Source organism: Flavobacterium sp. MMLR14_040 (assembly GCF_033657265.1).
In the GTDB taxonomy this organism is placed as follows: Bacteria; Bacteroidota; Bacteroidia; order Flavobacteriales; family Flavobacteriaceae; genus Flavobacterium.
In genome coordinates this window covers 346,029-402,730 of the sequence record NZ_JAWVWO010000002.1, presented here as the reverse complement: position 1 = coordinate 402,730, position 56,702 = coordinate 346,029, and the positions used below count along the sequence as shown (strand labels likewise).

Annotated in this window: 64 protein-coding genes (2 of these 64 cut by a window edge); 52 read left to right on the top strand and 12 right to left on the bottom strand. The window is 34.1% G+C overall.

Features of this window, described 5'->3' with window-relative positions; translation table 11 throughout:
* Positions 1-519: the beginning of a 5-(carboxyamino)imidazole ribonucleotide synthase gene (locus SD960_RS04605; RefSeq protein ID WP_318801174.1), read on the bottom strand. Its footprint begins 636 nt before the window's first position; 519 of the gene's 1,155 nt are visible here — the first part of the coding sequence; its start codon is at positions 517-519; its stop codon lies beyond the left edge, outside the window.
* A gap of 210 nt (positions 520-729) precedes the next feature.
* Here SD960_RS04605 and SD960_RS04600 point away from each other — a divergent pair, with 210 nt between their 5' ends.
* The 4 genes from SD960_RS04600 (at position 730) to SD960_RS04585 (ending at position 7,677) form a co-directional block, all read left to right on the top strand.
* Positions 730-1,788 (top strand): AraC family transcriptional regulator, encoded by a 1,059-nt coding sequence (locus SD960_RS04600; protein WP_318801173.1) that lies wholly within the window; start codon positions 730-732, stop codon positions 1,786-1,788.
* Positions 1,789-1,804: 16 nt separating this feature from the next.
* Positions 1,805-2,866: an AraC family transcriptional regulator gene (locus SD960_RS04595; protein ID WP_318801172.1), complete on the top strand. Its 1,062-nt coding sequence runs from the start codon at positions 1,805-1,807 to the stop codon at positions 2,864-2,866.
* Between the two features lie 252 nt (positions 2,867-3,118).
* The gene (locus SD960_RS04590; protein WP_318801171.1) at positions 3,119-6,736 is read left to right on the top strand and encodes a gliding motility-associated C-terminal domain-containing protein; all 3,618 of its coding nucleotides are present in this window, start codon (positions 3,119-3,121) and stop codon (positions 6,734-6,736) included.
* A 23-nt stretch (positions 6,737-6,759) separates the two neighbouring features.
* Positions 6,760-7,677 carry a type IX secretion system membrane protein PorP/SprF gene (locus tag SD960_RS04585; protein ID WP_318801170.1) on the top strand — a complete coding sequence of 306 codons (918 nt, stop codon included), beginning with the start codon at positions 6,760-6,762 and terminating at the stop codon, positions 7,675-7,677.
* A gap of 61 nt (positions 7,678-7,738) precedes the next feature.
* On the opposite strand, the gene SD960_RS04580 is transcribed toward SD960_RS04585, so the two are convergent.
* The 3 genes from SD960_RS04580 to SD960_RS04570 all read right to left on the bottom strand — a co-directional run bounded on the left by SD960_RS04580 (position 7,739) and on the right by SD960_RS04570 (position 11,888).
* On the bottom strand, positions 7,739-8,290 hold the full coding sequence (locus SD960_RS04580; RefSeq protein ID WP_318801169.1) for a hypothetical protein: 552 nt from the start codon (positions 8,288-8,290) through the stop codon (positions 7,739-7,741).
* A gap of 24 nt (positions 8,291-8,314) precedes the next feature.
* Positions 8,315-10,402 (bottom strand): TonB-dependent receptor, encoded by a 2,088-nt coding sequence (locus SD960_RS04575; protein WP_318801168.1) that lies wholly within the window; start codon positions 10,400-10,402, stop codon positions 8,315-8,317.
* Positions 10,403-10,613: 211 nt separating this feature from the next.
* Complete coding sequence (locus tag SD960_RS04570) at positions 10,614-11,888, bottom strand: sorbosone dehydrogenase family protein (protein ID WP_318801167.1); 1,275 nt, start codon at positions 11,886-11,888, stop codon at positions 10,614-10,616.
* Between the two features lie 185 nt (positions 11,889-12,073).
* Here SD960_RS04570 and hpt point away from each other — a divergent pair, with 185 nt between their 5' ends.
* The 4 genes from hpt to obgE all read left to right on the top strand — a co-directional run bounded on the left by hpt (position 12,074) and on the right by obgE (position 15,852).
* Positions 12,074-12,604 (top strand): hypoxanthine phosphoribosyltransferase, encoded by a 531-nt coding sequence (gene hpt, locus SD960_RS04565; RefSeq protein WP_042565854.1) that lies wholly within the window; start codon positions 12,074-12,076, stop codon positions 12,602-12,604.
* A 76-nt stretch (positions 12,605-12,680) separates the two neighbouring features.
* On the top strand, positions 12,681-13,253 hold the full coding sequence (locus SD960_RS04555; protein ID WP_318801166.1) for an adenylate kinase: 573 nt from the start codon (positions 12,681-12,683) through the stop codon (positions 13,251-13,253).
* A 226-nt stretch (positions 13,254-13,479) separates the two neighbouring features.
* The gene (locus tag SD960_RS04550) at positions 13,480-14,754 is read left to right on the top strand and encodes a hemolysin family protein (protein ID WP_318801165.1); all 1,275 of its coding nucleotides are present in this window, start codon (positions 13,480-13,482) and stop codon (positions 14,752-14,754) included.
* A 96-nt stretch (positions 14,755-14,850) separates the two neighbouring features.
* Positions 14,851-15,852 carry a GTPase ObgE gene (gene obgE, locus SD960_RS04545; protein WP_318801164.1) on the top strand — a complete coding sequence of 334 codons (1,002 nt, stop codon included), beginning with the start codon at positions 14,851-14,853 and terminating at the stop codon, positions 15,850-15,852.
* A 104-nt stretch (positions 15,853-15,956) separates the two neighbouring features.
* Here obgE and SD960_RS04540 read toward each other — a convergent pair whose 3' ends face one another.
* Positions 15,957-16,487 carry an outer membrane beta-barrel protein gene (locus SD960_RS04540; RefSeq protein ID WP_318801163.1) on the bottom strand — a complete coding sequence of 177 codons (531 nt, stop codon included), beginning with the start codon at positions 16,485-16,487 and terminating at the stop codon, positions 15,957-15,959.
* Positions 16,488-16,799: 312 nt separating this feature from the next.
* Between SD960_RS04540 and SD960_RS04535 the strand changes: the two genes are divergently transcribed.
* The 7 genes from SD960_RS04535 (at position 16,800) to SD960_RS04505 (ending at position 23,885) form a co-directional block, all read left to right on the top strand.
* Positions 16,800-18,944, top strand: coding sequence for a S46 family peptidase (locus SD960_RS04535; protein ID WP_318801162.1), 2,145 nt, complete (start codon positions 16,800-16,802; stop codon positions 18,942-18,944).
* 114 nt (positions 18,945-19,058) lie between these two features.
* Entirely contained in the window at positions 19,059-19,745 is a 687-nt protein-coding gene (locus tag SD960_RS04530) for a hypothetical protein (RefSeq protein ID WP_318801161.1), read from the top strand.
* 64 nt (positions 19,746-19,809) lie between these two features.
* Positions 19,810-21,165 carry a UDP-N-acetylmuramate--L-alanine ligase gene (locus SD960_RS04525; RefSeq protein ID WP_318801160.1) on the top strand — a complete coding sequence of 452 codons (1,356 nt, stop codon included), beginning with the start codon at positions 19,810-19,812 and terminating at the stop codon, positions 21,163-21,165.
* Between the two features lie 128 nt (positions 21,166-21,293).
* Complete coding sequence (locus tag SD960_RS04520; RefSeq protein ID WP_318801159.1) at positions 21,294-21,755, top strand: GNAT family N-acetyltransferase; 462 nt, start codon at positions 21,294-21,296, stop codon at positions 21,753-21,755.
* Between the two features lie 4 nt (positions 21,756-21,759).
* The gene (radC, locus tag SD960_RS04515; RefSeq protein ID WP_318801158.1) at positions 21,760-22,452 is read left to right on the top strand and encodes a RadC family protein; all 693 of its coding nucleotides are present in this window, start codon (positions 21,760-21,762) and stop codon (positions 22,450-22,452) included.
* Between the two features lie 3 nt (positions 22,453-22,455).
* A complete protein-coding gene (locus SD960_RS04510) occupies positions 22,456-23,142 on the top strand; it encodes a YjjG family noncanonical pyrimidine nucleotidase (protein ID WP_318801157.1) in 687 nt (228 codons plus the stop codon).
* 2 nt (positions 23,143-23,144) lie between these two features.
* Positions 23,145-23,885 carry a hypothetical protein gene (locus tag SD960_RS04505; RefSeq protein ID WP_318801156.1) on the top strand — a complete coding sequence of 247 codons (741 nt, stop codon included), beginning with the start codon at positions 23,145-23,147 and terminating at the stop codon, positions 23,883-23,885.
* Between the two features lie 14 nt (positions 23,886-23,899).
* Here the strand turns inward: SD960_RS04505 and SD960_RS04500 are convergent, their stop codons facing one another.
* A complete protein-coding gene (locus SD960_RS04500) occupies positions 23,900-25,177 on the bottom strand; it encodes a replication-associated recombination protein A (RefSeq protein ID WP_318801155.1) in 1,278 nt (425 codons plus the stop codon).
* A 140-nt stretch (positions 25,178-25,317) separates the two neighbouring features.
* Here SD960_RS04500 and SD960_RS04495 point away from each other — a divergent pair, with 140 nt between their 5' ends.
* Positions 25,318-26,082, top strand: a complete 765-nt coding sequence (locus SD960_RS04495) for a rhomboid family intramembrane serine protease (RefSeq protein WP_318801154.1) — start codon at positions 25,318-25,320, stop codon at positions 26,080-26,082.
* Between the two features lie 69 nt (positions 26,083-26,151).
* Complete coding sequence (locus SD960_RS04490; protein ID WP_318801153.1) at positions 26,152-26,661, top strand: hypothetical protein; 510 nt, start codon at positions 26,152-26,154, stop codon at positions 26,659-26,661.
* Between the two features lie 2 nt (positions 26,662-26,663).
* On the opposite strand, the gene SD960_RS04485 is transcribed toward SD960_RS04490, so the two are convergent.
* The 6 genes from SD960_RS04485 to SD960_RS04460 all read right to left on the bottom strand — a co-directional run bounded on the left by SD960_RS04485 (position 26,664) and on the right by SD960_RS04460 (position 36,179).
* The gene (locus SD960_RS04485; protein WP_318801152.1) at positions 26,664-27,467 is read right to left on the bottom strand and encodes a DUF2490 domain-containing protein; all 804 of its coding nucleotides are present in this window, start codon (positions 27,465-27,467) and stop codon (positions 26,664-26,666) included.
* 50 nt (positions 27,468-27,517) lie between these two features.
* Entirely contained in the window at positions 27,518-28,252 is a 735-nt protein-coding gene (gene rlmB / locus SD960_RS04480; protein ID WP_042565870.1) for a 23S rRNA (guanosine(2251)-2'-O)-methyltransferase RlmB, read from the bottom strand.
* Between the two features lie 86 nt (positions 28,253-28,338).
* On the bottom strand, positions 28,339-29,658 hold the full coding sequence (locus SD960_RS04475) for a hypothetical protein (RefSeq protein WP_318801151.1): 1,320 nt from the start codon (positions 29,656-29,658) through the stop codon (positions 28,339-28,341).
* 17 nt (positions 29,659-29,675) lie between these two features.
* Positions 29,676-31,118, bottom strand: a complete 1,443-nt coding sequence (locus SD960_RS04470; protein ID WP_318801150.1) for a SusD/RagB family nutrient-binding outer membrane lipoprotein — start codon at positions 31,116-31,118, stop codon at positions 29,676-29,678.
* Positions 31,119-31,121: 3 nt separating this feature from the next.
* Positions 31,122-34,376: a SusC/RagA family TonB-linked outer membrane protein gene (locus SD960_RS04465; protein WP_318801149.1), complete on the bottom strand. Its 3,255-nt coding sequence runs from the start codon at positions 34,374-34,376 to the stop codon at positions 31,122-31,124.
* Between the two features lie 84 nt (positions 34,377-34,460).
* A complete protein-coding gene (locus SD960_RS04460) occupies positions 34,461-36,179 on the bottom strand; it encodes a ShlB/FhaC/HecB family hemolysin secretion/activation protein (RefSeq protein ID WP_318801148.1) in 1,719 nt (572 codons plus the stop codon).
* A 168-nt stretch (positions 36,180-36,347) separates the two neighbouring features.
* On the opposite strand from SD960_RS04460, the gene rpsL reads away from it, so the two are divergent.
* The 35 genes from rpsL to SD960_RS04285 form a co-directional block, all read left to right on the top strand.
* Positions 36,348-36,731, top strand: coding sequence for a 30S ribosomal protein S12 (rpsL, locus tag SD960_RS04455; protein WP_007136570.1), 384 nt, complete (start codon positions 36,348-36,350; stop codon positions 36,729-36,731).
* Positions 36,732-36,754: 23 nt separating this feature from the next.
* Positions 36,755-37,231, top strand: coding sequence for a 30S ribosomal protein S7 (gene rpsG / locus SD960_RS04450; protein ID WP_007803600.1), 477 nt, complete (start codon positions 36,755-36,757; stop codon positions 37,229-37,231).
* A 10-nt stretch (positions 37,232-37,241) separates the two neighbouring features.
* On the top strand, positions 37,242-39,398 hold the full coding sequence (gene fusA / locus SD960_RS04445) for an elongation factor G (RefSeq protein ID WP_302093559.1): 2,157 nt from the start codon (positions 37,242-37,244) through the stop codon (positions 39,396-39,398).
* An 11-nt stretch (positions 39,399-39,409) separates the two neighbouring features.
* Positions 39,410-39,715 carry a 30S ribosomal protein S10 gene (rpsJ, locus tag SD960_RS04440; RefSeq protein ID WP_007803605.1) on the top strand — a complete coding sequence of 102 codons (306 nt, stop codon included), beginning with the start codon at positions 39,410-39,412 and terminating at the stop codon, positions 39,713-39,715.
* A 403-nt stretch (positions 39,716-40,118) separates the two neighbouring features.
* Positions 40,119-40,736 carry a 50S ribosomal protein L3 gene (gene rplC / locus SD960_RS04435; RefSeq protein ID WP_007803612.1) on the top strand — a complete coding sequence of 206 codons (618 nt, stop codon included), beginning with the start codon at positions 40,119-40,121 and terminating at the stop codon, positions 40,734-40,736.
* Positions 40,736-41,365 (top strand): 50S ribosomal protein L4, encoded by a 630-nt coding sequence (gene rplD, locus SD960_RS04430; RefSeq protein WP_041516263.1) that lies wholly within the window; start codon positions 40,736-40,738, stop codon positions 41,363-41,365. Before rplC ends, rplD begins: the two co-directional genes overlap by 1 nt.
* A 7-nt stretch (positions 41,366-41,372) precedes the next feature.
* Entirely contained in the window at positions 41,373-41,663 is a 291-nt protein-coding gene (gene rplW, locus SD960_RS04425; RefSeq protein WP_007803621.1) for a 50S ribosomal protein L23, read from the top strand.
* Positions 41,664-41,672: 9 nt separating this feature from the next.
* Positions 41,673-42,497, top strand: a complete 825-nt coding sequence (gene rplB, locus SD960_RS04420) for a 50S ribosomal protein L2 (RefSeq protein ID WP_007803623.1) — start codon at positions 41,673-41,675, stop codon at positions 42,495-42,497.
* Between the two features lie 6 nt (positions 42,498-42,503).
* A complete protein-coding gene (gene rpsS / locus SD960_RS04415) occupies positions 42,504-42,782 on the top strand; it encodes a 30S ribosomal protein S19 (protein ID WP_012022488.1) in 279 nt (92 codons plus the stop codon).
* Between the two features lie 6 nt (positions 42,783-42,788).
* Entirely contained in the window at positions 42,789-43,202 is a 414-nt protein-coding gene (rplV, locus tag SD960_RS04410) for a 50S ribosomal protein L22 (protein ID WP_007803631.1), read from the top strand.
* A 5-nt stretch (positions 43,203-43,207) separates the two neighbouring features.
* Positions 43,208-43,969 carry a 30S ribosomal protein S3 gene (rpsC, locus tag SD960_RS04405; RefSeq protein WP_007803635.1) on the top strand — a complete coding sequence of 254 codons (762 nt, stop codon included), beginning with the start codon at positions 43,208-43,210 and terminating at the stop codon, positions 43,967-43,969.
* A 19-nt stretch (positions 43,970-43,988) separates the two neighbouring features.
* Entirely contained in the window at positions 43,989-44,414 is a 426-nt protein-coding gene (rplP, locus tag SD960_RS04400; RefSeq protein WP_007803637.1) for a 50S ribosomal protein L16, read from the top strand.
* Between the two features lie 13 nt (positions 44,415-44,427).
* Entirely contained in the window at positions 44,428-44,619 is a 192-nt protein-coding gene (gene rpmC, locus SD960_RS04395; RefSeq protein ID WP_007803639.1) for a 50S ribosomal protein L29, read from the top strand.
* A gap of 17 nt (positions 44,620-44,636) precedes the next feature.
* Positions 44,637-44,897, top strand: a complete 261-nt coding sequence (gene rpsQ / locus SD960_RS04390) for a 30S ribosomal protein S17 (RefSeq protein WP_007803646.1) — start codon at positions 44,637-44,639, stop codon at positions 44,895-44,897.
* 2 nt (positions 44,898-44,899) lie between these two features.
* Positions 44,900-45,268: a 50S ribosomal protein L14 gene (gene rplN / locus SD960_RS04385; RefSeq protein ID WP_007803649.1), complete on the top strand. Its 369-nt coding sequence runs from the start codon at positions 44,900-44,902 to the stop codon at positions 45,266-45,268.
* Between the two features lie 11 nt (positions 45,269-45,279).
* Entirely contained in the window at positions 45,280-45,594 is a 315-nt protein-coding gene (rplX, locus tag SD960_RS04380; RefSeq protein ID WP_007803650.1) for a 50S ribosomal protein L24, read from the top strand.
* A 2-nt stretch (positions 45,595-45,596) separates the two neighbouring features.
* Positions 45,597-46,148 (top strand): 50S ribosomal protein L5, encoded by a 552-nt coding sequence (gene rplE, locus SD960_RS04375; protein ID WP_007803652.1) that lies wholly within the window; start codon positions 45,597-45,599, stop codon positions 46,146-46,148.
* Positions 46,149-46,151: 3 nt separating this feature from the next.
* A complete protein-coding gene (gene rpsN, locus SD960_RS04370; RefSeq protein WP_007803655.1) occupies positions 46,152-46,421 on the top strand; it encodes a 30S ribosomal protein S14 in 270 nt (89 codons plus the stop codon).
* A 104-nt stretch (positions 46,422-46,525) separates the two neighbouring features.
* Positions 46,526-46,924 carry a 30S ribosomal protein S8 gene (rpsH, locus tag SD960_RS04365; RefSeq protein WP_017495014.1) on the top strand — a complete coding sequence of 133 codons (399 nt, stop codon included), beginning with the start codon at positions 46,526-46,528 and terminating at the stop codon, positions 46,922-46,924.
* An 18-nt stretch (positions 46,925-46,942) separates the two neighbouring features.
* On the top strand, positions 46,943-47,485 hold the full coding sequence (rplF, locus tag SD960_RS04360; RefSeq protein ID WP_042565877.1) for a 50S ribosomal protein L6: 543 nt from the start codon (positions 46,943-46,945) through the stop codon (positions 47,483-47,485).
* Positions 47,486-47,496: 11 nt separating this feature from the next.
* A complete protein-coding gene (rplR, locus tag SD960_RS04355; RefSeq protein ID WP_042565878.1) occupies positions 47,497-47,847 on the top strand; it encodes a 50S ribosomal protein L18 in 351 nt (116 codons plus the stop codon).
* Between the two features lie 3 nt (positions 47,848-47,850).
* Positions 47,851-48,375: a 30S ribosomal protein S5 gene (rpsE, locus tag SD960_RS04350; RefSeq protein ID WP_085950926.1), complete on the top strand. Its 525-nt coding sequence runs from the start codon at positions 47,851-47,853 to the stop codon at positions 48,373-48,375.
* Positions 48,376-48,387: 12 nt separating this feature from the next.
* On the top strand, positions 48,388-48,570 hold the full coding sequence (rpmD, locus tag SD960_RS04345; RefSeq protein WP_017495010.1) for a 50S ribosomal protein L30: 183 nt from the start codon (positions 48,388-48,390) through the stop codon (positions 48,568-48,570).
* An 11-nt stretch (positions 48,571-48,581) separates the two neighbouring features.
* On the top strand, positions 48,582-49,034 hold the full coding sequence (gene rplO, locus SD960_RS04340; protein WP_017495009.1) for a 50S ribosomal protein L15: 453 nt from the start codon (positions 48,582-48,584) through the stop codon (positions 49,032-49,034).
* A gap of 13 nt (positions 49,035-49,047) precedes the next feature.
* The gene (gene secY, locus SD960_RS04335) at positions 49,048-50,394 is read left to right on the top strand and encodes a preprotein translocase subunit SecY (protein ID WP_042565879.1); all 1,347 of its coding nucleotides are present in this window, start codon (positions 49,048-49,050) and stop codon (positions 50,392-50,394) included.
* Between the two features lie 7 nt (positions 50,395-50,401).
* Positions 50,402-50,617 carry a translation initiation factor IF-1 gene (gene infA, locus SD960_RS04330; protein ID WP_007136545.1) on the top strand — a complete coding sequence of 72 codons (216 nt, stop codon included), beginning with the start codon at positions 50,402-50,404 and terminating at the stop codon, positions 50,615-50,617.
* Between the two features lie 12 nt (positions 50,618-50,629).
* The gene (gene ykgO / locus SD960_RS04325; RefSeq protein WP_072945378.1) at positions 50,630-50,746 is read left to right on the top strand and encodes a type B 50S ribosomal protein L36; all 117 of its coding nucleotides are present in this window, start codon (positions 50,630-50,632) and stop codon (positions 50,744-50,746) included.
* 2 nt (positions 50,747-50,748) lie between these two features.
* Positions 50,749-51,123: a 30S ribosomal protein S13 gene (rpsM, locus tag SD960_RS04320; protein WP_007803675.1), complete on the top strand. Its 375-nt coding sequence runs from the start codon at positions 50,749-50,751 to the stop codon at positions 51,121-51,123.
* Positions 51,124-51,131: 8 nt separating this feature from the next.
* Positions 51,132-51,515 carry a 30S ribosomal protein S11 gene (gene rpsK, locus SD960_RS04315; RefSeq protein ID WP_007803677.1) on the top strand — a complete coding sequence of 128 codons (384 nt, stop codon included), beginning with the start codon at positions 51,132-51,134 and terminating at the stop codon, positions 51,513-51,515.
* Positions 51,516-51,610: 95 nt separating this feature from the next.
* Positions 51,611-52,216, top strand: a complete 606-nt coding sequence (gene rpsD / locus SD960_RS04310) for a 30S ribosomal protein S4 (RefSeq protein ID WP_026982953.1) — start codon at positions 51,611-51,613, stop codon at positions 52,214-52,216.
* A gap of 21 nt (positions 52,217-52,237) precedes the next feature.
* On the top strand, positions 52,238-53,230 hold the full coding sequence (locus tag SD960_RS04305) for a DNA-directed RNA polymerase subunit alpha (protein WP_026109818.1): 993 nt from the start codon (positions 52,238-52,240) through the stop codon (positions 53,228-53,230).
* Between the two features lie 36 nt (positions 53,231-53,266).
* Complete coding sequence (gene rplQ, locus SD960_RS04300) at positions 53,267-53,758, top strand: 50S ribosomal protein L17 (protein ID WP_042565880.1); 492 nt, start codon at positions 53,267-53,269, stop codon at positions 53,756-53,758.
* 248 nt (positions 53,759-54,006) lie between these two features.
* Entirely contained in the window at positions 54,007-55,125 is a 1,119-nt protein-coding gene (carA, locus tag SD960_RS04295) for a glutamine-hydrolyzing carbamoyl-phosphate synthase small subunit (protein ID WP_318801120.1), read from the top strand.
* Between the two features lie 103 nt (positions 55,126-55,228).
* Positions 55,229-56,521: a phosphopyruvate hydratase gene (gene eno, locus SD960_RS04290; RefSeq protein WP_055093067.1), complete on the top strand. Its 1,293-nt coding sequence runs from the start codon at positions 55,229-55,231 to the stop codon at positions 56,519-56,521.
* A 155-nt stretch (positions 56,522-56,676) separates the two neighbouring features.
* Positions 56,677-56,702 carry the 5' portion of a citrate synthase gene (locus tag SD960_RS04285; protein ID WP_318801119.1) on the top strand. The gene runs 1,252 nt beyond the window's last position, so only the first 26 of its 1,278 coding nucleotides appear in the window; its start codon is at positions 56,677-56,679; its stop codon lies beyond the right edge, outside the window.

Here is a 56,702-nt window from a genome sequence, read left to right as displayed (position 1 = left end):
TGGTAAATCGTCTAAATCAGAAATTTGGCGAATTACTTTTACGCCATTTCCATCGTAACCAAATTCGGTGCATTTCCATACAAACGGAATTGTGATTTCGTTATTTCCGATCGATTTTTGAAGATGTTCCGGAGAATCAAATCGTAAAAAAGCTGCGGTTGGTATATTACTTTCGGTATAAAAAGCTTTTTGAATTCCTTTATTCTGAATTCCTTTTAAGGTTTTTGGAGATGGATATACTTTTACGCCTTCGTTTTCTAATTGCGTTAAAGCTTCAAGATTAACCAATTCAATTTCAAAAGTAAGAACATCAACTTGTTTTCCAAAATTGTAAACCGTTTCATAATCCATCAAATCGCCTTTAAAGAATTTGTTGCAGGCAATTTTACTCGGCGCTTCGTCGCTCGGATCTAAAACATAAGTTTGTATGTCAAATTTTCTGGTGTCAGACAATAGCATTTTACCCAATTGTCCGCCGCCTAATATTCCTAATTTAAAATCAGAAGAAAAATAATTCATTTTGTAGTGTGTTTGTGCAAAGATAATTGATAAAATAGAAATGCCAATTTATTGCGTATGGAATTGCTGTTTTTTAAATTTTCAAAAGCAAAAAATAATTTGATAAAATTGATTTACTTTTTTTAAAGAAGTGATTTAAATATTTTGTTTTATATACCTGAATTCCTTAGGTTTGACGTGATTTTCAACCAATATCCATTTCGTAATATAATGACCACAAATAATTGGGCGAACCATATTCAGAAATATCTTTTTTTATTAAAAGATGATTTTTTTGAATTGCCTTATCTGTCTAATTCGCCTCAGGTAATGTTAGACAGCCTTATCAAATTACCTATTGTTAAGCATACACCTGCCAAACAGCTAATTGTTACAGAAAATGCTTTTTGGAAAGGTACCATGCGTTATCGCACCATCGAAGACGGTTTTTGGATTCTGGAAACGAATCTTACGATGAACGAAAATATTCTTGCCAAAGCAACTTATACGCAGGATCATATTAAAGATTATTATATTTTGTCTTTTTCGGTTTTTGAATATCGATTTCCGGTTCCCGGGTCAGAGGATATAGTGCTGCTAAGTACTTGCTGGACTTTTTACAAACCCGATACCGAAGTGGCTACTTATTTTTATAAAGGTACAAAAGGCAAGTTTTTTAATATTGCAATGAATAAGGAATGGGTTGACAAGCATATTAAATCAGGTAAATTTTGTGAAAAAGGAATTCTTGAAAATTTCTTTAACGGACAAAAAGGATTTTATACCTGGCTGGATATTGCTCCAAAAGCACATTCTTTATCAAAAAAAATATCAAAAATTTTAGAAGACGAAGATAATATTCATCTTAATACTCCCGAATTACGTAAATACTGTATGAAGTTAATTACGGAGTTTTTTAGCAATTCTTTTGAAGACAGTCGTATTGCAGATAATATTTCGTTAAGCAATCTGGATTATTTTAATGTGGCCAAAGCCGAAAAAATGATTCTGCATAATTTACAGTCGGCTTTTTTAGGAATTGAGAATATTGCTTTTGAAGTCAATACATCGCCAACAAAATTAAAAGCCAATTTTAAAACCGTTTTCGGATTTTCGATGCTGCAATATCACAAAGAAAAAAACATGCTTTTGGCAAAGCAATTGCTTCAAAAATCGGAAATTGAAGTTCAGGTAATTGCGATAATTACAGGTTTTGAAAGCGCAAGTAAGTTTACAGCGGCATTTAAAAAACGTTTTAAGGAATTGCCTTCAGTTTTTAGGGAAAATTAAAATTTGAGTTACAAATATGAACGTAGGAAGATGGGTTAAATTTATAAAAGACAACATTAACTTTTATAGAGATGGTTTTTTTGAGTTGCCTTATTTGTCTAATTCGCCTCAGGTAATTATAAAAAGTATTGTCAATTCTCCATCGGTAAAACATGTTGAGGAAGAGCAGGCCGTATACAGAAATAATCCTTTTTCTAAAGGCGTCATGCGATACCGTGAAATCGAAGAAGGTTTATGGGTTATTGTAACAAGTATTACTTTTAAGAAAAACGTAATGCTGAAAGCAATTTACGATGAAGATTTTCCTATTGATTATTATACACTAACTTTTTCGGTTTTTGAGAGTGAAGTAAAACTGCAAAACACATTTGCAGATAAAACGCCTTTTTCGAGCAAATATTGGGGATTCAAAAAACCGGGAACGCCAGTTGGAGCCTATTTTTACAAAGGTTCTGAATGCGAGTTTTATTTGTTTGCTTTTAATAAAGACTGGGCTGAACGTAATTTTTCTTTTGAAACACTTTCTGAGGAAAATCATATTAAACAATTTCTGAATTCAGATAACGGATTTATTACTTATCAAAACATTGTTCCGAATGCAGAACAATTAACCAAAGAAATTTTAGTTATTTTAGAAAACAATAAACAGGATATTTTAAGCAAAGCACTTTTAAAAACCCAGGCTTTTCAGCTGATTTCTACTTTTTTTAAGAATGCCTCTTTAGATCAGAGAATTGGAAGTTATACGCTTCAGGAAACTCCTGATTACAGAAAAATAGCAAAAGCTGAAAAAATGCTTTTGGAGACCGTAGCAAATCCGTTTTTGGGCGTAGAATATATAGCAGAAAAAGTTGGTATGTCGCCCACAAAACTCAAGTTGACTTTTAAATTCGTTCATGGAGTTTCGATGATGCAATTTCATAAAGAGAAGAAATTACTTCTTGCTATGCAGATGATTCAAAATACCGATATGCAGATAAAAAATATTGCTTTGGCGACGGGTTATAAAAGTTCCAGCAAGTTTACGGCAAATTTCAAAAAGCGTTTTGGAAAAATGCCTTCAGAAATAAGGCTTTAAGCGCTGTAAAATTCTTTCTTTTTCGTGTTTTTTCTTTGGTAAAGAATATTTTTCTATAATTTATTTTATTTCTACTTAAATTGTATTTAGTTGATTTTCAATGTTTTGATTTTTACAAAGAAATCCAATACTTACAGCTATTTTTTGTAAAATTGAGTTGGTCGTTTCGGGCTATTGATGTGTCCGAATGGGCTATTTGAGCGGTTTTATTTCAATATATTTTTGTTGGTTGATAACTTTAAACAAACCAATATGAAATTAAAATTACTCTTTTTAGCGAGTATCCTATTTCTTTTTAGCAATATGATACACGCTCAAAATCCACCTGTTGCAATAGCAAAAAACATTACCGTAAAGCTGGATGCTAGCGGAAATGTGACAGTGAACGCTGCAGATCTGGATAATGGTTCTACAGATAACACAGGAATTGCCAGTTACATGATAACAACAGCTACTTATGGAACTTTTTGTGCTACACAATCAGAACCAAATGTTATGGCTATAGCAGCACCGGGGGGTTCTGTATTCACAACTATAAATTTTGCTAGTTATGGTACCCCAAATGGTACATGTGGCAGTTTTACTTTAGGCTCTTGTCATTCGGCAAACAGCAACTCAGTAGTTTCCTCTTATTTACTAAATAAAAATTCAGCCAATATTCCAGCCGATAATACTGTTTTTGGTGGAGATCCTTGTGGCAGTATTCCTAAGAGACTTTCTGTAAGCGCTTCTTACGAGCCTTTGGGAGCTAATGTTAAAGCATCTTTAGATTTAAGCTGCTCCAATATTGGAGATAATACAGTGACTTTGATTGTTACAGATACAGATGGAAATAAAAGTTACACTACAGCAATAATTAAAGTAGTAGATGATATTGTTCCAGTAATAACATGTCCTGGTAATATTACAGTTAATAATGATCCAGGTTTATGCGGAGCTGTTGTTACCTTTGCACCAATAGTTACTGATAACTGTACCAGCTCTATTCCAGTTGTTGCAACTTTTACAAATGCAGGCGCAACAGGAAGATTTGGTCCGACCCAAGCAGAATGTGATACTGCATATGGAGCTGGAGTTGTTACAATAAATACTCAGGGAATTCAGGAATGGAAAGTCCCTACAACTGGGAAGTATACTATTCAGGCTCTGGGCGCTTCTGGAGGAAATGCAACTTCACCTGGTTTTATGGGTGGAAATGGCGCCAGTATGATTGGAGAAGTTGATCTTGTAAAAGATGAAATTATTAAAATAGTTGTAGGACAGCAAGGTGAAGCTACAAGTGATAATTATGGTGCCGGTGGAGGTGGTGGATCATTTATTACCACTTTTAGCAATACTCCTATTATGGTTGCGGGCGGCGGCGGCGGTGCTGGCTTAGAAGATAGTTCTTCTAAGGAAGCTTCTATAGCAACGACAGCAAATAATGGATTGAATGGAGGAAATGGAGGGACGGCTCTAAATGGAGGAAATGTTGGGTCAGGAATTAATATTGCTGGAGCTGGCGGCGGTGGTTTTAATACTAACGGTTCAGATGGAACTGCTAGACCATCACAAGGTGGTTTTTCATTTCTGAATGGATCTGTCGGAGGTATTAATGAATCAATTTCTGCCGGTGGTTTCGGCGGCGGCGGCGGCGGCGCTATTAACTGTGGTTATGGCGGCGGCGGCGGCGGTTATGCAGGTGGTGGCCCAAGTGGATATAATGGTGGCTGTGGGGGTAATGGTGGAGGAGCAGGATCTTTTAACTCTGGTGCTAACCAAATTAATATTGGAGGTGCAAATTCCGGAATGGGTAAAGTAATTATTACTTTATTATCAGCTTCTATTGTTCCTTCACAAACTGATGTAACTGGTTTAACTTCAGGATCTGTCTTTCCTGTTGGAACAACAACTTTAAAATATACAGCTACTGATTCAAGTGGCAACGTTAGTACAGAATGTTCATTTGATATTACTGTAGTTGATGCAGAAAAACCAACCATTATGTGTGCTGTTCCTTCAGCTTCTTATAATAATGATTTAGGTGTTTGTAGTTTTACAGTAGTAGACAATAGTTTAGATCCTGTTGCTGCAGATAATTGTAGTACAGTATCTGTTTTAAATAATTTTAATAATTCAGCTACACTAAACGGAGCAATATTTCCGGTTGGTACAACAAATGTAATCTGGACAGCAACAGATGCTGCCGGAAATACAGAGACTTGTAATCATGATATTATTGTAGTAGATGCTGAAGCACCAGTTGTCTCAACAAAAAACATCACTGTTCAGCTTGATGCAACAGGAAATGTTACAATTGTTGCTGGAGATGTTGACAATGGTTCTGCAGATCTTTGCGGAGCAGTAACTTTGAGTATTACTCCAGATACATTTACTTGTGCTAATATTGGTGATAATACAGTTACTTTAACAGCGACAGATGCAAGCGGAAATCCTTCTACAGCAAATGCAATAGTAAAGGTTGAAGATAAAGTGGCACCAATTGTTGCAGTAAAAAATATTACTGTTCAACTTGATGCTACAGGAAATGCAACAATTGTTGCTTCTGATATTAACGATTCTTCATCTGATAACTGCGGAATTGATACTCTAGAATTGGATATAACTTCATTTACTTGTGCCAATATTGGAACAAATACAGTTCAGTTAAAAGTAACAGATATTCATGGAAATTCTGATACTAAAGATGCTATTGTAACTGTTGAGGATAAAATTGCACCAATTGTTTCAACAAAAAACATTACAGTTCAACTCGATGCAACAGGAAATGCTACAATAACAGGAAATGATGTTGATAGTGGATCTGCAGATTTTTGTTTAGGAACATTAACGTATTCAGTTTCACCAAATACTTTTAATTGTACAAATGTGGGAGCCAATACAGTGACTTTAACTGTTACAGACGCCAGTGGAAATTTTGATACAGCAACTGCAACAGTAACAATCGAAGATAAAACAGTCCCAATTGTTTTAACAAAAAACATCTCAATTCAATTTGATGTTTTAGGAAATGCTTCAATCGTAGCGGCAGATGTTGATAATGGTTCAATAACAGTTTGTGGCGGATCGCTAACTTTAGCAGTTTCTCCATCCTCATTTACTTGTGCCAATGCAGGAGCAAATACAGTAACACTTACTGCAACGGGTTCAAACGGAGAAATTTCTTCAGAAACCGCAATAGTAACCGTACTTGAAAACATTGCACCAGTAGCTCAGGCTCAGGATATAACGGTTGAACTTGACGAGGCAGGAAATGTTTCGGTTACGGCCAATCAGGTAAACAATGGAAGTTCAGATAATTGCGGAATAGATACCGTAACACTTAGCAAAACTTCTTTTGATTGCACCAATGTTGGAGCCAATACAGTTGTTTTAACGGTAGTAGATAAAAGCGGAAACACAGCAACTGCCACTGCAAAAGTGACTGTTGTAAACAAATCTGGGGATAATGACAATGACGGGATTTTAGACAATTGCGATCCTGATGATGACAATGACGGAGTTTTAGATACAAAAGACAATTGCCCAATTACATCAAATCCATATCAGGAAGATCGTAACAATAATGGTATTGGAGATGCCTGCGATAAGGATCAAATGAACATTTCTGAAGCCTTTACTCCAAACGGAGATGGTATAAACGATACCTGGGTTGTTTCTAATATAGAAAATTATCCTGCTTCTGTAGTTCGTGTTTTCAATCGTTGGGGAGCAGAAGTATTTACTGCAAGAAATTACCAAAATAATTGGGACGGACATGCGAAAGGCCAGTCAAGTACTTTACCTGCAGCAAGTTCTTATTACTATCAAATCGATTTGGATGGTAATGGAACAATTGACAGACAAGGTTGGATATACATTAACAGGTAATTGTAAAAATTAAAATTTTAGAAATGAAAATAATTAAAAATATATCGGCGGGAGCATTACTACTTTTTAGTAGTATGCTTTTTGCCCAACAAGAAACCATACTTACAACATACCGCTACCACATGAATTTGGTAAACCCGGCTTATGTAGGTGTAGACAACGAAACCGCTTTGGCAACTACATTTCGTAAACAATGGACAGGAATTGAAAATGCTCCCGAGACACAAGCCGTATCTTTTGGTACACCTGTAGGAGGTAACATCGGATTAGGAGTTTCTATGGTTTACGATAAGACATTCGTTGAAAAACAAACCCAATTAGGAATTGACCTTTCATACAAAATGCAGGTTGGTGAACTTACTGATTTGTATTTCGGAATAAAAGCCGGTGGAAATTTTTACAATGTAAATGCTGCTGGTCTTGAAACCTACTCAAATCAGTCAGATCCTGCTTTAGCAAACATCAATCAGTTTAATCCAAATGTTGGTGTTGGAGCCTTATTAAAAAGTGACAAATATTTCGTATCCCTTTCTGTCCCAAGAATTTTGAATACTGAACGAGCAAAAAACAAAGATGGTTACACGGCTGTTGCTACAGACAGGCCACATGTTTATTTAAGCAGTGGTTATAATTTCGATCTTGAAACAACAACACTTTTAATTTTAAAACCATCTTTCATGATGCGTTATGTTAATGGTGCGCCACTTTCTGTAGATCTTAACTTAATGCTCCAAATTGAAGAATTTTTAGAAATTGGAGGAAGTTACAGAGTAAACAATGCTTACGCAGCAATGGCCGGTATAACAATTAGTAAGCATTTGACATTCGGTTATGCTTATGAAACAAATACAGGTAAAGTTATGGCAAGTGCCAAAAACTCAAACGAATTTTTCTTGAGATTTAAATTTAATAACTCAAAAAAATCAAATCCAGAATATTAAAATAAGGGGCAGCTATCAAAGCTGCCCTTTTTTATTTTACAATATCCAGATTACTTCAATGCTATTCTATTTTCTTCAAAACTTCTTTGGCAACGGCTTTGTATGCTGCAGAATGATTTGAAAAATCTTTGTTCAGAATAATTTTTAGTTCAGGATGAATCCACTCGTAATAATTTCCCAAAACATATAAAGTTCTTATAGAATAAGCTTTTGTAGCTACTTTTACATCATTTATCAGCCAGTCGAAAGAAGCTTCAATGCAATTTTGAAGATCATCTTCAGAAAGGAGAATGCAGTTTTCGGCTTTTTTATAATGAGATTTTATTAAAAGCTGGATCACTTTTGCAATTGGTCTAATGGCGCTTTCTTCTTTCAAATGTTTCAGATTCGAACAGAAAAAATCTACATGAGGCTGCATCCAAAGTAATTCTTCGTAACAAACAAATTCCAAAATCCAGCATGCTCTGTGATGATTTTTATCCGAAGTTAAAAAACAGGCAGCAACCAGTTCATCAAATAAAGAATGATTTTCTAAAATTTCACCTGCAAGCAGCGATCGGCTTGCCCTGCAAGGACTGACATAATCGAGTTTTTTTTGTAATTCAGAAGACATCTTTTTTCGATTTGAAATAAACATCTAAAATAAGTAATTTAATGAAATAGTACCGTAATAATTTACAGGTAAACCTGGATAGTAATATCTGGGCGCTGTATTGCCATTTGCAACCGCATTTGGTAAAATTAACGAAGCATATTTTTCATTAGTTACATTATTTATTCCCGCAGCTATATGAGAAGTTAGATTTTGCAGAATTTCAAATCGATATCCTGTTTTAAGATTGATAATAGTATATGAATCTGAAAAAGCTGAATTAGCATCGTTCATAGGAACTTTGTCTACAAACTGATAATCGGCATTAAAATAAATTCCCAAACTAGTATTAAAACTCAAACCTGCATTTACTTTATTGGCAGGAACTCCGGTTAGTTTATTTCCCGAAAAATCATTTCCGTTATCAATAAATTCTTTAAACTCATAATTTCCAATAGATGCTCCCAAATAAGAATTCAATGCAAAAAATCGGTTAATTTGCCAATTATGATTTAGCGTAACTTCAATTCCTTCATGAAAAGTTTTTCCGGCATTTGCGCCCACATATTGATCGTCGCCCACTCTTTTTGCAACCAGTAAATCTTTAATTTCCATTCGATAAAGGGCAATTTCAGTATAAAGTTTTTTATTGAAAAAATAGAACTTTCCGCCAATTTCAAAATTATAACCATTCTCAGGTTTTATATCCGGATTAATTGTGCCTTCGCTGGTAAGGGTTTCTTCGGTAGCTGGAAGAGAAAATCCCCGACTTGCAGAAAAGTAAATTGTTTGCTCACTATTTGGTTTAAAAAGAAAAGACAATTGCGGAGAGAAAATACCATTATAACTGTATTTCTGATAGGAGTTTTCGGTATAATTAGTAAGTTCAAATTGTGTTTTGTTATAATTGATTCCCGCCTGAATTTCAAAATATTTTGAAAGTGAAGCTTTAAGCTGCGAGAATATATTGTAGAAATGTCTTTTTTGATCGGTTTCCGTCAGCTGATTTCCCTGCAGACTTCCCTGGCCGTTATTTTGCTGGTATAAATTTTCGAAAGTATTTCCGCTGTAAGTATCCGTAAAATATTCAGCTCCGGCGATGAAATGAATTGCGGTTTCCTTAATTTTAAAATTACCGGAAAATTGCGTTCTCGCTCCGGTCGCAAAAGTATATTGGCGCAAAATATCAAAAGGTCTCGGTTCATTACTGTCTTTATAATTAATAAAAACAGAAGTTGAATTGTTTAGGTTGTCACCGATTTTGAAATCATACGCTAATCCTCCCAAAGTCGATTTGTATTCCTTAAATCCTTTTGAAGCCACCCACGTTGGAGCGCCAGATTCGGGATTATTTTCAAAAGTATCTTTGTTAATCGAACTCGGAATAAAAGCTTTTAAATACGTATAATTAGTAAAATAAGTCAGTTTGCTGTTTTGTTTTCGAAATAATTCGCCTGCAAGCGTAATTCCTTCCCGATTATACGCGCTGTTTTCGCGCCAGCCATCTGTTTTTAAATTATGATAACTAATGTTTAAACTGCCTTCATTTTCGTTTAAACTATAATTCAAGCTATTTTTTAATAAACCATAAGAACCAAAAACTGAACTCACGCCGGCGCTTTGTCCTTTTGATTTAGAAAGTTGAGGTGAAATTAAAATTGCACCGCCTAAGCCTGCGCCGTAAATACTCGAAAGCGGCCCTTTTATAATTTCAATTCGGTTGAGGTTTTCAAGATCAATATCATCAATAACCGTTTCGCTGTTTCCCGAAGTTAAGGGAATACTTCCGTAAAAAGCCCTGATTTTGTTGGTTCCGTAAGTAGTTCGGGCGCCAATTCCGCGAATCGAAATTCGAGTTGTGGTAAAATTCGACGATTGCATAAAAACACCGGGAATTGTATTGATTACCGTTGTAATATCGCTGGTGTTATTTTGCAAAAGCTGACTTTTGGATAAAATCCCAATCGAAGCCGGAGCATCCAAAATATTGGTATTTATATGAAGCGGACTAATAACCACTTCCTCCAGTTTTTCTGTTTTAAGAGAATCAATAGATTTGCCTTTTTCTTGTGCGAAAGTGTTTAGAGAAACAAAAATCGCAACAAGAAAAAGACAATATTTTTTTAAGATCATAAATGAGTAGATTAAATGTGCGGATTTTAAACAGATAGCAACATAGATTCTGTACGATTTAAAAAAGACGTTTCACTTGTTTAAATGAACATAGCTATGTGAATTGATGCAGAGTGAAATGCCTTTGCTTATATTAAAATCTTTGTTTCTATGTGTTTAAATAATATGTAAGATTTGGAATTTGGAATTTCTAGTTTTGAATTTTAAAATTTTATTTATTCGCCGAAACCTTCCAAACCGTATTTCCGCTATCGTCATTTACCAAAAGCGATCCGTCATTCATAACCGTAACTGCAACCGGACGCCCGTAAACTTCCGCTTTTTCATCATTTGAAATAAAACCGGTTAAAAAATCTTCAGCTTTTCCAGAAGGTTTTCCGTTCACAAAAGGGACAAAAACAACTTTGTAGCCAGAAATTTTTTCACGATTCCAGGAACCATGCTGACCAACAAAAGCTCCGTTTTGATATTTTGCAGGAAAAACTTTTTTATCATAAAAAGCCAATCCTAAAGATGCTGTATGAGAACCAACCGGAACATCAGGAACAATTGCTTTTGCCCCAAGATCTTTACCTTGTCCTTTCATTCTCGGATCTAAAATATTACCAAAATAAGAATATGGCCATCCGTAAAAACCATCTTTTTTTACACTTGTAATATAATCCGGAACTAAATCTTCGCCCAATTCATCACGTTCATTAACTGCCGTCCAAAGTTCGTTGTTTGCCGGATTCCAATCCATTCCAACCGGATTTCGAAGTCCCGATGCGTAGATTTTTTCACCAGTTCCGTCAGGATTAATTTCCAGAATACAAGCACGGCGAATTTCTTTATCTATTCCATTTTCTGCTACGTTACTTCCAGATCCAACAGAAACATAAATTTTTGTTCCGTCAGCGTTGGCAAGTAAATTTCTGGTCCAGTGGTTGTTATAACCTCCGGCAGGAAGTTCAAGAATTTTTACACCTTTTGTCTCTAATTTTAAAGGATTATTTTTATAAGGATATTGGTATAATCCATCCGTATTTGCAATGTAGAAAAAGTCTTTTAAAACCAACATTCCAAAAGGCTTGTTTAAGCCATCTATAAAAACTTCGCGGGTTTCAAATTTGCCGTCTTTATCTTTATCCCGTAAAACTGTAATTTGATTTTTACTACTTCTCGTTCCACTTTCTACAACAAAAATATCATTGTTTGGAGCAATATAAGTCCAACGAGGGTTTTCAAAACCATCAGCAAATTTTGTAACTGTAAAACCTTTTGGTGCAGTAGGTGTTTTGCCTTCCGGCCAGCCTAACACTTTACTGTATTTTGATTTAGATTCTGTAGCATAAGGCGGTGGCAAAGTAATTTCTCCCACTGCTGTTTTTACAATATTTCCGGGTTGTTTTGCCAGAGCTTCTTTTTCTTCTTTTTTTACCTGACCGTTGCAAGCTGTCATTATAATTAATAATGATATAGATAATAATTGTGTCGCTGTTTTCATTACGCTCTTTAGTTAAAGATTTATACTATAACAATTTAATAAATTAAAAAATAATGTTAAAATGAATTTTGTAAACATTAACTGATATTTAACATTAGCAAAAAAATAAATCAACCGCTTATTTTGATACTTAGATTTTGTTTCTAATTCTGTATCTTTGTCCATTGTTTTAAAACAGTAAAATAATGATACAACTTCACGATAAACAATTTGTTCCGTTTATTTCGGCTAAAGAAATTGATTTTGCCTTAACCAAAATAGTAGCTCAGGTTGAAGATGATTTTGGCGACGATACGCCAATTTTTATCGGTGTTTTAAACGGTGCTTTTATGGTTGTTGCCGATTTCCTGAAAAAATACAAAAGTCCCTGCGAAGTTTCGTTTATAAAAATGGCATCTTATGAAGGAACAGAAAGTACCAATGAAGTAAAAGAATTAATAGGTATCAATCAGGATTTATCTGGCAGATCGGTTGTTATTATTGAAGATATTATCGATACAGGAAATACTATCGAAGAATTAAAACATCTTTTTAAAGCGCAAAATGTAAAACATTTTAAAGTTGCTACTTTATTTTTTAAACCTGAAGCGTATAAAAAAGACATTAAGATTGATTACGTTGGAATCAGGATTCCAAATAAATTTATTGTAGGTTACGGTTTAGACTACGATGGTTTAGGGCGTAATTTATCTGAAGTTTACAAATTAGCAGAATAAATTTAAACAAAACACAACTATATATTCATTTTAAACTTCTCGAATTACAGTCAGGAAGTCAAGAAACACTAACATTATGATTAACATCGTTTTATTTGGAAAGCCGGGAGCAGGAAAAGGAACTCAGGCAGAATTTTTAAAAGAAAAATATAAATTAACACATCTTTCAACTGGAGATATATTTCGTTTTAATTTAAAAAATGATACCGAATTAGGAAAAAAAGCCAGAGTTTTTATGGATAATGGCGAATTGGTTCCTTGCGAAGTTACCACGGCAATGTTAATCGATGAAGTAAAAAAACACCCTGATACTGAAGGGTTTTTATTTGATGGTTATCCAAGAACATTAGATCAGGCAGAAGCTTTAGATAAATTCCTGCCAACAATTGGTTCAAGTGTTACGGCAACAATCGCATTAGAAGCCGATGACGAAATTTTAGTAGCACGTTTACTGGAAAGAGGAAAAACAAGTGGCAGAGCAGATGATCAGGACGAAGAGAAAATTCGTGTAAGATATCAGGAATACAACGAAAAAACAGCGCCATTAATTGGTTATTATAAAGAACAAGGTAAGTTTTATGCCGTAAATGGTATCGGAACAATCGAAGAAATTACAGAGCGATTAACGTCAGTTATAGATAATTTGTAGAAGCTTTTTCCAGCTGTACGTGAAATCCCGATAGCTATCGGGACGCTAAAAAAAACTATTTTTCTAACCATAAAGGAGGCTTCTTCCGATGCTTCGGAAGTCAGCTGTTTTCTGGCAAGAAAAATTAGTTTTTTTAGCTCCGGGCTTTTCTTTTTCATCTGGGCTATAATGCATCGAGGTTACAAATTACATTTAACGGACTATTATTTAACGAATAAACCACAAATTGGAAATACTAATAATATTTTTTCTAATACTATTAAACGGAGTTTTCTCCATGTCGGAGATTGCACTGATTTCGGCTAGAAAGAACAGATTGGAAACAGCTGCAAAAAAAGGAAATAAAAGTGCCAGAACAGCTCTGGATTTAGCCAACTCTCCAAACAAGTTTTTATCAACCGTTCAAATTGGAATTACCTTAATTGGTATTTTAACAGGTATTTATAGTGGTGATAAAATCACAGTAGATGTTGAAACTTTTGTAACCGGATTCGAAGCTTTAAAACCTTATGCACATTCAGTTGCAGTAGGGATCGTAGTTGTAGTTTTAACTTTTTTCTCTTTGGTTTTAGGCGAATTACTTCCAAAACGCATCGGATTAAATTATCCGGAATCGATTGCAAAAATGGTAGCAATGCCAATGAAAGTAATTTCGATTATTACAGCCCCGTTTATTTGGTTATTAACATCTTCAACAGATTTTTTATTGAATGTTTTTCAGATAAAACCAACTGCTGACGGAAAAGTTACCGAAGAAGAAATTAAAGCCATCATTAAAGAAGGAACTGAAGTTGGGGAAGTTCAGGAAATTGAACAAGATATCGTAGAACGTGTTTTTCATATTGGCGACAGAAAAGTAAACTCGTTAATGACACACCGTAAATCGGTTGATATGTTGCCGTTAAATGCAGATAAAGCCAGAATTAAAGAATTGGTTTTAATGGATTTACATACTGTTTATCCGGTTTATAGCGATAACTATGATGATATTGTAGGTATTGTGACACTAAAAAATATATTTGCCAATATCGAAAGCGATCATTTTGATTTGCCGGCCATCATGACAGATCCTCCGTATTTAATGGAGCAGACAACCGCTTATAAAGCATTGGAAAATTTTAAAAGAACAGGTGTTCATTACGCTTTGGTTTCAGATGAATATGGAGTTTTTCAGGGAATAATTACGCTGAATGATATTCTTGAAGCATTAGTAGGAGATGCATCTGAGTTTTATAAAGATGAGTTTCAGTTAATCGAAAGAGAAGATGGTTCGTGGTTGGTTGACGGGCATTATTCGCTGCATGATTTCTTAACGTATTTTGAGTTAGACGAATTAACAAACGATTACGAAGTAAATACGGTAAGCGGAATGATTATGACCGAGCTTTCGCATATTCCAAAAGAAGGCGAAAAATTAATCTGGCAAAAGTTTGTACTTGAAGTACTAGATATGGACGGTGTAAAGATTGATAAAGTGCTGGTAAAAGCGCTTAAAGAGTAAAAGAAAATTTGTTTCAAGTTTCAGGTTTCAAGTTTGTTGACGTTCTGTTGATTAACCTGAATCCTGAAACTTAAAACTATATATAAACAAGGAAAAATGACAGAAGGAAATTTTGTAGATTACGTTAAGATATATGTTTCTTCCGGTAAGGGAGGAAAAGGATCTACACATTTACATAGAGAGAAATTTATTGAAAAAGGTGGGCCTGACGGAGGTGATGGTGGTCGCGGTGGACACGTATATTTGGTTGGAAATAAAGGTTTATGGACATTATTTCACTTAAAATTTGCTCGTCATATTAAAGCCGGTCACGGCGGAGATGGAGGAGGAGACCGTAGTACGGGTGCTGATGGAGAAGATAAATTTATCGAGGTACCTTTAGGAACTGTTGTAAAAGACAAGGAAACCGGAGAAACTTTATTCGAAATTACAGAAGACGGAGAAAAAAGAATTCTTTCAAAAGGAGGAAAAGGAGGGTTAGGAAACTGGCATTTTAGAAGTTCAACAAATCAGACTCCAAGATATGCGCAGCCAGGTTTGCCTGGTGTAGAAATGGATGTGATTCTGGAACTTAAAGTTCTGGCAGATGTTGGTTTAGTAGGTTTTCCAAATGCTGGAAAATCAACTTTATTGTCTGTATTGACTTCAGCAAAACCAAAAATTGCCGATTATCCTTTTACAACCTTAAAACCAAATTTAGGAATTGTCGCTTATAGAGATTTTCAATCGTTTGTAATTGCTGATATTCCGGGTATTATTGAAGGTGCTGCCGAAGGAAAAGGTCTAGGACATTATTTCCTGCGTCACATTGAACGTAATTCAACATTGTTGTTTTTAGTTCCTGTTGATACACCGGATATTAAAGGAGAATATGATATTTTGGTGAATGAGTTAACCAAATATAATCCTGAAATGCTGGATAAGGAACGCTTGTTAGTAATCTCAAAATGTGATATGCTGGACGATGAATTAAAGGCTGAATTAAAACAAGAATTAGATGTTGCCTTTAAAGATGTTCCTTATATGTTTATTTCATCTGTTGCTCAGCAAGGTTTGACAGATTTAAAGGATAAACTTTGGAAAATGTTAAATGAGTAAAATCTTTATAAAATAAAATAAAAAACCCGACAGTTAATAGCTTGTCGGGTTTTTGCTTTTAGCGAATAACAAAAGCATCTCGGGTTTATCTTTTAATTCAAAGATTATAGTCCGAAATTTTTAGATACACCAATGTTAAATGTTTTTCCAAAATCAAAACCTAAACGTTCTTGTCTTAGATCATTTTTACCATCAATGTTGTCGTAGTTAACACCTCCGATAGAGAAGTTTAAACCAAATCCTCTTTTCATATTAATAAACAAAGCAGGAGTAAGATTTACATACATTCCTTTTGCATTATTTACAGATGCATTTTGGTAACCTGCACCTAAATCTGCATAAACCGAGAATAATTCAGAAAGTGGTGTAGCATAACGTACAAAACCTCCAATTTTATATTTCTCTGCACTGTCTGATCCTGTGTTTTTAAAAGTTGCTATAGAACCTTCAACTCCTGCAGTCCATTTGTCTGCAAATTGGTATCCAATTTTTGGAGAAAATTCAAAATTTTCTGATTTGTCGTTTCCTAGTTTTTCTGAAGAAAACCCAACATTCCCACCTAATAACATTGATCCTTTTTGTGCATTAGAAATAGTAACTACCAATAAGGCTAATGCAAGTAAAAATTTTTTCATTTTGTATTTGTTTTAAATTTAAAAGCAAATTTAGACAAACATAATTGTAAGAATTGATTTATGTTAATTATTTTTAATTGAAAGTTAATTTTTACAAATTTTATAATTTCATCGTGATTTCTTTTTACTTTCTTTTAGATTTTAATAAGTTAATTGATTTTTGGTTCTCAAAATTGATTTAAAGTTTGTCTTTTGTGAATTATGAATTTCGCAATACTGAGATAAAATACATTTGATATGTTTTGTATTTAGAGATTTATTTTATGTATTGTTGCGAAAATGCGCTATATTCGCATACTTAAACAAAATAACATGAAAAAAATAGTTTTATTCTTGACCATGTGCTTAATGGCTTTTCCTGTAAGAGCTGATGAAGGAATGTGGTTTTTGATGTTTATCGAAAGATTAAACCATAGAGATATGGAAAAAATGGGCTTACAATTAACGTCCGAAGAAATTTACAGTATCAATCATCATAGTTTAAAAGATGCTGTTGTTCAGTTTAACGGAGGTTGTACTGCCGAAATTGTATCTAAAGACGGATTGGTTTTAACAAATCACCACTGTGGGTATAATGCAATTGCTGAATTATCAACTGCAGAACAAAATTATTTGAAAGATGGTTTTTGGGCAAAAGAGAGAAGTGCCGAGATGAAACCAAAATCATTATACGTTCGTTTCTTTGTTCGTATGGACGATGTTTCTAAAAGAATTTTATCGAAAGTAAACGATACAATGACTGAAACAGAAAGAAATAAAATTATTCAACAAGAAATTGCTTTAATTGAAAAAGAGAATAATGAAGGTGGAAAATATACAGTTTCTGTTCGTCCTTTCTTTCAGGGAAATGAATATTATTATTTCGTTTACCAGGATTATACAGACGTTCGTTTAGTAGGAACACCTCCTGAAAGTGTTGGTAAATTTGGTGGAGATACTGATAACTGGGAATGGCCGCGCCAAACAGGAGATTTCTCTATGTTTAGAGTGTATGCTGATAAAGACGGAAATCCTGCAACATATTCTAAAGAAAATGTGCCTTTAAAACCAAAACATTTTTTACCTGTAAGTATTAAAGGTGTAAAAGAAAATGATTTTGCTATGATTCTTGGGTATCCGGGAAGAACAAACCGTTGGATGCCGGCTGGTGGAATTGAGCAAAATATTAAATATGCTTATCCTGCGTGGGTTGAAGGTGCAAAAACCGGAATGGACCAAATGAAAAAGTATATGGATAAAGATGCTACAGTGCGTTTGCAATATGCCTCTAAATATGCTTCGACAGCTAATTACTGGAAAAACCGTCAAGGGATGATCGATGCTTTAACAAAAGCTGGAACAGTAGATGCTAAAACGGCGCAGGAAGATAAATTCTATGAATGGGCAACTAAACCGATAAATAGTGAAAAATACGAAAATGTAATTCCAACAATCAATGATTATTACAGAGAGACTAACTTAAAAGCACGTCATGATAATTATTTGATGCAGCTTTTACGTACTTCTGCTTACGCGGCAGGTCCTGCAAATTTAGGAAATGCATTGATCGCTTACTATGCTGAAAATGATGCTAAAAAAGCGGAAATGTTACCGAAGATTAATGCGATGATCGATAACCTGTATGGTGATTTTTATGCACCGCTTGAAAAAGATCTGTTAACAGCACAATTAAATTTGTATGCTTCTAAAGCTGCTGAATACGGTTTAGCTACACAAATAGCTAAAATGAAATCAGAGAATAATGGTGATTTCACTGCAGATGTTGCAAAAGCAACTGAAATAAGTTATTTTACAACTAAAGAGAAGGTATTGGCATTTATGGCTAGTCCAAAACCATTAGCAATTGTACATGATCCTTTGTATATTATTTCTAATGATTTGTTGACCAAATACCGTTCTAAAACAGACGATCAGGCAAAAGCGGATGATGGTTTTGCAACTGCTTACCGCGAATTGGTTGAAGGTTTAAGAGCATCAAAATTAAATGCGATTCAATATCCGGATGCAAACTCAACGTTGAGACTTACTTACGGAAAAGTTCGTGCATTGCCTGCTGATACTCGTAACGATGCTACAATAAACAATTATACAACCATGGAAAGTATGGTAAAAAAGTATAAAGCAGGAGATCAGGAATTTGATTTACCAGCTCGTTTGTTAGAATTGAATAAAGCAAAAGATTACGGTCAATATGCTGATAAAGCAGGATATATGCCAGTAAACTTTTTGACAGATAATGATATTACAGGAGGAAACTCTGGTTCGCCGGTGCTTAACGGAAAAGGGGAGTTAATAGGAATTGCTTTTGATGGTAACATCGAAGCTATGGCCGGTGATGTTATTTTTGATCCTAAATTACAACGAACAATCAATGTAGACATTCGTTATGTACTTTGGATTATTGACAAATATGCAGGTGCTAAAAATATTATTGATGAAATGACGATTGTAAAATAATCGAATTTAATAACATTTAAAAATCCGTCTTGTTTTACAGGACGGATTTTTTTTTGAATATTAATTTGCAATTAAAACTAAATGATGCATGTTATATTTCCTTATTTTTGAGACATGAAAAAATTACTATTTCTTTTTTTGTTTGTGCCACTTATACTTTGGTCACAAACTAATTTTGAAAAAGGAGAGAAATTCTTTCATTCAAAAAAGTATGATGAGGCTCAGGTTATTTTTGAAGAGATTTTAAAAATGAAGCCTACGGATATAAAAACGCTCGAATATCTGGGAGAGATTGAGGCTCATAAGAAAGCGTGGGAGAAAGCTGCTGTCTATTTCCGGAAACTTAAAGAACTAAAGCCTACTGTAGCTGATTATTTTTATAAATTCGGAGGCTGTCTAGCCATGCGGGCTATGGAAGTGAACAGGATTAAAGCTTTGGGAATGGTGGGGGATATGAAAGAATCTTTTGAAAAAGCGATTGCCTTAGATCCAAAACATATTCCGGCCAGATGGGCATTAATCGAAATATATTTGCAATTGCCGGGAATTTTTGGAGGAAGCGAATCAAAAGCGATTTCATACTCCAATCAGTTAGCACAATTGTCTTCGGTTGATGGTTATTTGTCGAGAGGAAGAATAGATGTTTATTTTAAAAGATATGCAGCTGCCGAAAAAAACTTTATAAAAGCTCATGAAATTGGTAAATCAAAAACCACGTTTCAAAAATTATATAATTTATATTTGAATAAATTAAATGACCCTAAAAAAGCCAGGGAATTAAAACAGAAATTTGAACCATAATTTAGGAGACTTCAAAATTGAATTCCATGAAATTGGAATTTGGAATTTAAAAATTGGAATTTAAATGAGAACACATTTTATCGCTATAGGCGGAAGTGCCATGCACAATTTAGCATTAGCATTGCATAACAAAGGATATAAGGTAACAGGTAGCGATGATGCTATTTTTGAGCCATCTAAATCAAGATTAGAAAAAAAGGGAATTTTACCTGCAGAAATGGGTTGGTTTTCTGAAAAAATAACATCAGATATTGATGCTGTAATTTTAGGAATGCATGCTAAAGCTGATAATCCCGAATTGTTAAAAGCTCAGGAATTAGGATTGAAAATTTATTCGTATCCTGAATTTTTGTATGAGCAATCTAAAAATAAAACGCGTGTTGTAATTGGTGGTTCTCACGGAAAAACAACTATTACCTCGATGATTTTGCACGTAATGCATTATCATAATATTGAAGTGGATTATATGGTTGGTGCACAATTAGAAGGTTTTGACACAATGGTTCATCTTACAGAAGAAAATGATTTTATGGTTTTGGAAGGCGATGAGTATTTATCTTCCCCGATAGACAGGCGTCCTAAATTTCATTTATATCAGCCAAATATTGCTTTAATCTCAGGTATTGCTTGGGATCATATTAATGTTTTTCCAACCTATGAAAATTATGTAGAACAGTTTGAGATTTTTATTGGCAAAATTACAAATGGAGGAATTTTAGTGTACAATGAAAATGATTCTGAAGTAAAACGAGTTTCAGAGGCTGCTACAAATCCAATTCGTAAACTGCCTTACATTACACCTGAATATACAGTAAGTGATGGCGTAACTTTGCTTAAAACTCCGGAAGGCGATATGCCAATTGAAGTTTTTGGAGCACACAATTTAAATAATCTAGCCGGAGCAAAATGGATCTGCCAAAATATGGGTGTCGATGAAGCTGATTTTTATGAGGCAATTGCAAGTTTTAAAGGAGCATCAAAACGTCTTGAAAAAATTGCAGAAGGAAAAGGAAAAGTTGCTTATAAAGATTTTGCCCATTCGCCAAGTAAAGTGGCAGCAACAACAAAAGCTGTAAAAGAACAATATCCGAACAGGACTTTAGTAGCTTGTTTGGAGTTACATACCTATAGTAGTTTAAATGCTGAATTTTTAAAAGAATACGAAGGAGCGCTTGAATATGCTGATGTAGCTGTAGTATTCTATTCTCCGGATGCAGTAAAAATTAAGCAATTGGAAGAAGTAACCTATGAGCAAATTTCGACTTCTTTTAATAGAAAAGATTTAATTATTTACACAAATCCTGTGGAGTTTAAAGAATATCTATTCCATTTAAATCTTGAAAATTCTGCTTTATTATTGATGAGTTCAGGTAATTATGGAGGATTGAACTTTGACGAAGTAAAAGCATTAATCGAATAAAGGAAATAAACTTAATTAAAAGAGAAATCGCTGCAATGCAAAGCTATGATTTCTCTTTTTTTATTTCTTTAAACTTTGTTGAGTGATTTTTCTTATTTTTCATATATTAGCCAATTAAGATTTTATAAATGAATCCAACTATAAAAGTTGTAAAAACAACTAGCGAGAATCCTGATTTTTTATTTTTGATTGAAACATTCGATACTTTTTTGTGGGAACGTTATCCGGAGTTAAAGAAAGAATATTGGGGAAATAATATAATTGAATTTAATTCTAATGTTTTTATTATTTATTTGGATGATGAGCCTGTTGCTTGTGGCTGTTTTAAAAAGTATAATAAAAATGCAGTCGAATTAAAAAGAATGTTTGTTTCGCCGAAAGCCAGAGGTTTGGGGTTAGCGCAAATGATAATTAGAGAGTTAGAAGTTGAGGCAAGAAATCAGGGTTTTGAAATCATGATTTTAGAAACTTTATATAAACAAATTGAAGCTATTAATTTGTATCAAAAAGTAGGATTTGAGATAGTAGATAACTACGAACCTTACATAGGTTTAACGAATAGTATTTGCATGAGTAAAACCATAATTTAGTCTTATGGAAGCAACTCATTTTCCAATTACAAATTGGTCAGAAGATGATCGTCCGCGTGAAAAATTAATGCTTAAAGGTAAAGAAGCTTTAAGCAATGCTGAATTAATTGCCATTTTGATTGGTTCTGGAAGCCGAAATGAGTCTGCCGTTTCATTAAGTAAAAGAATTTTAGCAAGTGTAGATAATCTTAATATGTTGGGAAAAATGTCAATCTCTCAATTAATGAATTTTAAAGGAATAGGAGAGGCAAAAGCAATTACTATTGTTTCGGCTTTAGAATTAGGAAGGAGGCAAAGGAGTGAAGATGCATTACAATTCAAAAATAAGATAACATCAAGTAAAGTCGTTTTTGAAATCATGCAGCCCATCATTGGTGAACTTCCTCATGAAGAATTCTGGGTGCTTTTTCTGAATAATTCGAATAAGGTAATTTCAAAATCACAATTAAGCAAAGGAGGAATTACAGGAACTATTGTAGATGTACGATTGGTGTTTAAGTTAGCACTTGAAAGTGGTGCTACAGGCTTGATTTTGTGCCATAATCATCCCTCTGGAAATCTTAATCCGAGTGATGCTGATAAAGAAATTACAATGAAATTAAAATTAGCAGGTGATAGTTTAGATGTTAAAGTTTTAGACCATTTGATTATTACTGAAACAAAATATTATAGTTTTGTAGATGAAGGAATCTTTTGAATTATGAATACGCATATAACCGACATTTTTTTCGATTTAGATCACACGCTTTGGGATTTTGATAAGAATTCTGAATTAGCTTTTGATCGAATTTTTAAAGAGCGATTTTCAAATGTAAAAATCGCGGATTTTATCGAAAAGTATATGCCTATAAATCAGGCGTGCTGGAAATTGTATCAACATGATAAAATTACGCATCAGGAATTGCGTTATAATAGATTGAAATATTCTTTTGATGCCTTAAATATTGAAATATCAGATAGTGATATTGATCAAATTGCCAATGATTATATTGAGACCCTTACAGATAACAATCATTTATTTGACGGAGCAATTGAGCTTTTGGAATACTTAAAACCTAAATACAAATTGCACATCATTACAAATGGTTTTGCAAATGTTCAGGATAAAAAAATCAATAATGCGTTATTATCAGGCTATTTCATGACAATTACAAATTCAGAATTAGCTGGCGTTAAAAAGCCAAATAGTATTATCTTTGATTATGCAGTTAATGTGGCTCAGGCTTCAAAAGAAAATTGTATTATGATTGGTGACTGTCTAGACGCAGATGTTAACGGAGCACTAAATGCGGGGCTTGATGCTATTTTTTTTAATGATAAAAAAATAGAAGCTCCCCAAAATATTAAACAAGTAAATCATTTATTAGAACTAAAAAAATATTTATAACTATGAAAATTAAATTTTTGCTGGTTACTCTTTTAATTTCTGTTGTTGGATTTTCGCAATCAGTTAACGATTATAAAGCCGTAATTGTGCCATTGAAATACGATTTCCTTAGAACAGAAAATCAATATAGATTGTCAACAATGACTAAGTCTAATTTGCTTAAAGCGGGTTTTCCTGCTTATTATACAAACGAGGATGTTCCTGCGGAATACGGTGATCGCTGTCAGCTTTTATATATTGATGTCAAAAAAGACAGTGGTTTTTTAGTAACCAAGCTTTACTTAGAGTTTAAGGATTGTTACGGAAAAGTAATCTATACTTCTGAAATTGGGAAAAGCAAGGAGAAAGAATATGAAGTAGCTTACAAAGAAAGTCTCGACCAGGCTTTTTTATCTGTAAATAAATTACATTATAAATACAGCGGTAAAACAATTACAAGTTCTTCTAAGGTAACTCCGGCGGTAGCTTCGGTTCCAGTTGAAACTGTAGCTGTTGCAACAACTCCTGTCGCAGACACTTCTGATCCAAATTTGCTTTATGCACAACCAACAGAAAATGGTTATCAATTAATTGATAAAACACCAAAAGTGATTATGAAGCTGCTAAAAACTTCCAGACCAGATTCTTTTATTGCCATAAAAGATGGGGTTCAGGGAACATTAAATGCAAAGGATAATCAATGGTATTTTGAATATTATCAAAATGACAAATTGGTTTCTGAAAAAGTTTCAGTTAAATTTTAAATAATAAATTTGGTTTAATATCCATATTTATCTTTCCAACGGTTCTTTAAAAATTCGCGGTTGCTATTCTCTCTTGAATTGCTTCCCGGATTGTAAAGAACCGTTTCTTTTATAGCATCTGGCAAAAATTCCTGTTCGGCAAAATTATTGGCATAATCGTGTGAGTATTTATAATCTTCGCCATATCCTAATTCCTTCATTAATTTTGTTGGTGCATTGCGTAAGTGAATAGGAACAGGTAAATCTCCTGTTTGTTTTACTAACTGTTGTGCATTTCCAATTGCCATGTATGAAGCATTACTTTTTGGAGAAGTTGCAAGGTAAATTGCGCATTGGCTTAATATAATTCGGCTTTCTGGGTATCCAATAGTAGAAACAGCCTGAAAAGTATTATTTGCCATTATAAAAGCGGTCGGATTTGCATTTCCAATATCTTCGCTCGATAAAATAAGCATTCTTCTGGCGATAAATTTGACATCCTCGCCGCCTTCAATCATTCGTGCTAGCCAATATACTGCTCCATTGGGGTCGCTTCCGCGAATTGATTTTATAAATGCAGAAACAATGTCATAGTGCTGCTCTCCGGTTTTGTCATACAAAACGGTATTTTGCTGTACCAATTCAAAAACACGATCATTTGTTATAATAATTTCATCGCTTGCAGTAGCATTAACTACAAGTTCGAAGATATTTAATAGTTTGCGACCATCACCACCAGAAAGACGAAGCAGGGCTTCGGTTTCTTTTAGAACGATGTTTTTTGAGGCTAATTCTACATCCGTTTTCATAGCACGATGCAATAGTGCTTCTAAATCTTGTTTTGTAAAAGCATTTAGAATATAAACCTGGCAACGGGATAATAATGCGGGAATTACTTCAAAACTGGGGTTTTCTGTGGTAGCACCGATAAGGGTGATCCAGCCTTTTTCGACTGCTGCCAAAAGTGAATCTTGTTGAGATTTACTAAATCTGTGAATCTCATCGATAAATAAAATAGGATTTTTAGCAGTAAATAGTCCACCGCTTTGTTTTGCTTTTTCGATTACATCGCGAATGTCTTTTACGCCAGAATTTATTGCGCTCAAAATATAAAACGGCCGTTTTGATTCCTGAGCGATAATCTGCGCGAGGGTAGTTTTTCCTGTTCCGGGTGGTCCCCAAAATATTAAGGAGGGAATAATTCCTTTTGAAATTTGCTGCGTCAATGATCCGTTTGGTCCAACCAAATGACTCTGACTAATATAATCTTCTAATTTCTGTGGGCGAATACGCTCTGCTAAAGGTGCTTCCATTTTGTAAAATTACTATTTTCAATTTAAATTTAATGATTTTAAAGGGTTACAAATCATAACAAAGGCTAGCTGACAAATTATCAGTAAATTGTATTTGGATAGTTTTTTGATGTTACAACATAAAACTAATTGTTGGATATATGAAAGACAATCATTTTAACTTTTCTACTGCCGTTATTGGATTACCTGTTTTGTTTGTGCTTTTCTTATGGGTTATTTATTGGATCCAGATTCGGTTTGATTTTGATTTTTATCAGTACGGAATTTATCCCCGTGATGTTTCAGGTTTACAAGGTATTTTATTTAGTCCTTTTATCCATGAAAACTTAGGGCATTTATATAATAACTCAATTCCTCTTTTTGTATTACTTGCAGCTTTGCAGTTTTTTTATCCAAAACAATCTTTTCCAGTAATTGCTTATGGAATTTTGTTTTCAGGTTTGATTACCTGGATTATTGGTCGAACCAATTATCATATTGGAGCCAGCGGATTAATTTATGTTTTGGTCACTTTTATTTTTTTTAAGGGAATCCAAACAAAATATTACAGATTAGTTGCTCTTTCTTTTGCAGTAGTATTGCTTTATGGTGGAATGATTTGGTATGTTTTCCCGGATGTTGATGCGTCTATATCATGGGAGGGGCACTTAGGTGGTTTTATTACAGGCTTTGTACTGACATTATTTTATAAAGCCCCAGAATATGCTAAGCCGATTGTTTATGATTGGCAAAAACCGGATTTTAACCCGGAAGATGATCCTTTCATGAAACATTTTGATGAAAATGGAAATTTTGTTAATACTGAAATGATTGAAGAAGAATCTGAAATTATTTCTACCTATTTTAATTCAGATGTTTTAGTTAATTATACCGTAACTAGAACAGAGTCAAGTGATAAAAATTAAATAGAAATGTCTGGTTTAAATTAAATGATTATTTTTGTTAAAATGATTTTTAATTTTATTTGCCAGATTATGAAAAAGATAAATTTTGCAATAGTTTTTTTAGTCGTTCTGGTTAGTTCAAAAATGATAGCGCAGTGCGATGTTAAAAATAGGGTATTGGCTGATGGAACAATGGTATATTATTTTGAGCCAGCAGTATTCTATTTTACCAAATCAAAATCATTAAAAATTAATATCGTAACTGATAAAGAGCATTATTTTATTGCATTGCAACCGACACCTTTTCCTCCTAAAAAAGAAGGTAAAAAAATAAAAGAAGATCTCATTATTCATCTTGCAGATAATAAGCCTTATAAAGTTACACATTATGATACGCAATACAGGCAAAATGATTCAGTAATGCAGGTTTTATATTTAATTGATGACAAAGATATAGAGGCTTTTTCTAAGCTGGAGGCTTTGGTCGCAGAAATTAATATGGAAGGAACAGAATTTGTTAGAAGCTATAAATTTAAATTACATAAAGATGCTATAATAGAACAATTGAATTGCTTCCTGAAGAAAGAAGAGGAGAAGTAATGCTACTCTTCATTTGAATTGGATTCGTTTTTATGTAATAATTTTTTATTTAGATTTTTAAAAAGATTATTAAAAGTAAGCGTTAGTGACGCCGCATTTACAATCTGGTTTTCATTGTCTCTCGGGAGATATTCATTGGCGTAAGCTAATTCTACTTGTATATCATCTGTAAATAAATATCCCGCACCTAAAATAAGTCTATTGCGATCAAAAAAACTAAGACCTGTGACTTTGGTTTCAGATTTAAAGAATAGCTCGTCAGAAGCAACAGCATAAATAACACCTTCACGAAGGACTTTACTATTGATTGGCTGAATATATTTTATTTGTTGGCGGTATCTTAGAACATTTTCAAAATCGTCATCTCCATTTTTCATATGACGAAGTTCTATTCTCGTTCTTGTGCTTAAAGTATATCCTGTTTTATGGAAATAGTATATTCCTTGTAGAGCAAATCTCCATTCAGGAGATTTAAATTGCCCTATTTCCGGTACATCTTTGTTGTCGTAATAAGCCAAAAATGTTGAAAGTTTCCAACGTGGAGACAGGTAATAATGTCCCCATCCTCTAAAAGATCGTTGAATGTTATTTTGAAAAATATTAGATGATGTTTCTGTACTGCTATATGAGCTTCCTAAGTTTATTTCAGTAGACCATTTGGCATTTATAGTTCTGTTGAATTGAATTTCGTTCCAGGACTGGCCATAAGTTTTTGTTTGAGAGTAACCAATGCCCATGGTCAAAAATGTTGCAATTGTGCAGCAAAGTTTTTTGATTGATATGTTCTGAGCAAATTTGGAAGACATCAAGTAATAGTTTAAATATTTATTTTGGCATCTTAAATTCTAAATCATTTTTAACTTCTTTGGCGTACAGTTTCGTATAAAAATGCTCCACAAGCAACAGATACATTTAGTGATCCAATTGTGCCAAACATTGGTAGCTTTGCTTTTTCATCAACAATTTTTAATACAGAAGGATTTATACCTCTGTCTTCTGATCCCATAATAATTGCTAGGGGCTCATTCAAAGATAAATCATAAATGTTTTGATCTGTTTTTTCGGTGGCAGCTATAGTTTTGATTCCGGAACCTTGTAAATAGAATATGGCATCTTTAATATGTTCAACTTTACAAATAGGAACATTGAAAACTGCGCCTGCAGAGGTTTTAACTGTGTCTCCGTTTACAGGAGCAGAACCTGCTTTTTGAACAATGATTCCATTTACACCAGTACATTCAGCTGTTCTGATGATGGCACCGAAATTACGGGCATCAGAAATTTGATCTAATATTAAAAATAATGGTTTTGCACCAGATTCGATAGTTGATTCTACAAGGTGTTCTAAGTCAATAAAACCGATTGGTGAGATTGTTGCAACGGCCCCTTGGTGGTTATTTGGAGTTAACCTGTTTAATTTTTCTACAGGAACATAGGAGAAATTTATGTTAGCGCGTTTCATCACTTTCATTAAATCTTTCATTAATTCTCCAGAAATTTCTTTTTGGATGAATACTTTGTCTACTTCTTTTCCTGCCTGAATTGCTTCTATAATGGCTCTAATTCCAAATATTTGATGTTCTTTTTCCATGAAGCAAATATAGGTATAATGTTTATATAAAAAAAAACCACCAGCGTGTGCTGGTGGTTTTAGTTCTACTTAGAGAATATTTTTAATTACGGAGCAGGAGTAACAACAACTAGTGGTGAAACAGGTGTTGTTTCTGTTGCTTGATATAAAACTCCTTCTTTATAAGAGAATGATAATTTTTGACTTGTAGTACCAGCTACGTGATCAGTAACTTTTATTAATCCGTAGTATGTTACGTCTTTAAAGTTAGGTTTTTCTACAGTTCCTAAATTAACATTTCTAGTGATTTTGTATAAAACAACATCATTAGTGTTTAAATCTGATACTCTTAATACTTTATTAGCATCAGTTGCAGCGTTGAATTCAGTTTCAGCCGCAAATAAATTTGCTGTTTCATAAGTTAAAGCAGATTTAACGAATTGAACTCTAACATCATTTCTAGATTTTACAAATCCAAAATCTTCTTCAAAAGTAATTTCAGATTTACTTGAATCACCACTATCATAATTTAATCCACTTGCAAAACTAAATTTACTTGTCTCATCAGAATTTGAAAGAGTTCCAGATTTTTCAGCATCAAATACTTGATCAGCAAATGTAACCGTTGTAGAAATTGTATCTTGTTGTCCATCAGAACCAGTTACAACAAATCGGTAAGTAATTTTGTCACCTGCAACTAAACCTCCATAAGTTGCATATGGGATGTTAGCTATATCAATAGTTTGGGTAGTTGTTGAAAGTGGTAATACTGCATTGTCAAACTGCGTAAATGGACCAGTAGCACTATTTTTAGACCATGAACCAACTACACTAGTTACTACAGTTCCTGGATTTGTAACAGTTGCATAGTAGATTTTTACTGTTGCAGGATTTTTGTATTTTACAGTAGAAACTCCACTTGTTGAGCTAGTTGTTTTAGGTAAGCCAGCAGCATTAAGGACTTTCCAAACAATTCCTTTTGCTACTGTAAGCGTGTATATTGCTCTTGTAGTTGATCCATCAGAATAAGTTGAAACAACAACTAATGGAAATGTTCCAGTTTTACCTGTTAGGGTTGTAGTACCATTAGAAGTAACCGGGAATACATCAAAACTGCCTAATGTAGAAGTGTTGAATGTAGCAGTTCCATCAGTTCCTATAGTAGCGTCAGAAACCTTAGCTCCCAATACAATTGGATCTGAAGTTGTTTCTGCGGCATTTTTATAAATCTCAATTTTGGTAGCCGTTACGCCTTCTTTTGTATAGACAGTAATTGGTAAATCAAAATTTGTGTCCAAGCGGCTAATTGATGCCTGTGGTACTGCATTACCTCCTACAGATGTGTAATCTATATCATCATCTGATGAACAAGATGCCAAAGCTGCAATTAATGCGAAGGTAGCAATTTGTTTTATATATTTTTTCATGTTTGTATTATTAAGTATTAGAATTTATCCCAGAAAACTTTTGTAGTAATTTCATTGTCGCCCAATTTGGTTACTGCAGCTTCTAAACTAGCAGCATTAAGCGTTTGTTCTCTGTTAGGATATGAATAACGTTTTGGAACAGAAGTGATATCACCATAGGTTATTTCTGGTACCTGTAAAGCAGGGTAATCCAGTCTTCTGTAATTAGTCCATGCTTCAAAGCCTCTATTGAAAAAAGCAATCCAAGATTGTTCTCCAATTTTTTGTTTCCATGTAGCACTACTGTAAGTTACATCAGGTGTTCCTAAATAAGCAGAAATATCAGCAGCAGCTACACCCCAATCTTGCATAGATGCTGTAATAGCAGCATAGTAATGAGTTGAAGCATCTCCGGAAACTAATCCTCTTTCAACAGCCTCCGCTAATAAAAACTCAACTTCTGAATAAGTAAATAATACTCCAGGATAAGTTGGATCTTGTATAGTAGGAGTTAGGTGAGAATAATTGTCATAAACATTTAATGCACCATAAACTCCACCTTTGTATGTTCCGTTAAATTCAGTGAAAAATTTAGGTCTTCTAGGATCACTAAGAGCATTTAATCTGTTTACAAATGTATCAGCAGGCAAAAAGTCAAAACGTCCAGATGCAACTAAATCAACATATAATGGGTTAGCATTTGGTTGAGTAGCAGCGTAAGTCATATAAGTCCCTTGTGCACTTGAAGAAATTAAACCATCAGCAACTGCAGCTGCAGCTTCTGTAGTAGCATATGCATGATCAACGTCGTCCATATTGATTGCCATTCTTAAACGTAATGAATTAGCAAATCTTGCCCATGATGCAGCATCTCCGTGGTAAATTAAATCAGCATCACCAAAGCTACCTGCGTCAGTATCTAATGCATTTGATGCAGCAGTTAATTTAGCAATAAGATCTTTATAGATTGTTTGAGCATCATCATACTTAGGTTGAGGAAAAGCAACAATATCTAAAGCTTCAGTGTAAGGAACATCTCCAAAAGTATCAACTAAAATACCATATGAATATGCAGTTAAGATATCAATGATGGCAATTTTATTGTTGATAACAGCTAAATCTTTTGGTGTAGCACCAGCTTGTTGATCAACTAAAATGCTTTTTGCCTCTTTGTAATCTCTTAAAACATCACGGTAATATGTTGTCCAGTGAGCATCAGGAATAGTACGTCCTGTAAGATCATATTGACTTTCTTGAGGGTACTGAACTTCAGTCCATTGTTGAGCAAGTAATCTGAAAACATTAAAGTTAACAGAAGTACTTGTTACCTGGTCTACCATTGCATGTTCTGCATTAGTAAATAGGTAATTAGCTTCGGTGTAAGTTGGACGTTTTGTGTCCGTGTTTAATCCTGTAATGTCATCAGTACATGATGCAAACAAAGATAAAAGCGGTATTAATATAAGAAGTCTATTTTTCATAGCTTAGAATTTTATTGTTAAGTTGCAACCAATGTTTCTAGTGGTTGGTAAAGATCCGATAGATAAACCTGAAGATCCAATGTTAGATCCTAATCCACTTTCCGGGTCAGCTTCTGGAAGATCTTTGTCGATTATCCATAAGTTAGATCCAACAAGTGAGATTTTTGCATCAACTAATTTTATTTTTTGTACTAATGAAGATGGTAAAGTATAAGTAATTTGTACTTCTCTTAATTTAATAAAACCAGCATCATAAACGTATTGACTTCTTGGTCCGCCAGAATAACTATTTACAATTGCTCCACCAGAAGAATAAGCAGTTCTAGTAGTGTTTGGAGTTCCATCAGCGTAAACACCAGGAAGGATTACACCACCACCATCAGCTAAACTATTTCTTTTAGGAAGACCTAAATCATTGTTACCTACAGTAGACTCAGATAAACCTGTTCCTACACCGTACCATTGGTCAGTAGAGAAAATATCTCCTCCTTTTTTCATATCAATTAAGAAACTGAAAGAAAGACTTTTGTATGTGAATTTGTTACGAAGACCACCAATCCAATCTGGGTTGATATCTCCAATAATGTTGTTTGTAGATGTGTTGATTACATATCTTCCAGTTGCAGGGTTGATGATTTTTTGACCATCAGCAGTGTAAGTGTAATCTGTTCCTTTTAAGATTCCAAAAGGTTGTCCAACTACAGCATTCAATGTAACACCTCCAGGGTAAGAACCACCAACTTGTAAGTTAGATACACCATCAGCTAATGCAGTCACAGTGTTGTCATTTTTAGACCAGTTAACAGTAATGTCCCAAGCAAAGTTATTTGTTTTAATTGGAGTAGCATTAAATTGAACCTCGATACCTTTGTTTTCAATTGTAGCAGCATTTACGTAACGAGTTGAGTTACCTGTAGCTGTAGAATAAGGTACAGGGATAGCCTCACCATCATTCACGTTTTTGTATAAACTCACGTCAAATCCAACTCTTTTATTTAAGAACTGCATTTCAAGACCAATCTCTTGTGTTTTAGTTTTAATTGGCTCTAAGTCTGGATTGTTTTTTGTAATGTTTACAGAGTATTGTTGTTGTCCATTGAAAGAGTTGATTTTTTCATATGTATCAACTAAAGCCAATGTTGGAGTTCCAAGTGGACTTTCAGAGTAACCTCCTCTTAATTTACCAAATGTTAACCAGCTAGCGTTAATGTTTTTAGTGAAAACCCAGCTACCTGAAACAGAGTTACTGAATAATGAGTTGTTTCCTTCTGGTAATTGAGAGAAAGCATCTCTTCTTGATGTAGCATCAACGAAAAATTGATCCATAAATCCAACAGAAGCAGAAACGAAATAACTGTTTACTCCAGTTTTAGTTTCTCTTTCATAAGGGTAAGGACTTGCAGAAACAGAGTTGTCTAAGCTATAAAGTCCTGGAATGATAAGTCCTCCTTCAGTTGAAGCAGTAATTTGATTGAAATAGTTTCTTCTTATAGTTCCACCGGCAACTCCAGTTAAGTTCCAGTTTTCACCGAAGTTCTTTTTGAAGTTCAATAACAAATCATAGTTTTGCTCAGAATAGTTACCGTTGTAACGTTGGTAACCTGAAGTTTCATTGAATGCGTTAATACCGAAAGTTTTACCAACTGAACCAACAGCTAATCTTTCTTCACGAATTTCAGAATATGAATCTGTAGAGATTTTTGCAGTTGCAGAAACCCATTCAGCAATTTTATAAGTAAAGTTAGCATAACCTACGAAACGGTTTCTGCTATCATTTTGATAGTTTTTGTAACGGTCAAAATATGGGTTGTTCCAGTATGCAGGGAAACCATTAGCAGCAGAAAGTCTGTTCCAAGTAATGTTTTGTCCACCTGAAGCATTGTACGCTTGCTCTAATTGTTTCAAGTCTACGTTTGTTTGCCACCATTGACGGAAACCAGATACTAAGTTGTCGCTATATCCAGTCATGTTTCTACCTGTAGTAGCCTGATTAGAGAAGTTAGCAAAAGTACTAAGAGATAATCTGTCAGTAAATTGGTGGTTTAATTTTAAACTGAAGTTGTTTTTCTTTAATTCACTATTTGGTAAAATACCAGTTTGATTAGTATTTGAATAGTTGAAAACTAAATTAGTTTTTTCGTTAGCATCTTCAAAAGAGATACTATTTACTAATGATAAAGAATTTTTAAAGAATGCGTTTGGATCGTTTTTAGCACCTGTCCATGGAGTTTGTTTTCCATAGTTATTGTTTCCAGGATAGTTTGAAAAAGCATCCCATTGGTAAACATTTAAACTTGGGTCAAAAGCATCTCCTACAGAAGCATCGTCTCCCATAGCAACTACTAAATCAGCTACTCCATCACCATCAATATCTTGCTCTCCGAAAGAACCTCCGTAACCACCACCATATTGTTTTTGGTATTTAACGAAAGTATCTTTGTCTGGTGAACCAGAAACTACTTCAGAAGAAACAGTGATTCCAAGACCTTTTTTAGCTCTACCTTTTTTAGTAGTAATCATTAATACCCCGTTACCAGCTAAGTATCCGTATAATGCAGATGCAGCAGCACCTTTCAATACGTTCACACTTTCGATATCTTCTGGGTTAATATCCATACCATTATTTCCGTAGTCATAACCTTGAGCTCCTCTAGATTGAGATGTAGTACCGTCATTAGTATTGTTTGCATTGTTAATTGGCATACCATCAATAACGATAAGCATCTCATTACTTTGGTTGATAGCTTTAACACCACGAGAGATAGCACTTGTAGATCCACCAAAGTTAGTGTTTCTTCTAACGTTAACACCTGCAACTTTACCAGAAAGTTCATTTAAGAAGTTTCCACTTGAAGTTCCAGATTTTAAATCTCCTCCTTTTAATTCCTGAGTTGCATAACCAAGAGATTTTTTCTCTCTTTTAACACCTAAAGCTGTTGTTACTACAACACCTTCAAGTTCTTGTGCATCTCCTGCTAATTTTACATTAACGCTTGATGAACTTGCAGCTACTTCTTGAGTTTTCATCCCGATGTAGCTAAATACCAAAATTTGGCTTGTTGATGCTTTGATAGAGTATTTACCATCAAAATCAGTTTGCGTTCCGGATTTTGTTCCTTTCACTAATACACTTACACCTGGCAAAGGCATACCTGCATTATCAGTAACAATTCCTGAAACAGCTCTTTCTTGCGCAAAAGTTAGTTGCGCCACTAGTACTAATAAAAGCACTAAGAATCCATTGAACTTTAGTTTCATTTTTAAATATTTTGAATTAGTATCGCAAAACTCTTAATAATTTGTTAACTTTCCTAATAAATAAAAATCTTTTTTTGTTAAACATTAAAATTTAACATTATAACATATGTTTATGATAGTGTTATATAATTGTAGTTCACCTGCGTTTTCTGCTCCATTTGTAAGAGTAATTTTTAATAAACCGTTTGCGGTTTGTATGCCGGTTCCAATTCCAATTCCTATTAATTTTTTTATTTTATTTTGATTCGTATTAGTTGTGAGGTCTTGATATAGACCATAATCAATAATAGAATTAACATATAGACTTTTCGAGGGAATATATCTGTATTCTGTAAGAATTAAAGCGCTGAAATTTGCCTGAAGACTATTTTCCAAAAAACCCCGAATTGAATTCATTCCGCCAAAACGAAATAACTCGTTTGAAATGTAATTTTTACTGTTAAGATAAAAATTTTGTGAATTTATGTTAATGAAATTCTTTTCGTTTAGCTCAAAATTGTATGATAAGTTTATGTTTGTGTAAAATTGTTTGCTTGATTCGGCGGTTTCAGGATTGTTGTTTGTATTTCTTTTTCCATATCCAAAAATGAGATTTAAAGTCGCTTTTTTTGGAAATAAATTATTAATTATGTCGGTTTTTTTATAATCGAAAGAAGTAGTGATATATGAATTTTTATAATCGCTAATTGTTGCATTATTTATATTCTGAATATCGCTTGATTCTGTTGATTGATAACCAATGTATATTCTGGAATTGTAATTTACAAAGTATCCTAAATCAATAGCTGTTTTTGTATTTTGAAAAGTACTGTCTTGCTTGAAGATGTTTAATTGAGCTTTGATTCCAAGTGAAGAGTTAAAGATGTATGGAATTTCTAATTTAGTATTGAATGTTTTTTGTTGGTTCCCGTCGCTTTTCCAATACAATGAAAACTCTTCTCCTGAGTGGAGTATGTTTTGTAAAGTAATATCGACATAGCCATTTAGATTTAACTTTTTGTCTTCATCATTCGAAAAGCCAATATAGCCATCAAATGTGTTTGCTTTTCTTTTTTGAATATAGGCGTAGATTTTGGTTGAATCCTTAGTGAATAGAATTTCAGGGTACTTTGTCTGAGTTATAAATTCAAAATTATTTATTTCGTTATAAAGTTCTTTTACGGTTTCCTGATTGAAAGTTCTATTGAGGTATTTTTTATTAAGTTGTTTTAGATGACCTTTTGGAAAAATATCCTTTCCTGTGTTATTTGTATAATTTAGAATAATGGAATTTAGGTCGCGTTTTTTTTCGGATTTAAAATTTAAGTCAGCATAAATTATTAAATTCTTTCTTCGAATATTTTTAAGATTAATTTTTGTTAGGGCATAACCGGCTTTTTCTGCATCATTTATTTTTTGGTTGAGATAGTTTTCTACTTCTTCGTAAGGAAGAATTATGGTATCATTTCCCGATTTTTGAAGATTAGAAAATTGATTATTTATACCTATATATATATGTATCTTTTTTATTCTGTTATTTAGTTCAATAATTGAGGTGTAAGAGCTGTCGCTTATGTTTTTGGTTTCTAGTATTTTATTGTCAAGAAAGCCTTTTTTTGCGAGCTTTTCTGAGGTGTTTTTTATCTCGTACAATAGAGATTTTAAATTAGGATGTTTTGGAGAGTAATTTAATGAATCTATAATTTTATTTTCAATTGCATTTGTGCCGGTTATTTTTAAATTAAAATTCTGTGCATAACCTGAGATGCTTATAAGGTAAAAGATAAATATTTGGAATAACTGTTTCAAGGGCAATTGTTTCATTTATTAAAAGTATTGCAAATATCTATTATTTGTTTGTAAAAGTTTAAGCTTAAATAATGTTATTGAAAATTAATGAATTAACGTTTGTATAGTGAAAAATATTTTATACATTTGCAACCCCGTAAAAAGCGGGAATTTAATATACATAATAAATTTTTAGTATTAATTATGCCAACAATTCAACAATTAGTAAGAACAGGAAGAACTCAGATAACTAAGAAGAGTAAATCGGTTGCTTTAGATTCTTGTCCTCAAAGAAGAGGGGTTTGTACGCGTGTTTACACTACTACACCAAAAAAACCAAACTCTGCAATGCGTAAAGTTGCGCGTGTACGTTTGACAAATGGTAATGAAGTGAATGCTTACATCCCTGGAGAAGGACACAATTTACAAGAGCACTCGATAGTATTAGTTAGAGGCGGAAGGGTAAAAGATTTACCAGGTGTTAGATATCATATCGTTCGTGGAGCGCTTGACACGTCAGGAGTTGCAGGAAGAACGCAAAGAAGATCTAAGTACGGTGCTAAACGCCCAAAAGAAGCAAAAAAGTAATTTAAAACTTTTAAGAAAAAGACATGAGAAAAAGAGCGGCAAAGAAAAGACCACTTTTACCAGATCCGAGGTTTAACGACCAATTGGTAACGCGTTTTGTGAACAACTTAATGTGGGACGGTAAGAAATCTACAGCTTTCAAAGTATTTTATGATGCAATTGATATCATCGAATCTAAAAAGCAAGATTCAGAAAAATCTTCATTAGAAATTTGGAAAGATGCTTTAACAAACGTTATGCCTCACGTAGAAGTACGTAGTCGTAGAGTAGGTGGAGCTACATTTCAAATTCCAATGCAAATTAGACCAGACAGAAAAATTTCTATGGCAATGAAGTGGTTGATACTTTATTCTAGAAGAAGAAATGAAAAATCTATGGCACAACGTTTAGCATCAGAATGTTTAGCTGCTGCTAAAGAAGAAGGTGCTGCGGTTAAGAAAAGAATGGATACTCACAAGATGGCAGAAGCTAATAAAGCTTTCTCTCACTTTAGATTTTAATTCGTAAGAAATGGCTAGAGATTTAAAATATACAAGAAATATCGGAATCGCGGCTCATATTGATGCTGGTAAAACAACAACAACTGAGCGTATCCTTTTTTATACTGGAAAGTCACATAAAATTGGTGAAGTACACGATGGTGCTGCAACAATGGACTGGATGGCACAAGAGCAAGAAAGAGGTATTACAATTACTTCTGCTGCGACAACTTGTGAGTGGAATTTCCCAACTGAGCAAGGTAAACTTTTGCCAAACTCATTGCCTTATCACTTTAATATTATTGATACTCCTGGACACGTTGACTTTACTGTAGAGGTAAATCGTTCTTTACGTGTACTTGATGGATTGGTTTTCTTGTTTAGTGCTGTTGATGGTGTTGAGCCACAATCAGAAACTAACTGGAGACTTGCAGATCAATATAGAGTTCCACGTATGGGATTCGTGAATAAAATGGACCGTCAAGGATCTAACTTTTTGGCAGTTTGTCAACAGGTTCGTGATATGTTAAAATCAAATGCTGTTGCGATCACTTTACCAATTGGTGAAGAAAATGATTTCAAAGGTGTTGTGGATTTAGTAAAAAACCAAGCTATCATCTGGCACGATGCAACTCAAGGGGCAACTTTTGATATTGTTGAAATTCCTGCTGATATGGTTGCTGAAGTTAAAGAATACAGAGATATCCTTATTGAAGCAGTTGCTGACTATGATGAAAACTTGCTTGATAAGTATATGGAGAATCCAGATTCTATCACAGAAGAAGAAATCAACAACGCTCTTAGAGCTGCAACTATGGACATGGCTATCATTCCTATGATTGCTGGTTCTTCTTTTAAAAACAAAGGGGTTCAGTTCATGTTGGATGCAGTATGTAAGTACTTGCCTTCTCCAATGGATAAAGAAGGTATTGAAGGTATTCACCCTGATGATGCTGAATTGTTAGAAGAAGATCAAACTAAAATCTTGCGTAAGCCAGATGTAAAAGAGCCGTTTGCTGCCTTGGCATTTAAAATTGCTACTGACCCATTCGTAGGTCGTTTAGCTTTCTTCCGTGCTTACTCTGGTCGTTTAGATGCTGGTTCTTATGTTTTGAACACACGTTCAGGAAATAAAGAAAGAATTTCTCGTATTTACCAAATGCACGCTAACAAACAGAATCCAATCGAATATATTGAGGCTGGAGATATTGGAGCTGCTGTTGGATTTAAAGATATTAAAACTGGAGATACATTGTGTGATGAAAAACACCCAATCATTCTTGAGTCAATGAAATTCCCTGCACCGGTAATTGGTATTGCAATTGAACCTAAAACTAAAGCTGACGTTGATAAAATGGGTATGGCTTTGGCTAAATTGGCTGAAGAAGATCCAACATTTACTGTTAGAACAGATGAGGCTTCAGGACAGACTATTATCTCTGGTATGGGTGAGCTTCACTTGGATATCCTGGTAGATCGTATGAAGCGTGAATTTAAAGTTGAAGTAAACCAAGGTGAGCCTCAAGTTGAATATAAAGAAGCGTTTACAAGAACTGCTACGCACAGAGAAACTTATAAGAAACAATCAGGGGGTCGTGGTAAATTCGGTGATATCGTATTTACACTTGAACCAGCTGATGAAGTTGATGGTAAAGTTCCTGTTGGATTACAGTTTATTAATGCAGTGAAAGGTGGTAACGTTCCTAAAGAATATATCCCTTCTGTAGAAAAAGGTTTCCGTGAAGCTATGAAAACTGGTCCATTGGCAGGTTATCAAGTAGATAGTTTAAAAGTAACTTTGACGGATGGATCTTTCCACCCTGTCGATTCTGATGCACTTTCTTTTGAGTTAGCTGCTAGAATGGGTTATAGAGAAGTAGCTAAAGCTGCAGGTGCGATTATTTTGGAGCCAATCATGAAAATGGAGGTTATTACTCCTGAAGAAAACATGGGAGATATCGTAGGTGATATCAACCGTCGTAGAGGTCAGGTTAATGACATGGGTGACAGAAACGGTGCTAAAACTATTAAAGCTGATGTGCCTTTATCAGAGATGTTTGGATATGTAACAACATTAAGAACATTATCTTCTGGTAGAGCAACTTCAACAATGGAGTTTTCTCACTATGCAGAAACACCTTCTAATATTTCGGAAGCTGTAATTAAAAAAGCAAAAGGTAACGCTTAATTCTTAAGAAAATGAGTCAAAAAATCAGAATAAAACTAAAATCTTACGATCACATGTTGGTGGATAAATCTGCTGAAAAGATCGTAAAAACAGTAAAAACTACTGGAGCAGTTGTAACAGGTCCAATTCCGTTGCCAACTCACAAAAAACTTTTCACTGTGTTACGTTCTCCGCACGTTAACAAAAAAGCGAGAGAGCAATTTGAAGTAATGTCATACAAGAGATTGATTGATATTTATTCATCTTCATCTAAAACTATTGATGCATTAATGAAACTTGAATTGCCAAGTGGAGTTGAAGTAGAGATAAAAGTATAATTTTTTTATTATATTTTACATTATAAAAAGCGAGACAGAAATGTCTCGCTTTTTTTGTGGAAAAAAGTTTTCAAGGGTAATTTTTTAAGATATTTATTTTACTGAATTATTTCTGTTTTTGTTGAAAGGTCTTGAATTTAGGCTGTTACCGATGTTTTTTCCTTGGCTGATTAAGTAATTGTTAAGTTAAATATTGTTGTGGGTTAAAAAGATAGAATTTGTTTTTTTAATGAAATAAAATATAGGCAACAGTGAGATTGATGCTTTGATTTTGATTATGAGCTATTTAATTTTTATAACCGTTTGGTATATTCAATTTTAATGTATACTTTTGCACTCCCTGTTTGGAAATTTCTGTTATTTTCAAATTGAAGGGAATTTTAGTAATTAATAATTAATATTTATGTCTGGGTTAATTGGTAAAAAAATCGGCATGACTAGTATTTTCGACGAAAACGGGAAAAACATTCCTTGTACAGTAATCGAGGCTGGGCCGTGTGTTGTTACCCAAGTCAGAACCAAAGGTGTTGACGGGTACGAAGCGTTGCAACTTGGTTTCGATGACAAAAACGAGAAACATTCCACTAAAGCGGCTTTAGGGCACTTTAAAAAAGCTGGAACTGTTGCTAAGAAAAAAGTCGTTGAATTTCAAGATTTTGCAACTGAACAAAAATTAGGAGATCTTATTGATGTTTCTATTTTTGCTGAAGGAGAATTTGTGGATGTACAAGGTGTGTCTAAAGGTAAAGGTTTTCAAGGGGTTGTTAAACGTCACGGATTTGGTGGTGTTGGACAGGCAACTCACGGTCAACACAACCGTTTAAGAGCGCCAGGTTCTGTGGGAGCTTCTTCTTATCCATCTAGAGTATTCAAAGGAATGCGTATGGCTGGAAGAATGGGAGGAGACAATGTAAAAGTTCAAAACCTTAGAGTTTTAAAAGTAGTTGCTGAAAAGAACCTGCTTGTTATTAAAGGATGCGTTCCTGGACATAAAAACTCTTATGTAATCATTCAGAAGTAATGGAAGTAAAAGTATTAGATTTCAACGGAAAAGATACTGGAAGAAAAGTTCAACTTTCTGATTCAGTATTCGCAATTGAACCAAACAATCACGCTGTATACCTTGATGTTAAGCAATATCTTGCTAATCAAAGACAAGGAACTCACAAAGCTAAAGAAAGAGCTGAAGTGACAGGAAGTACGCGTAAGATTAAAAAGCAAAAAGGAACTGGTACAGCTCGTGCGGGAAGTATCAAAAATCCATTGTTTAAAGGTGGTGGAACAATTTTCGGACCAAGACCAAGAAGTTATTCATTTAAATTGAATAAAAGCTTGAAAAGATTGGCAAGAAAATCAGCTTTCTCAATCAAAGCAAAAGAGTCAAATATTATCGTTCTTGAGGACTTTAATTTTGAAACTCCAAACACTAAAAATTTCATTAACGTTTTGAAAGCTTTAGGGTTAGATAACAAAAAATCTCTATTTGTGTTGGGAGAGTCAAATAAAAATGTATATTTGTCGTCACGCAATTTAAAGGCTTCTAATGTCGTAACTAGCTCGGAATTAAGCACTTACGCTATTTTAAACACTAATAATTTAGTGCTTTTAGAAGGTTCTTTGGAGTTAATCGAAGAAAATTTAAGTAAATAATAGGAATATGAGCATCATAATTAGACCTATAGTAACGGAAAAAGTAACCAAAGAAAGTGAAGTTTTAAACCGCTTCGGATTCGTTGTTGACAAAAAAGCAAACAAAGTTCAAATTAAGAAAGCTATTGAAGCTGCTTATGGAGTAACTATCGTTTCAGTTAACACGATGAACGTAAGACCGGATAGAACTACAAAATACACTAAAAGTGGTTTAATCAGTGGAAAGACAAATGCAATTAAAAAAGCGATTGTTCAAGTACAAGAAGGAGAAACAATTGATTTTTACAACAATATCTAAGATAGAAAAATGTCAGTAAGAAAATTAAAACCTATTACCCCAGGTCAGCGATTTAGAGTTGTGAATGGTTATGACGCCATTACAACTGATAAGCCGGAACGCTCTTTGATAGCGCCGATAAAAAACTCTGGAGGTAGAAATAGTCAAGGAAAGATGACCATGCGTTATACGGGTGGTGGTCACAAGCAGAGATATCGTATTATTGATTTCAAAAGAACTAAAGACGGAATTCCGGCTACAGTTAAATCAATCGAATATGATCCAAATCGTACTGCATTTATCGCTTTATTAGCTTACGCTGATGGAGAGAAAACATACGTTATTGCTCAAAACGGATTGAAAGTTGGTCAGAAATTAGTTTCTGGTCCAGAATCTCAACCTGAAATTGGTAATACATTGCCTTTAAGCAGAATTCCTTTAGGAACTGTTATCTCTTGTATTGAGTTACGTCCAGGTCAAGGTGCGGTAATCGCTCGTTCAGCTGGTACATTTGCTCAGTTAATGGCAAGAGATGGGAAATATGCTACAATTAAAATGCCATCTGGTGAAACAAGATTAATCTTGCTAACTTGTTCGGCTACAATTGGAGCTGTTTCTAATTCAGACCACCAATTAGTTGTATCTGGTAAAGCAGGTAGAACAAGATGGTTAGGAAGAAGACCTAGAACAAGACCTGTTGCAATGAACCCTGTTGATCACCCAATGGGTGGTGGAGAAGGACGTTCTTCTGGTGGACATCCACGTTCAAGAAATGGAATACCAGCAAAAGGTTATAGAACTCGTTCTAAGAAAAACCCGAGTAACAAGTATATCGTAGAACGTAGAAAGAAATAATAAGATATGGCACGTTCATTAAAAAAAGGACCTTTCGTTCATTATAAGTTAGACAAGAAAGTTCAGGAAAACGTAGAAAGTGGTAAAAATAGTGTAGTAAAGACTTGGTCTAGAGCTTCTATGATTACTCCAGATTTCGTTGGACAAACTATCGCAGTTCATAACGGTCGTCAATTTGTACCAGTTTACGTAACAGAAAACATGGTAGGTCACAAATTAGGAGAATTTTCACCAACTAGATCTTTTAGGGGTCATGCTGGAGCAAAAAATAAAGGTAAAAAATAAGAAGCAATGGGAGTTCGTAAAAGAGAAACAGCAGATGCGAGAAAAGAGGCTAATAAGTCTATTGCTTTCGCAAAATTGAATAACTGCCCTACTTCACCTAGAAAAATGCGCTTAGTAGCGGACTTGGTAAGAGGTCAGAAGGTAGAAAGAGCACTTAACATCTTAAGATTCAGTTCTAAAGAAGCTTCAAGAAAATTAGAGAAACTATTATTATCTGCAATCAACAACTGGGAGCAAAAAAATAGTGAAGGTAATTTAGAAGAAGCTGGATTATTTGTTAAAGAGATCAGAGTAGATGGTGGAATGATGTTAAAAAGACTTCGTCCAGCTCCACAGGGTCGTGCACACAGAATAAGAAAACGTTCTAACCACGTTACAATCGTGCTTGGAGCTATCAATAACACACAAAGCAATTCTTAAGCAGCATGGGACAAAAGACAAATCCAATTGGAAATAGACTTGGTATCATCAGAGGGTGGGACTCAAACTGGTATGGTGGAAATGATTACGGTGATAAACTTGCCGAAGATCACAAAATCAGAAAGTATATCCACGCTCGTTTATCAAAAGCTAGTGTATCAAAAGTAATCATCGAGAGAACTTTGAAACTTGTAACCGTTACTATCACTACTGCAAGACCAGGTATCATTATCGGAAAAGGCGGACAAGAGGTAGACAAGTTAAAAGAAGAGCTTAAGAAAGTTACTGACAAAGAGGTTCAAATCAACATCTTTGAAATCAAAAGACCTGAATTAGATGCTTATCTTGTGGCGACAAGCATCGCTCGTCAAATCGAAAGCCGTATTTCTTACAGACGTGCAATCAAAATGGCTATTGCTGCTTCTATGCGTATGAACGCTGAAGGTATCAAAGTTTTGATTTCTGGTCGTTTGAATGGAGCTGAGATGGCACGTTCAGAAGGTTTCAAAGAAGGTAGAATTCCTCTATCAACTTTCAGAGCTGATATTGATTATGCTTTGGCTGAAGCTCATACTACTTACGGTAGAATGGGTATCAAAGTATGGATCATGAAAGGTGAAGTTTATGGAAAGAGAGATCTTTCTCCACTTGCAGGAATGGATAAAAAACAATCTGGAACTGGTGGTGGTAAAGGTGGTGATTCTCCAAGAGGAGACAGAAAACCCTTTAATAAAGGTGGAAAACCAGACGCTCGTAAAAGAAAGTAAATTTTTAAACTAAAGAAAAATGTTACAGCCTAAAAGAACAAAATACCGTAAGGTACAGAAAGGTAAAATGAAAGGTAACTCTCAAAGAGGGCATGAACTTTCTAATGGAATGTTTGGTATTAAATCTGTACATGAAGATGGAATGTTCTTAACGTCTCGTCAAATCGAAGCTGCGCGTATTGCTGCAACTCGTTTCATGAAGAGAGAAGGACAATTATGGATCAAAATATTTCCAGACAAACCAATTACTAAGAAACCTCTTGAGGTACGTATGGGTAAAGGTAAAGGTGCCGTTGAATATTGGGCTGCCGTTGTTAAACCCGGAAGAATTATGTTTGAAGTTGGAGGAGTTCCTTTATCAGTTGCAAAAGAGGCTTTACGTCTTGCAGCTCAAAAGCTTCCAGTAAAAACTAAGTTCGTCGTTGCTAGAGATTTCGAAGCATAATTAAATTTATATTATGAAACAATCAGAAATAAAAGATCTTTCTGCAGCGGAGTTGCAAGAAAAACTTAGTCAAACTAAGAAAATATATGCTGACCTAAAAATGGCTCACGCTATTTCTCCAATTGAGAACCCACTTCAAATCAGAAGTGTAAGAAGAACAGTTGCAAGATTGGCTACAGAGTTAACTAAAAGAGAGTTACAATAATTGTATTCTGCTGAAAGATGGAAGAAAAAAGAAATTTAAGAAAAGAAAGAATAGGTGTTGTTACTTCAAATAAAATGGATAAATCTATTGTTATTGCCGAAGTAAGAAAAGTAAAACACCCATTATACGGTAAGTTCGTGTTGAAAACTAAGAAATATGTTGCACACGACGAAACAAACGACTGTAACATTGGAGATACTGTAAGAATTAGCGAAACGCGTCCTTTAAGTAAAACAAAATGTTGGAGATTAGTTGAAATCTTAGAAAGAGCTAAATAATTATGGTACAACAGGAATCAAGACTAAAAGTAGCAGATAACACGGGAGCAAAAGAAGTTTTAACTATCCGTGTTTTAGGAGGTACCAAAAGAAGGTATGCCTCTGTTGGTGACAAGATTGTAGTATCTATTAAAGATGCAACTCCTAACGGTAACGTTAAAAAAGGAGCTGTTTCAACTGCAGTTGTAGTACGTACTAAAAAAGAAGTGAGAAGAGCTGATGGTTCTTATATCCGTTTCGATGATAATGCATGTGTTCTTTTGAATGCTGCAGGGGAAATGAGAGGAACTCGTGTTTTTGGTCCGGTAGCAAGAGAACTTCGTGAAAAACAATTCATGAAAATTGTATCATTAGCACCAGAAGTGCTTTAATTCGTTTTAAGATGATAAAGCTAAAAATAAAATCAGGAGATATCGTAAGAGTTATTGCTGGAGACCATAAAGGTGCTGAAGGTAAAGTTTTACGTGTTTACCGTGAGAAAAATAAAGCGATAGTTGAAGGTGTAAACATGGTTTCGAAACATACAAAACCAAGTGCTAAAAACCCTCAAGGTGGTATCGTTAAGAAAGAAGCTTCTATACAAATATCTAACATTTCACTAATTGATCCTAAAACTAAGGAAACAACTAGAGTTGGTATTAGAGTAGAAGGAGATAAGAAAGTAAGATTTTCAAAAAAATCTAATCAAGTACTATAGTAATGGCATATACACCTAGACTAAAAGAAGAATATAAGAGTAGAGTAATCTCTGCTCTTAAAGAGGAATTCGGATATACAAACGTGATGCAAGTTCCAAAACTTGAAAAAATCGTTTTGAGCCGTGGAGTTGGTGCAGCTGTATCTGATAAAAAACTTATTGACTATGCGGTTGATGAGTTAACAAAGATCACTGGACAAAAAGCAGTATCTACAATTTCAAAGAAAGACGTTGCGTCTTTTAAATTGAGAAAAGGGATGCCTATTGGAGCAAAAGTTACTTTACGTGGTGAAAGAATGTATGAGTTTTTAGATAGACTTGTTACTTCTGCTTTACCACGCGTTAGAGATTTTAGTGGTATTAAAGCTACTGGTTTCGACGGAAGAGGTAACTACAATCTTGGAGTTTTAGAGCAAATCATTTTCCCAGAAATTGATATTGACAAAGTAAATAAAATTTCAGGAATGGATATTACATTTGTTACTACTGCAAAAACAGACAAGGAAGCAAAGTCATTATTGGCTGAATTAGGATTACCTTTTAAAAAGAATTAAGACATGGCTAAAGAATCAATGAAAGCCCGCGAGGTTAAGAGAGAAAAAACGGTAGCAAAGTATGCTGAGAAAAGAAAAGCTTTGAAAGAAGCTGGAGATTTTGAAGGTTTACAAAAATTACCTAAAAATGCTTCACCAGTTCGTTTGCACAATCGTTGTAAATTAACAGGTAGACCAAGAGGGTATATACGTCAATTCGGTATTTCACGTGTAACTTTCCGTGAAATGGCTAACAATGGGTTAATTCCTGGTGTTAAAAAGGCATCTTGGTAATCTCGTAAAAAGTTATTACTTTTGCAAACCAAAAAATAATTTTAATTGATTAAAGGTTCGGGAGATGGGTATCTCCCGAAAACCATAATCGCAATCAAATACATATGTATACAGATCCTATTGCAGATTATTTGACTAGAGTTCGTAACGCTGTGGCTGCAAACCACAAAGTTGTTGAAATTCCAGCGTCTAATCTAAAAAAAGAAATAACTAAGATCTTATTTGATCAAGGTTATATCTTGAGTTACAAATTTGAGGATAACTCTGTTCAGGGTTCAATCAAAATAGCTTTGAAGTATGATAAAGATACTAAAGAGCCTGTAATTAAAGATATCCAAAGAATTAGTAAACCTGGTTTACGTAAATACGCAGGTGCTGCCAAATTACCAAGAATCCTTAACGGATTAGGAATTGCAATTGTTTCAACTTCAAAAGGTCTTATGACTGGAAAGCAAGCTAAACAATTAAATGTAGGTGGTGAAGTAATTTGTTACGTATACTAATTTTAAAGACTAAATAAGATGTCAAGAATAGGTAAAAGCCCAATTGTAATCGCTGCTGGAGTAACTGTAGAAGTTAAAGACGGTATCGTTACGGTAAAAGGAAAAAAAGGTCAACTAACTCAGGAGTTTTCGGACATTACTGTAAAAGTTGAAGGCGATCAGGTTCTATTAGAAAGATCGTCTGATCATAAAGACCAAAGAGCAAAACACGGATTATACAGATCATTAATCAATAACATGATAATTGGTGTATCTGAAGGTTTTACAAAAGAACTTGAATTAGTTGGAGTTGGATATAGAGCTTCAAACCAAGGTCAAAAGTTAGATTTAGCTCTTGGATATTCTCACAATATTGTTTTGGAAATTGCTCCGGAAGTTGCATTAGAAACAATATCTGAAAAAGGTAAAAACCCTATCGTAAAATTAACATCATTTGACAAACAACTTTTAGGTCAGGTTGCTGCGAAAATCAGAGGTTTCCGTAAGCCTGAGCCATACAAAGGAAAAGGTGTTAAATTTGTGGGTGAAGTATTAAGAAGAAAAGCAGGTAAATCAGCTTAAAAAATAAGATTATGTCATTAACAAAATCTGATAGAAGACAGAGAATTAGATTCAGAATTAGAAAATCGATTAGTGGTACTGCTACTAACCCAAGACTATCTGTATTTAGAAGTAACAAAGAAATTTACGCTCAACTTATTGATGACGTAAATGGAGTTACTTTATTAGCTGCATCTTCAAGAGAAAAAGAAATAGGAAAAGGTACTAACGTTGAAATCGCTGCTGCTGTTGGAAAATTAGTTGCAGAGAAAGCGTTAAAAGCTGGGATTGATACAATCACTTTTGATAGAGGTGGTTATTTATATCACGGTCGTATTAAATCATTAGCAGAAGGCGCAAGAGCGGCTGGACTTAAATTCTAATATATTATGTCTAAATACAAAAATGTAGAATTGGTAAAACCAAGTGGTCTTGAACTTAAAGATCGTCTGGTAAGTGTTAATCGTGTTACTAAAGTTACAAAGGGTGGTAGAGCTTTTGGTTTTTCTGCTATTGTAGTTGTAGGTGATGAAAACGGAGTAGTTGGTCATGGATTAGGAAAATCTAAAGACGTTTCTGAAGCAATTGCGAAAGCAGTAGAAGATGCTAAGAAAAATTTAGTAAAAATTCCTTTGAACGGACAATCTGTTCCTCACGAACAAAAAGGTAAATTTGGTGGTGCACGTGTATTCTTAATTCCTGCTTCTCATGGTACAGGAGTTATTGCTGGTGGAGCTGTTCGTTCAGTTCTTGAATCAGTAGGTATTCACGATGTATTATCTAAATCTCAAGGATCATCAAATCCTCATAACGTAGTGAAAGCAACTTTTGATGCTTTATTACAAATGAGAAGCGCTCACACTGTTGCAAAACAAAGAGGTGTTTCTTTAGAAAAAGTTTTTAAAGGTTAATTCAAGGAAATTATGGCTAAATTATTAGTAAAACAAGTAAGAAGCAAAATCAACTGTCCTCTTTCTCAAAAGAGAGGTTTGGAAGCTTTGGGTCTACGTAAAATGGGACAAGTTGTAGAGCATGATTCAAACCCTGCTATCCTTGGGATGATAAACAAAGTTAAACACTTAGTTTCTGTCGAAGAAGCTAAATAACAAATACTGTTATGAATTTAAGTAACTTACAACCAGCTGAAGGGTCAACACACAATCAAAATAAAAGATTAGGTAGAGGAGAAGGTTCTGGAAAAGGTGGTACTTCTGCAAGAGGTCACAAAGGAGCAAAATCTCGTTCTGGTTATTCTAAAAAGATTGGTTTTGAGGGAGGGCAAATGCCACTTCAAAGACGTGTGCCTAAGTTTGGTTTCACAAACATCAATCGTAAAGAATACGAAGGTGTTAATTTAGATACGCTTCAATTATTAGTAGACAATGGTGTGATTACTGATTCTGTTTCAATGACAGATTTCGTAGCAAATCGTCTTGCTACCAAAAATGAAATCGTTAAGATTTTAGGTAGAGGAGAATTGAAAGCAAAATTAAAAGTAACTGCCCACAAATTTACTGCTACTGCTAAAGCTGCTATTGAAGCTGCTGGAGGAGAAGCTGTAACTATATAACTTATCTATTAAGATGAAGAAATTTATTGAATCAATAAGTAATGTTTGGAAAATCGAAGAACTGAAAAACAGAATCCTAATTACATTAGGATTGCTTTTAGTATATCGTTTTGGTGCACACGTTACGCTTCCTGGAATTGACGCAACTCAATTAACAGGTTTAGCGGGACAAACTAAAAATGGTTTAGGATCTATCCTAGATATGTTTACAGGAGGTGCTTTCTCTAAAGCTTCAGTTTTTGCTTTAGGTATTATGCCTTATATTTCTGCATCTATTGTTGTTCAGTTGATGGGAATTGCGATTCCTTATTTGCAAAAACTTCAAAACGATGGAGAGAGTGGTAGAAAAAAGATTAATCAAATCACTCGTTGGTTGACTATAGCTATTACACTGGTTCAAGGTCCAACTTATATCTATAATTTGTACAGAACATTGCCTGGTAGTGCATTTTTACTAGGCTTTAATTCACCTGAATTTTTGTTCTCGTCTGTTATCATCTTAGTCACAGGTACAATTTTCGCTATGTGGCTTGGTGAGAAAATTACAGATAAAGGTATTGGAAATGGAATTTCATTATTGATTATGGTTGGTATTTTAGCTCGCTTACCGCAAGCTTTCATACAAGAATTTACAACCAGAGTTACCAATAACAATGGAGGTCCAATGTTGTTAGTTATTGAAATTATTGTGTGGTTATTAGTAATTATTGCTTGTGTATTGCTTACAATGGCAGTACGTAGAATTCCGGTTCAGTATGCTCGTCGTACAACAACTGGGGATTATGAGCAAGATTTAGCAGGTGGTAATAGACAATGGATTCCTCTTAAGCTTAATGCTTCGGGAGTTATGCCAATCATTTTTGCTCAGGCAATTATGTTTATACCTGCGGCTGTAGCCGGATTGTCTAAATCAGACACATCACAATCTATTGTTGGAGCATTTAGTAATATCTTTGGATTTTGGTATAATTTTGTTTTTGCAACTTTAATTATTGTATTTACATTTTTCTATACTGCGATCACGGTTCCTACTAACAAAATGGCCGATGATTTAAAAAGAAGCGGTGGTTTTATTCCTGGCGTTCGTCCTGGAGCTGAAACCTCAGACTTCCTTGATAAAGTGATGTCTTTAATAACTTTCCCAGGATCTTTATTCCTTGCTTTGATTGCTGTGTTCCCAGCCATTGTTGTAAGTATTATGGATGTACAACAATCTTGGGCAATGTTTTTTGGAGGTACCTCATTAATAATTATGGTTGGAGTTGCAATAGATACTATTCAACAAATCAATTCATACTTGTTAAACAAACATTATGATGGTTTAATGAAGACTGGTAAAAATAGAAAAGCGGTAGCTTAATATATTTATGGCAAAACAATCAGCAATAGAACAAGACGGATCAATCATTGAAGCATTATCAAATGCGATGTTCCGTGTAGAGTTAGAAAATGGACATATCGTAATTGCTCATATTTCTGGTAAAATGCGTATGCATTACATCAAGTTATTACCTGGTGATAAAGTGAAACTAGAAATGAGTCCTTATGATTTGTCAAAAGCAAGAATTACTTATCGATATTAAAGGATATTCACTATGAAAGTTAGAGCATCAGTAAAAAAGAGAAGTCCCGAGTGCATCATTGTGCGTAGAAAAGGGAGATTGTACGTAATAAACAAAAAGAATCCTAGATTTAAACAAAGACAAGGATAATTATGGCAAGAATAGCAGGGGTAGATATCCCAAAAAATAAAAGAGGTGTTATAGCACTTACCTATATCTTTGGATTAGGAAGAAGTAGAGCTATTGAGATTTTAGAGAAAGCTCAAGTTAGCCAAGATAAAAAAGTTCAAGATTGGAATGATGATGAGATCGGAGCGATTCGTGATGCTGTTTCATTTTACAAAATTGAAGGAGAATTACGTTCTGAAGTTTCTTTGAACATCAAACGTTTAATGGATATTGGTTGTTACAGAGGTATCCGTCATAGATCTGGTCTTCCGTTAAGAGGGCAAAGAACTAAAAACAACTCTAGAACAAGAAAAGGTAAAAGAAAAACTGTTGCTAACAAGAAAAAAGCAACTAAATAATAAGTAATATGGCTAAAGCAACTGCAAAAAAACGTAAAGTTATCGTTGAATCAACGGGTGAAGCTCATATTTCTGCCACTTTCAACAACATTATCATTTCTTTGACAAATAAGAAAGGTGAAGTTATTTCTTGGTCTTCAGCTGGTAAGATGGGTTTCAGAGGTTCTAAAAAGAACACTCCGTACGCAGCTCAAATGGCAGCAGAAGATTGTAGTAAAGTAGCTCTTGAGGCAGGACTTAAAAAAGTAAAAGTTTATGTAAAAGGACCAGGAAACGGACGTGAGTCTGCTATTCGTTCTATTCATAACGGTGGAATTGAAGTTACAGAGATTATCGATGTTACTCCAATGCCTCACAACGGATGTCGTCCTCCAAAAAGACGTAGAGTTTAATTTTATTTATTCATAGTATAAACAAGGTAGAATATAGATTATCGAAGGATTTGACCTGAATTCATAATCTCTACCTTAAATTTAATTTTTTAGAAATGGCAAGATATACTGGTCCAAAAACTAGAATTGCTCGTAAATTTGGCGAAGCAATCTTCGGAGATGATAAATCTTTCGAAAAAAGAAATTACCCACCTGGACAACACGGGATGGCTAAAAAAAGAGGTAAAAAATCTGAGTACGCTGTTCAGTTAATGGAAAAGCAAAAAGCTAAATATTCTTATGGAATTTTAGAAAAACAATTCAGAAACTTATTTAAAAAAGCATCAGCAACTAAAGGTGTTACTGGTGAAGTTCTTTTACAATTATGTGAGGCAAGATTAGATAACGTTGTTTTTAGAATGGGTATTGCTCCTTCTAGAAGAGGTGCTAGACAATTAGTTTCTCACAGACACGTTACTGTAAATGGTGAGGTTGTAAATATCGCTTCTTATCACCTTAAACCAGGTGATAAAGTAGCAGTTCGTGAAAAATCTAAGTCTTTAGAAGCTATCGAACGTTCTTTATCAAATTCAAGTCATGTTTATGAATGGATTACTTGGAACAATGATCTTAAAGAAGGAACTTTCGTTTCTGTACCTGCAAGACTTCAAATCCCAGAAAACATTAAAGAACAATTAATCGTAGAGTTGTACAACAAATAATAATTGACTTAGTCGAAATTTATGGCAATATTTAATTTTCAAAAGCCCGATAAAGTTATCATGATCGATTCAACCGATTTTGAAGGTAAATTCGAATTTAGACCTTTAGAACCTGGTTATGGATTGACAGTTGGTAATGCACTTAGAAGAGTTTTGCTTTCAGCATTAGAAGGTTATGCAATTACATCTGTTCGTATCGAAGGTGTAGATCATGAGTTTTCTACTATTTCAGGTGTTGTTGAAGATGTTACCGAAATTATCCTTAATCTAAAACAAGTACGTTTCAAACGTCAAATTGAAGATATCGATAATGAAGCAGTTACAATTTCTGTTTCTGGTAAAGATCAATTGACAGCAGGTGATTTTCAAAAATTTATCTCAGGTTTTCAAGTTTTGAATCCAGACCTTGTTATCTGTAATTTAGATTCTAAAATCAAATTGAACTTCGACTTAACAATCGAAAAAGGTAGAGGATATGTTCCTGCTGAGGAGAACAAAAAACAGAACGCTGCAATTGGAACCATTTTTACAGATTCTATTTTTACTCCGGTAAAAAATGTAAAATATGCAATTGAAAACTTCCGTGTAGAACAAAAAACAGATTATGAAAAATTAGTTTTTGAAATTAAAACTGATGGATCTATTAATCCAAAAGATGCTCTTACTGAAGCTGCTAAAGTTTTAATTCACCACTTCATGTTATTTTCTGACGAAAGAATTACACTCGAGGCTGACGAAATTGCACAAACAGAATCGTATGATGAAGAGTCATTGCATATGAGACAATTGCTTAAAACTAAGCTTGTTGATATGGATTTATCTGTGAGAGCATTAAATTGCTTGAAAGCGGCTGAAGTTGATACACTTGGTGATTTAGTATCGTTCAATAAAAATGACCTGATGAAATTCCGTAATTTTGGTAAAAAATCTTTAACTGAACTTGATGAACTTGTTGCAGTTAAAAATTTAACTTTCGGAATGGATTTAGCTAAATACAAACTAGATAAAGAATAATTCAATCCGCCACGGCGGATTAAATTTAAAATAGCAATGAGACACGGAAAAAAATTCAATCACTTAAGCAGACAGACTGGACATAGAAAAGCTATGTTGGCTAATATGGCTTGTTCTCTTATTGAGCACAAACGTATTAACACTACTGTTGCTAAGGCTAAAGCGCTTAAACAATTCGTTGAGCCTTTAATCACAAAATCAAAAGAAGATACGACTCACAACCGTCGTATTGTTTTTGCTTACTTACGTAGTAAATATGCTGTAACTGACTTGTTCAGAGACGTAGCTGCTAAAGTTGGTGACCGTCCAGGTGGATACACTCGTATCATTAAAGTTGGAAATCGTTTGGGAGATAATGCTGATATGGCAATGATCGAACTTGTAGATTTCAATGAACTTTACAATGGTGGTAAAAAAGAAGTTAAAAAAGCTAAAAGCCGTCGTGGTGGTAAAGCAAAAAAAGCTGAAGAAACTACTTCTGAAGCTCCTGCTGCTGAATCAGAATCGACTACTGAAGCTTCTGAATAATTATGAAAGTAATGATTCTATAGAAATCAAGGATAAGCTAATTTTTAGTTTATCCTTTTTTTTTGATTTTTTTTAAAATAAGAAATTTAACTAATTTCAATTTGAAGGTTTTATTTTTATGAATGAATTTTTTAAAAAATCTTGGAGACACTCTTTTAAAGAAGTAAATTTGCAAAACTTATAATTACAAATGAAATGAGTCTGGCAAGTTTCATGTACAATTAAAAAAAAACAACACAAATTAAAGAATGAAATACACGACACGACAAAGCGCCATTTTATTACTAAGCGACGGAACTATTTTTCACGGAAAATCTATCGGAATAAGCGGTAAAACTTTTGGCGAAGTTTGTTTTAATACGGGAATGACAGGATATCAGGAGATTTTTACTGATCCTTCTTATTTTGGTCAGATATTGGTGGCTACAAACGCTCACATTGGAAACTATGGTGTTAATGATCAGGAAATAGAATCTGATAGCGTTAAGATTGCTGGTTTGGTTTGTAAAAACTTTAGCTTTAATTATTCAAGAGAGGATGCATCTGGAAGTTTGGAAGATTATTTTACTAAACAAAACCTAATTTGTATTTCTGATGTTGATACGAGAGCTCTTGTAAGTTATATTCGTGATAATGGTGCAATGAATGCCGTTATTTGTACAGATGGAACTTCGGTAGAAGAATTGAAAAAAGAATTGGCAAATGTGCCAAATATGGAAGGTTTAGAGTTGGCATCAAAAGTTTCAACTACTGAACCTTATTTTTTTGGAGATGAAAATGCTACTTATAAAATTTCAGCTTTAGACCTTGGAATCAAAAAGAATATCTTAAGAAACCTTGCGAAAAGAGATTGTTATATTAAAGTGTTCCCCTATGATTCAACTTATAAGGATTTAACTGAATTTAATCCTGATGGTTATTTCTTGTCAAATGGACCTGGAGATCCAGATCCATTATTTGGCGCCATACAAGTTGCAAAAGAAATTATAGCGGATGATAAACCTTTGTTTGGAATTTGCTTAGGTCACCAGATTATAGCTTTGGCAAATGGTGTTAAGACCTATAAGATGTTTGGTGGGCACCGTGGAATTAATCATCCGGTAAAAAATATTATTACAGGCAAAGGAGAGATAACTTCTCAGAATCATGGTTTCGCTGTAAAAAGAGAAGCTTTAGATGGTCATCCGGAGTTAGAAATTACACATGTACATTTAAATGATGATACAGTTGCAGGGATGAGAATGAAAAATAAAAATTGTTTTTCAGTACAATATCATCCTGAAGCAAGTCCGGGGCCACACGATTCATCTTATTTATTTGATCAGTTCGTTGAGAATATAAAAGTGGCTACCGCTAAAACGATGTAGTTAATAAATAAAGGTCTTTAATAGTAAGAATACGTTTTTACTATTAAATAATTTTATAATTTCGAAAAAAAAAATATAATTTATTAATAAAAAAACAGAAATAATGAGTATTATAATTAAAGTTCACGCAAGACAAATTTTTGATTCCAGAGGTAATCCTACTATCGAGGTTGATGTAGTAACTGAGAATGGAGTTTTAGGAAGAGCAGCAGTTCCATCTGGAGCTTCAACTGGAGAACACGAAGCTGTTGAATTACGTGACGGAGGAAAAGCGTTCTTAGGAAAAGGAGTTTTAAATGCAGTGAATAATGTTAATACTGTTATTGCTGAGGAATTAGTTGGAACTTCTGTTTTTGAACAAAACACAATTGATCAATTAATGATTGATTTAGACGGAACTCCAAATAAATCTAAATTAGGAGCCAATGCTATTTTAGGAGTTTCTTTGGCTGCTGCAAAAGCTGCTGCAAATGAATTAGGTTTGCCATTGTACAGATATGTTGGTGGTGTTTCTGCTAATACATTACCTGTACCAATGATGAATATCATCAATGGAGGTTCTCACTCTGATGCTCCAATTGCTTTTCAGGAGTTTATGATTTTCCCTGTAAAGGCGACTTCATTTACACATGCAATGCAAATGGGAACTGAAATCTTCCATAGCTTGAAAAAAGTATTACACGATAGAGGATTAAGTACTGCAGTTGGTGACGAAGGTGGTTTTGCACCAAACTTAGCTGGTGGTACTGAAGATGCTTTGGATACAATCAAATTAGCAGTTGAAAAAGCAGGATATACTTTTGGAGACGAAATCATGATTGCTCTTGACTGTGCTGCTTCTGAGTTTTATGTAAACGGTAAATACGATTATACTAAATTTGAAGGTGAAACTGGAAAAATCAGAACTTCTGAAGAGCAGGCTGATTATTTAGCTGAACTTGCTGCTAAATATCCAATTATTTCTATCGAAGATGGTATGTATGAAGATGACTGGAATGGATGGAAATATTTAACTGAAAAAATTGGACATAAAGTTCAATTGGTTGGTGACGATTTATTTGTTACTAATGTTGAACGTTTGTCAACTGGTATTGAAAAAGGTATTGCAAACTCAATTTTAGTAAAAGTAAATCAAATTGGAACTTTAACTGAAACTATTGCTGCAGTAAATATGGCTAAAAATGCGGGTTATACTTCTGTAATGTCTCACCGTTCTGGAGAAACTGAAGATAATACAATCGCTGATTTAGCTGTAGCTTTAAACTGTGGTCAAATTAAAACAGGTTCTGCTTCTCGTTCTGATCGTATGGCAAAATACAATCAATTATTAAGAATTGAAGAAGAGTTAGGAAGCACTGCTTATTTCCCTGGATTAAATGCTTTCAAGATCAAGTAATTGTAAGATTATATAAAGATTTAAACCATCCGTTTTTTAATGGATGGTTTTTTTTTGGACTTTTAACAAATTCATAGCAGTATTCTTTTTTTAATTAGTCTTAAATTCCTTAGATTTGATAAATTATTATTTTAAAGATTTATTTCCGATATATTATGTCAAAAATAGCTACATTAGAAGT

What these genes read in the sequence shown, in the direction of transcription:
- rpsM (WP_007803675.1), top strand. Translation starts at nt 50,749, where the DNA reads ATGGCAAGAATAGCAGGGGTAGATATCCCAAAAAATAAAAGAGGTGTT.
- rplR (WP_042565878.1), top strand. Translation starts at nt 47,497, where the DNA reads ATGTCATTAACAAAATCTGATAGAAGACAGAGAATTAGATTCAGAATT.
- eno (WP_055093067.1), top strand. Translation starts at nt 55,229, where the DNA reads ATGAGTATTATAATTAAAGTTCACGCAAGACAAATTTTTGATTCCAGA.
- SD960_RS04530 (WP_318801161.1), top strand. Translation starts at nt 19,059, where the DNA reads ATGAAAAAATTACTATTTCTTTTTTTGTTTGTGCCACTTATACTTTGG.
- rplW (WP_007803621.1), top strand. Translation starts at nt 41,373, where the DNA reads ATGAGCATCATAATTAGACCTATAGTAACGGAAAAAGTAACCAAAGAA.
- rpsK (WP_007803677.1), top strand. Translation starts at nt 51,132, where the DNA reads ATGGCTAAAGCAACTGCAAAAAAACGTAAAGTTATCGTTGAATCAACG.
- SD960_RS04500 (WP_318801155.1), bottom strand. Translation starts at nt 25,177, where the DNA reads ATGGAAGCACCTTTAGCAGAGCGTATTCGCCCACAGAAATTAGAAGAT.
- rplO (WP_017495009.1), top strand. Translation starts at nt 48,582, where the DNA reads ATGAATTTAAGTAACTTACAACCAGCTGAAGGGTCAACACACAATCAA.
- rplN (WP_007803649.1), top strand. Translation starts at nt 44,900, where the DNA reads ATGGTACAACAGGAATCAAGACTAAAAGTAGCAGATAACACGGGAGCA.
- hpt (WP_042565854.1), top strand. Translation starts at nt 12,074, where the DNA reads ATGATACAACTTCACGATAAACAATTTGTTCCGTTTATTTCGGCTAAA.
- SD960_RS04585 (WP_318801170.1), top strand. Translation starts at nt 6,760, where the DNA reads ATGAAAATAATTAAAAATATATCGGCGGGAGCATTACTACTTTTTAGT.
- rpsD (WP_026982953.1), top strand. Translation starts at nt 51,611, where the DNA reads ATGGCAAGATATACTGGTCCAAAAACTAGAATTGCTCGTAAATTTGGC.
- SD960_RS04465 (WP_318801149.1), bottom strand. Translation starts at nt 34,376, where the DNA reads ATGAAACTAAAGTTCAATGGATTCTTAGTGCTTTTATTAGTACTAGTG.
- infA (WP_007136545.1), top strand. Translation starts at nt 50,402, where the DNA reads ATGGCAAAACAATCAGCAATAGAACAAGACGGATCAATCATTGAAGCA.
- SD960_RS04555 (WP_318801166.1), top strand. Translation starts at nt 12,681, where the DNA reads ATGATTAACATCGTTTTATTTGGAAAGCCGGGAGCAGGAAAAGGAACT.
- SD960_RS04510 (WP_318801157.1), top strand. Translation starts at nt 22,456, where the DNA reads ATGAATACGCATATAACCGACATTTTTTTCGATTTAGATCACACGCTT.
- SD960_RS04575 (WP_318801168.1), bottom strand. Translation starts at nt 10,402, where the DNA reads ATGATCTTAAAAAAATATTGTCTTTTTCTTGTTGCGATTTTTGTTTCT.
- SD960_RS04580 (WP_318801169.1), bottom strand. Translation starts at nt 8,290, where the DNA reads ATGTCTTCTGAATTACAAAAAAAACTCGATTATGTCAGTCCTTGCAGG.
- SD960_RS04540 (WP_318801163.1), bottom strand. Translation starts at nt 16,487, where the DNA reads ATGAAAAAATTTTTACTTGCATTAGCCTTATTGGTAGTTACTATTTCT.
- rpsC (WP_007803635.1), top strand. Translation starts at nt 43,208, where the DNA reads ATGGGACAAAAGACAAATCCAATTGGAAATAGACTTGGTATCATCAGA.
- rpsS (WP_012022488.1), top strand. Translation starts at nt 42,504, where the DNA reads ATGGCACGTTCATTAAAAAAAGGACCTTTCGTTCATTATAAGTTAGAC.
- ykgO (WP_072945378.1), top strand. Translation starts at nt 50,630, where the DNA reads ATGAAAGTTAGAGCATCAGTAAAAAAGAGAAGTCCCGAGTGCATCATT.
- rpmD (WP_017495010.1), top strand. Translation starts at nt 48,388, where the DNA reads ATGGCTAAATTATTAGTAAAACAAGTAAGAAGCAAAATCAACTGTCCT.
- SD960_RS04520 (WP_318801159.1), top strand. Translation starts at nt 21,294, where the DNA reads ATGAATCCAACTATAAAAGTTGTAAAAACAACTAGCGAGAATCCTGAT.
- rplE (WP_007803652.1), top strand. Translation starts at nt 45,597, where the DNA reads ATGGCATATACACCTAGACTAAAAGAAGAATATAAGAGTAGAGTAATC.
- rpsL (WP_007136570.1), top strand. Translation starts at nt 36,348, where the DNA reads ATGCCAACAATTCAACAATTAGTAAGAACAGGAAGAACTCAGATAACT.
- rplD (WP_041516263.1), top strand. Translation starts at nt 40,736, where the DNA reads ATGGAAGTAAAAGTATTAGATTTCAACGGAAAAGATACTGGAAGAAAA.
- rplC (WP_007803612.1), top strand. Translation starts at nt 40,119, where the DNA reads ATGTCTGGGTTAATTGGTAAAAAAATCGGCATGACTAGTATTTTCGAC.
- radC (WP_318801158.1), top strand. Translation starts at nt 21,760, where the DNA reads ATGGAAGCAACTCATTTTCCAATTACAAATTGGTCAGAAGATGATCGT.
- rplP (WP_007803637.1), top strand. Translation starts at nt 43,989, where the DNA reads ATGTTACAGCCTAAAAGAACAAAATACCGTAAGGTACAGAAAGGTAAA.
- rpsQ (WP_007803646.1), top strand. Translation starts at nt 44,637, where the DNA reads ATGGAAGAAAAAAGAAATTTAAGAAAAGAAAGAATAGGTGTTGTTACT.
- SD960_RS04590 (WP_318801171.1), top strand. Translation starts at nt 3,119, where the DNA reads ATGAAATTAAAATTACTCTTTTTAGCGAGTATCCTATTTCTTTTTAGC.
- rplV (WP_007803631.1), top strand. Translation starts at nt 42,789, where the DNA reads ATGGGAGTTCGTAAAAGAGAAACAGCAGATGCGAGAAAAGAGGCTAAT.
- SD960_RS04600 (WP_318801173.1), top strand. Translation starts at nt 730, where the DNA reads ATGACCACAAATAATTGGGCGAACCATATTCAGAAATATCTTTTTTTA.
- rpmC (WP_007803639.1), top strand. Translation starts at nt 44,428, where the DNA reads ATGAAACAATCAGAAATAAAAGATCTTTCTGCAGCGGAGTTGCAAGAA.
- carA (WP_318801120.1), top strand. Translation starts at nt 54,007, where the DNA reads ATGAAATACACGACACGACAAAGCGCCATTTTATTACTAAGCGACGGA.
- rplX (WP_007803650.1), top strand. Translation starts at nt 45,280, where the DNA reads ATGATAAAGCTAAAAATAAAATCAGGAGATATCGTAAGAGTTATTGCT.
- SD960_RS04570 (WP_318801167.1), bottom strand. Translation starts at nt 11,888, where the DNA reads ATGAAAACAGCGACACAATTATTATCTATATCATTATTAATTATAATG.
- SD960_RS04535 (WP_318801162.1), top strand. Translation starts at nt 16,800, where the DNA reads ATGAAAAAAATAGTTTTATTCTTGACCATGTGCTTAATGGCTTTTCCT.
- SD960_RS04305 (WP_026109818.1), top strand. Translation starts at nt 52,238, where the DNA reads ATGGCAATATTTAATTTTCAAAAGCCCGATAAAGTTATCATGATCGAT.
- SD960_RS04490 (WP_318801153.1), top strand. Translation starts at nt 26,152, where the DNA reads ATGAAAAAGATAAATTTTGCAATAGTTTTTTTAGTCGTTCTGGTTAGT.
- SD960_RS04470 (WP_318801150.1), bottom strand. Translation starts at nt 31,118, where the DNA reads ATGAAAAATAGACTTCTTATATTAATACCGCTTTTATCTTTGTTTGCA.
- rplB (WP_007803623.1), top strand. Translation starts at nt 41,673, where the DNA reads ATGTCAGTAAGAAAATTAAAACCTATTACCCCAGGTCAGCGATTTAGA.
- rpsN (WP_007803655.1), top strand. Translation starts at nt 46,152, where the DNA reads ATGGCTAAAGAATCAATGAAAGCCCGCGAGGTTAAGAGAGAAAAAACG.
- SD960_RS04460 (WP_318801148.1), bottom strand. Translation starts at nt 36,179, where the DNA reads ATGAAACAATTGCCCTTGAAACAGTTATTCCAAATATTTATCTTTTAC.
- rpsG (WP_007803600.1), top strand. Translation starts at nt 36,755, where the DNA reads ATGAGAAAAAGAGCGGCAAAGAAAAGACCACTTTTACCAGATCCGAGG.
- rplQ (WP_042565880.1), top strand. Translation starts at nt 53,267, where the DNA reads ATGAGACACGGAAAAAAATTCAATCACTTAAGCAGACAGACTGGACAT.
- rpsH (WP_017495014.1), top strand. Translation starts at nt 46,526, where the DNA reads ATGTATACAGATCCTATTGCAGATTATTTGACTAGAGTTCGTAACGCT.
- secY (WP_042565879.1), top strand. Translation starts at nt 49,048, where the DNA reads ATGAAGAAATTTATTGAATCAATAAGTAATGTTTGGAAAATCGAAGAA.
- rplF (WP_042565877.1), top strand. Translation starts at nt 46,943, where the DNA reads ATGTCAAGAATAGGTAAAAGCCCAATTGTAATCGCTGCTGGAGTAACT.
- SD960_RS04505 (WP_318801156.1), top strand. Translation starts at nt 23,145, where the DNA reads ATGAAAATTAAATTTTTGCTGGTTACTCTTTTAATTTCTGTTGTTGGA.
- SD960_RS04485 (WP_318801152.1), bottom strand. Translation starts at nt 27,467, where the DNA reads ATGTCTTCCAAATTTGCTCAGAACATATCAATCAAAAAACTTTGCTGC.
- fusA (WP_302093559.1), top strand. Translation starts at nt 37,242, where the DNA reads ATGGCTAGAGATTTAAAATATACAAGAAATATCGGAATCGCGGCTCAT.
- rlmB (WP_042565870.1), bottom strand. Translation starts at nt 28,252, where the DNA reads ATGGAAAAAGAACATCAAATATTTGGAATTAGAGCCATTATAGAAGCA.
- obgE (WP_318801164.1), top strand. Translation starts at nt 14,851, where the DNA reads ATGACAGAAGGAAATTTTGTAGATTACGTTAAGATATATGTTTCTTCC.
- SD960_RS04495 (WP_318801154.1), top strand. Translation starts at nt 25,318, where the DNA reads ATGAAAGACAATCATTTTAACTTTTCTACTGCCGTTATTGGATTACCT.
- rpsJ (WP_007803605.1), top strand. Translation starts at nt 39,410, where the DNA reads ATGAGTCAAAAAATCAGAATAAAACTAAAATCTTACGATCACATGTTG.
- SD960_RS04475 (WP_318801151.1), bottom strand. Translation starts at nt 29,658, where the DNA reads ATGAAAAAATATATAAAACAAATTGCTACCTTCGCATTAATTGCAGCT.
- SD960_RS04525 (WP_318801160.1), top strand. Translation starts at nt 19,810, where the DNA reads ATGAGAACACATTTTATCGCTATAGGCGGAAGTGCCATGCACAATTTA.
- SD960_RS04595 (WP_318801172.1), top strand. Translation starts at nt 1,805, where the DNA reads ATGAACGTAGGAAGATGGGTTAAATTTATAAAAGACAACATTAACTTT.